Annotated in this window: 58 protein-coding genes, 1 tRNA gene and 1 pseudogene (1 of these 60 cut by a window edge); 34 read left to right on the top strand and 26 right to left on the bottom strand. The window is 71.9% G+C overall.

Annotated elements, in window-relative coordinates; translation table 11 throughout:
• A protein-coding gene (locus tag J3486_RS40495) for an AAA family ATPase (RefSeq protein ID WP_207829068.1) crosses the window boundary here: on the top strand, nt 1-683 show its final stretch. The gene continues 1,360 nt to the left of window position 1, outside the view; 683 of the gene's 2,043 nt are visible here — the last part of the coding sequence; its start codon lies beyond the left edge, outside the window; the stop codon is at nt 681-683.
• 270 nt (nt 684-953) lie between these two features.
• Here J3486_RS40495 and J3486_RS40490 read toward each other — a convergent pair whose 3' ends face one another.
• The gene (locus tag J3486_RS40490) at nt 954-1,445 is read right to left on the bottom strand and encodes a MarR family winged helix-turn-helix transcriptional regulator (RefSeq protein ID WP_207829067.1); all 492 of its coding nucleotides are present in this window, start codon (nt 1,443-1,445) and stop codon (nt 954-956) included.
• Nucleotides 1,446-1,663: 218 nt separating this feature from the next.
• On the opposite strand from J3486_RS40490, the gene J3486_RS40485 reads away from it, so the two are divergent.
• From J3486_RS40485 to J3486_RS40470, 4 genes are all read left to right on the top strand, one after another.
• Nucleotides 1,664-3,013 carry an MFS transporter gene (locus J3486_RS40485; RefSeq protein ID WP_207829123.1) on the top strand — a complete coding sequence of 450 codons (1,350 nt, stop codon included), beginning with the start codon at nt 1,664-1,666 and terminating at the stop codon, nt 3,011-3,013.
• Nucleotides 3,014-3,117: 104 nt separating this feature from the next.
• Nucleotides 3,118-3,567: a TIGR03618 family F420-dependent PPOX class oxidoreductase gene (locus J3486_RS40480; protein WP_207829066.1), complete on the top strand. Its 450-nt coding sequence runs from the start codon at nt 3,118-3,120 to the stop codon at nt 3,565-3,567.
• Between the two features lie 55 nt (nt 3,568-3,622).
• Nucleotides 3,623-4,201 carry a GNAT family N-acetyltransferase gene (locus tag J3486_RS40475; RefSeq protein ID WP_207829064.1) on the top strand — a complete coding sequence of 193 codons (579 nt, stop codon included), beginning with the start codon at nt 3,623-3,625 and terminating at the stop codon, nt 4,199-4,201.
• Between the two features lie 71 nt (nt 4,202-4,272).
• The gene (locus J3486_RS40470; protein ID WP_207829122.1) at nt 4,273-5,649 is read left to right on the top strand and encodes an MFS transporter; all 1,377 of its coding nucleotides are present in this window, start codon (nt 4,273-4,275) and stop codon (nt 5,647-5,649) included.
• A 16-nt stretch (nt 5,650-5,665) separates the two neighbouring features.
• Here the strand turns inward: J3486_RS40470 and J3486_RS40465 are convergent, their stop codons facing one another.
• The 3 genes from J3486_RS40465 to J3486_RS40455 form a co-directional block, all read right to left on the bottom strand.
• The gene (locus J3486_RS40465) at nt 5,666-5,845 is read right to left on the bottom strand and encodes a hypothetical protein (protein WP_207829063.1); all 180 of its coding nucleotides are present in this window, start codon (nt 5,843-5,845) and stop codon (nt 5,666-5,668) included.
• A 100-nt stretch (nt 5,846-5,945) separates the two neighbouring features.
• Complete coding sequence (locus J3486_RS40460; RefSeq protein ID WP_207829061.1) at nt 5,946-8,435, bottom strand: excinuclease ABC subunit UvrA; 2,490 nt, start codon at nt 8,433-8,435, stop codon at nt 5,946-5,948.
• 47 nt (nt 8,436-8,482) lie between these two features.
• Nucleotides 8,483-8,830, bottom strand: coding sequence for a VOC family protein (locus J3486_RS40455; protein WP_207829059.1), 348 nt, complete (start codon nt 8,828-8,830; stop codon nt 8,483-8,485).
• A gap of 428 nt (nt 8,831-9,258) precedes the next feature.
• Here J3486_RS40455 and J3486_RS40450 point away from each other — a divergent pair, with 428 nt between their 5' ends.
• Nucleotides 9,259-10,152, top strand: a complete 894-nt coding sequence (locus J3486_RS40450; protein WP_207829057.1) for an RNA polymerase sigma-70 factor — start codon at nt 9,259-9,261, stop codon at nt 10,150-10,152.
• An 80-nt stretch (nt 10,153-10,232) separates the two neighbouring features.
• On the opposite strand, the pseudogene J3486_RS40445 reads toward J3486_RS40450, so the two are convergent.
• Nucleotides 10,233-10,613 (bottom strand): annotated as a pseudogene (locus J3486_RS40445) (hypothetical protein); the annotation flags it as partial.
• Nucleotides 10,614-10,792: 179 nt separating this feature from the next.
• Between J3486_RS40445 and J3486_RS40440 the strand changes: the two are divergent.
• On the top strand, nt 10,793-11,872 hold the full coding sequence (locus J3486_RS40440) for a vWA domain-containing protein (RefSeq protein ID WP_207829055.1): 1,080 nt from the start codon (nt 10,793-10,795) through the stop codon (nt 11,870-11,872).
• Here the strand turns inward: J3486_RS40440 and J3486_RS40435 are convergent.
• Entirely contained in the window at nt 11,862-12,488 is a 627-nt protein-coding gene (locus tag J3486_RS40435) for a hypothetical protein (protein WP_207829054.1), read from the bottom strand. The genes J3486_RS40440 and J3486_RS40435 overlap by 11 nt on opposite strands.
• 130 nt (nt 12,489-12,618) lie before the next feature.
• On the opposite strand from J3486_RS40435, the gene J3486_RS40430 reads away from it, so the two are divergent.
• From J3486_RS40430 to J3486_RS40420, 3 genes are all read left to right on the top strand, one after another.
• On the top strand, nt 12,619-13,020 hold the full coding sequence (locus tag J3486_RS40430) for a helix-turn-helix domain-containing protein (RefSeq protein WP_207829053.1): 402 nt from the start codon (nt 12,619-12,621) through the stop codon (nt 13,018-13,020).
• Between the two features lie 22 nt (nt 13,021-13,042).
• On the top strand, nt 13,043-13,651 hold the full coding sequence (locus tag J3486_RS40425; protein ID WP_207829052.1) for a hypothetical protein: 609 nt from the start codon (nt 13,043-13,045) through the stop codon (nt 13,649-13,651).
• Nucleotides 13,652-13,786: 135 nt separating this feature from the next.
• Nucleotides 13,787-14,134 (top strand): DUF2516 family protein, encoded by a 348-nt coding sequence (locus J3486_RS40420; protein WP_207829121.1) that lies wholly within the window; start codon nt 13,787-13,789, stop codon nt 14,132-14,134.
• A 29-nt stretch (nt 14,135-14,163) separates the two neighbouring features.
• On the opposite strand, the gene J3486_RS40415 is transcribed toward J3486_RS40420, so the two are convergent.
• The 3 genes from J3486_RS40415 to J3486_RS40405 form a co-directional block, all read right to left on the bottom strand.
• On the bottom strand, nt 14,164-15,468 hold the full coding sequence (locus tag J3486_RS40415; RefSeq protein WP_207829051.1) for a PP2C family protein-serine/threonine phosphatase: 1,305 nt from the start codon (nt 15,466-15,468) through the stop codon (nt 14,164-14,166).
• A gap of 272 nt (nt 15,469-15,740) precedes the next feature.
• Nucleotides 15,741-16,829, bottom strand: coding sequence for a C40 family peptidase (locus tag J3486_RS40410; protein WP_207829050.1), 1,089 nt, complete (start codon nt 16,827-16,829; stop codon nt 15,741-15,743).
• A 158-nt stretch (nt 16,830-16,987) separates the two neighbouring features.
• A complete protein-coding gene (locus J3486_RS40405) occupies nt 16,988-17,803 on the bottom strand; it encodes a trans-aconitate 2-methyltransferase (RefSeq protein WP_207829049.1) in 816 nt (271 codons plus the stop codon).
• A 203-nt stretch (nt 17,804-18,006) separates the two neighbouring features.
• Between J3486_RS40405 and mshA the strand changes: the two genes are divergently transcribed.
• From mshA to J3486_RS40390, 3 genes are all read left to right on the top strand, one after another.
• Entirely contained in the window at nt 18,007-19,356 is a 1,350-nt protein-coding gene (mshA, locus tag J3486_RS40400; protein WP_207829047.1) for a D-inositol-3-phosphate glycosyltransferase, read from the top strand.
• Entirely contained in the window at nt 19,349-19,849 is a 501-nt protein-coding gene (locus J3486_RS40395; protein WP_207829046.1) for a YbjN domain-containing protein, read from the top strand. Before mshA ends, J3486_RS40395 begins: the two co-directional genes overlap by 8 nt.
• A gap of 137 nt (nt 19,850-19,986) precedes the next feature.
• Nucleotides 19,987-21,633 (top strand): glycosyl hydrolase family 28-related protein, encoded by a 1,647-nt coding sequence (locus J3486_RS40390; RefSeq protein WP_207829045.1) that lies wholly within the window; start codon nt 19,987-19,989, stop codon nt 21,631-21,633.
• Nucleotides 21,634-21,639: 6 nt separating this feature from the next.
• On the opposite strand, the gene J3486_RS40385 is transcribed toward J3486_RS40390, so the two are convergent.
• From J3486_RS40385 to J3486_RS40375, 3 genes are all read right to left on the bottom strand, one after another.
• Nucleotides 21,640-21,831, bottom strand: a complete 192-nt coding sequence (locus J3486_RS40385) for a hypothetical protein (protein WP_207829120.1) — start codon at nt 21,829-21,831, stop codon at nt 21,640-21,642.
• 68 nt (nt 21,832-21,899) lie between these two features.
• The gene (locus tag J3486_RS40380) at nt 21,900-22,187 is read right to left on the bottom strand and encodes a hypothetical protein (protein WP_207829044.1); all 288 of its coding nucleotides are present in this window, start codon (nt 22,185-22,187) and stop codon (nt 21,900-21,902) included.
• Nucleotides 22,188-22,217: 30 nt separating this feature from the next.
• Nucleotides 22,218-23,483 (bottom strand): MFS transporter, encoded by a 1,266-nt coding sequence (locus J3486_RS40375; protein WP_207829043.1) that lies wholly within the window; start codon nt 23,481-23,483, stop codon nt 22,218-22,220.
• A gap of 135 nt (nt 23,484-23,618) precedes the next feature.
• Here J3486_RS40375 and J3486_RS40370 point away from each other — a divergent pair, with 135 nt between their 5' ends.
• Nucleotides 23,619-24,380 carry a phosphoglyceromutase gene (locus tag J3486_RS40370; RefSeq protein ID WP_207829042.1) on the top strand — a complete coding sequence of 254 codons (762 nt, stop codon included), beginning with the start codon at nt 23,619-23,621 and terminating at the stop codon, nt 24,378-24,380.
• 90 nt (nt 24,381-24,470) lie between these two features.
• The gene (locus tag J3486_RS40365; protein WP_207829040.1) at nt 24,471-24,929 is read left to right on the top strand and encodes a hypothetical protein; all 459 of its coding nucleotides are present in this window, start codon (nt 24,471-24,473) and stop codon (nt 24,927-24,929) included.
• Here J3486_RS40365 and J3486_RS40360 read toward each other — a convergent pair.
• The gene (locus J3486_RS40360; RefSeq protein WP_207829038.1) at nt 24,920-25,330 is read right to left on the bottom strand and encodes a hypothetical protein; all 411 of its coding nucleotides are present in this window, start codon (nt 25,328-25,330) and stop codon (nt 24,920-24,922) included. The two genes, J3486_RS40365 and J3486_RS40360, sit on opposite strands and share 10 nt — an antisense overlap.
• Before the next feature lie 30 nt (nt 25,331-25,360).
• On the bottom strand, nt 25,361-26,131 hold the full coding sequence (locus tag J3486_RS40355) for an SDR family NAD(P)-dependent oxidoreductase (RefSeq protein WP_207829036.1): 771 nt from the start codon (nt 26,129-26,131) through the stop codon (nt 25,361-25,363).
• Nucleotides 26,132-26,265: 134 nt separating this feature from the next.
• On the opposite strand from J3486_RS40355, the gene J3486_RS40350 reads away from it, so the two are divergent.
• A complete protein-coding gene (locus J3486_RS40350; RefSeq protein WP_207829034.1) occupies nt 26,266-26,862 on the top strand; it encodes a TetR/AcrR family transcriptional regulator in 597 nt (198 codons plus the stop codon).
• Here the strand turns inward: J3486_RS40350 and J3486_RS40345 are convergent.
• The gene (locus J3486_RS40345; RefSeq protein WP_207829032.1) at nt 26,853-27,365 is read right to left on the bottom strand and encodes an HAD domain-containing protein; all 513 of its coding nucleotides are present in this window, start codon (nt 27,363-27,365) and stop codon (nt 26,853-26,855) included. The genes J3486_RS40350 and J3486_RS40345 overlap by 10 nt on opposite strands.
• 56 nt (nt 27,366-27,421) lie before the next feature.
• Between J3486_RS40345 and J3486_RS40340 the strand changes: the two genes are divergently transcribed.
• Nucleotides 27,422-27,718 (top strand): hypothetical protein, encoded by a 297-nt coding sequence (locus J3486_RS40340; RefSeq protein WP_207829031.1) that lies wholly within the window; start codon nt 27,422-27,424, stop codon nt 27,716-27,718.
• Between the two features lie 15 nt (nt 27,719-27,733).
• On the opposite strand, the gene cpt is transcribed toward J3486_RS40340, so the two are convergent.
• Both cpt and J3486_RS40330 read right to left on the bottom strand, forming a co-directional pair.
• Complete coding sequence (gene cpt, locus J3486_RS40335) at nt 27,734-28,252, bottom strand: chloramphenicol phosphotransferase CPT (protein WP_207829029.1); 519 nt, start codon at nt 28,250-28,252, stop codon at nt 27,734-27,736.
• Between the two features lie 50 nt (nt 28,253-28,302).
• The gene (locus J3486_RS40330; RefSeq protein WP_207829028.1) at nt 28,303-30,252 is read right to left on the bottom strand and encodes an Ig-like domain repeat protein; all 1,950 of its coding nucleotides are present in this window, start codon (nt 30,250-30,252) and stop codon (nt 28,303-28,305) included.
• 276 nt (nt 30,253-30,528) lie between these two features.
• Between J3486_RS40330 and J3486_RS40325 the strand changes: the two genes are divergently transcribed.
• Nucleotides 30,529-30,693, top strand: a complete 165-nt coding sequence (locus tag J3486_RS40325; protein ID WP_207829027.1) for a hypothetical protein — start codon at nt 30,529-30,531, stop codon at nt 30,691-30,693.
• An 81-nt stretch (nt 30,694-30,774) separates the two neighbouring features.
• Here J3486_RS40325 and phoU read toward each other — a convergent pair whose 3' ends face one another.
• A complete protein-coding gene (gene phoU, locus J3486_RS40320) occupies nt 30,775-31,449 on the bottom strand; it encodes a phosphate signaling complex protein PhoU (protein ID WP_207829026.1) in 675 nt (224 codons plus the stop codon).
• A 195-nt stretch (nt 31,450-31,644) separates the two neighbouring features.
• Here phoU and J3486_RS40315 point away from each other — a divergent pair, with 195 nt between their 5' ends.
• The gene (locus J3486_RS40315) at nt 31,645-32,919 is read left to right on the top strand and encodes a cell wall metabolism sensor histidine kinase WalK (protein ID WP_207829025.1); all 1,275 of its coding nucleotides are present in this window, start codon (nt 31,645-31,647) and stop codon (nt 32,917-32,919) included.
• Complete coding sequence (locus J3486_RS40310) at nt 32,916-33,596, top strand: response regulator transcription factor (RefSeq protein WP_018527980.1); 681 nt, start codon at nt 32,916-32,918, stop codon at nt 33,594-33,596. Before J3486_RS40315 ends, J3486_RS40310 begins: the two co-directional genes overlap by 4 nt.
• A 79-nt stretch (nt 33,597-33,675) precedes the next feature.
• Here the strand turns inward: J3486_RS40310 and J3486_RS40305 are convergent, their stop codons facing one another.
• On the bottom strand, nt 33,676-34,326 hold the full coding sequence (locus tag J3486_RS40305; RefSeq protein WP_207829024.1) for a DUF461 domain-containing protein: 651 nt from the start codon (nt 34,324-34,326) through the stop codon (nt 33,676-33,678).
• 634 nt (nt 34,327-34,960) lie between these two features.
• On the opposite strand from J3486_RS40305, the gene J3486_RS40300 reads away from it, so the two are divergent.
• The 11 genes from J3486_RS40300 (at nt 34,961) to J3486_RS40250 (ending at nt 46,816) form a co-directional block, all read left to right on the top strand.
• A complete protein-coding gene (locus J3486_RS40300; protein WP_003953493.1) occupies nt 34,961-35,443 on the top strand; it encodes a CarD family transcriptional regulator in 483 nt (160 codons plus the stop codon).
• A gap of 243 nt (nt 35,444-35,686) precedes the next feature.
• Nucleotides 35,687-36,436 (top strand): 2-C-methyl-D-erythritol 4-phosphate cytidylyltransferase, encoded by a 750-nt coding sequence (gene ispD, locus J3486_RS40295; protein WP_207829023.1) that lies wholly within the window; start codon nt 35,687-35,689, stop codon nt 36,434-36,436.
• Nucleotides 36,426-36,944 carry a 2-C-methyl-D-erythritol 2,4-cyclodiphosphate synthase gene (gene ispF, locus J3486_RS40290; RefSeq protein ID WP_207829021.1) on the top strand — a complete coding sequence of 173 codons (519 nt, stop codon included), beginning with the start codon at nt 36,426-36,428 and terminating at the stop codon, nt 36,942-36,944. Before ispD ends, ispF begins: the two co-directional genes overlap by 11 nt.
• 83 nt (nt 36,945-37,027) lie before the next feature.
• A complete protein-coding gene (locus tag J3486_RS40285) occupies nt 37,028-37,585 on the top strand; it encodes a GNAT family N-acetyltransferase (RefSeq protein WP_207829020.1) in 558 nt (185 codons plus the stop codon).
• The gene (locus J3486_RS40280; protein ID WP_207829018.1) at nt 37,585-39,048 is read left to right on the top strand and encodes an ABC transporter substrate-binding protein; all 1,464 of its coding nucleotides are present in this window, start codon (nt 37,585-37,587) and stop codon (nt 39,046-39,048) included. Before J3486_RS40285 ends, J3486_RS40280 begins: the two co-directional genes overlap by 1 nt.
• On the top strand, nt 39,045-40,745 hold the full coding sequence (locus J3486_RS40275) for an ABC transporter permease subunit (RefSeq protein WP_207829016.1): 1,701 nt from the start codon (nt 39,045-39,047) through the stop codon (nt 40,743-40,745). The genes J3486_RS40280 and J3486_RS40275 overlap by 4 nt, the downstream gene beginning before the upstream one ends.
• Nucleotides 40,742-42,007, top strand: coding sequence for an MFS transporter (locus J3486_RS40270; protein ID WP_207829015.1), 1,266 nt, complete (start codon nt 40,742-40,744; stop codon nt 42,005-42,007). The genes J3486_RS40275 and J3486_RS40270 overlap by 4 nt, the downstream gene beginning before the upstream one ends.
• A gap of 2 nt (nt 42,008-42,009) precedes the next feature.
• Nucleotides 42,010-42,414: a PPOX class F420-dependent oxidoreductase gene (locus J3486_RS40265; RefSeq protein WP_207829013.1), complete on the top strand. Its 405-nt coding sequence runs from the start codon at nt 42,010-42,012 to the stop codon at nt 42,412-42,414.
• Between the two features lie 182 nt (nt 42,415-42,596).
• The gene (cysS, locus tag J3486_RS40260) at nt 42,597-43,994 is read left to right on the top strand and encodes a cysteine--tRNA ligase (protein WP_207829012.1); all 1,398 of its coding nucleotides are present in this window, start codon (nt 42,597-42,599) and stop codon (nt 43,992-43,994) included.
• Between the two features lie 107 nt (nt 43,995-44,101).
• Complete coding sequence (rlmB, locus tag J3486_RS40255) at nt 44,102-45,052, top strand: 23S rRNA (guanosine(2251)-2'-O)-methyltransferase RlmB (RefSeq protein WP_207829010.1); 951 nt, start codon at nt 44,102-44,104, stop codon at nt 45,050-45,052.
• A gap of 108 nt (nt 45,053-45,160) precedes the next feature.
• Nucleotides 45,161-46,816: a DoxX family protein gene (locus tag J3486_RS40250; RefSeq protein ID WP_229379380.1), complete on the top strand. Its 1,656-nt coding sequence runs from the start codon at nt 45,161-45,163 to the stop codon at nt 46,814-46,816.
• 83 nt (nt 46,817-46,899) lie between these two features.
• Here J3486_RS40250 and J3486_RS40245 read toward each other — a convergent pair whose 3' ends face one another.
• The 5 genes from J3486_RS40245 to J3486_RS44550 form a co-directional block, all read right to left on the bottom strand.
• Nucleotides 46,900-47,655, bottom strand: a complete 756-nt coding sequence (locus J3486_RS40245; RefSeq protein WP_207829009.1) for a nucleotidyltransferase family protein — start codon at nt 47,653-47,655, stop codon at nt 46,900-46,902.
• A gap of 46 nt (nt 47,656-47,701) precedes the next feature.
• Entirely contained in the window at nt 47,702-48,160 is a 459-nt protein-coding gene (locus J3486_RS40240) for a hypothetical protein (protein ID WP_207829007.1), read from the bottom strand.
• 198 nt (nt 48,161-48,358) lie between these two features.
• Nucleotides 48,359-49,495 carry an ABC transporter ATP-binding protein gene (locus J3486_RS40235; protein WP_207829005.1) on the bottom strand — a complete coding sequence of 379 codons (1,137 nt, stop codon included), beginning with the start codon at nt 49,493-49,495 and terminating at the stop codon, nt 48,359-48,361.
• Nucleotides 49,496-49,818: 323 nt separating this feature from the next.
• Nucleotides 49,819-50,685 carry an RNA-guided endonuclease TnpB family protein gene (locus tag J3486_RS40230; RefSeq protein ID WP_307805147.1) on the bottom strand — a complete coding sequence of 289 codons (867 nt, stop codon included), beginning with the start codon at nt 50,683-50,685 and terminating at the stop codon, nt 49,819-49,821.
• Entirely contained in the window at nt 50,663-51,058 is a 396-nt protein-coding gene (locus J3486_RS44550) for a helix-turn-helix domain-containing protein (protein ID WP_229379379.1), read from the bottom strand. Before J3486_RS44550 ends, J3486_RS40230 begins: the two co-directional genes overlap by 23 nt.
• Before the next feature lie 185 nt (nt 51,059-51,243).
• Here J3486_RS44550 and J3486_RS40225 point away from each other — a divergent pair.
• Both J3486_RS40225 and J3486_RS40220 read left to right on the top strand, forming a co-directional pair.
• Nucleotides 51,244-51,320, top strand: a tRNA-Thr gene (locus J3486_RS40225).
• 174 nt (nt 51,321-51,494) lie between these two features.
• On the top strand, nt 51,495-51,779 hold the full coding sequence (locus J3486_RS40220) for a hypothetical protein (RefSeq protein WP_207829004.1): 285 nt from the start codon (nt 51,495-51,497) through the stop codon (nt 51,777-51,779).
• On the opposite strand, the gene J3486_RS40215 is transcribed toward J3486_RS40220, so the two are convergent.
• Together J3486_RS40215 and J3486_RS40210 are read right to left on the bottom strand one after the other, a co-directional pair.
• Nucleotides 51,780-52,208, bottom strand: coding sequence for a nuclear transport factor 2 family protein (locus J3486_RS40215; protein WP_207829003.1), 429 nt, complete (start codon nt 52,206-52,208; stop codon nt 51,780-51,782).
• Between the two features lie 90 nt (nt 52,209-52,298).
• Nucleotides 52,299-53,723 (bottom strand): FAD-binding oxidoreductase, encoded by a 1,425-nt coding sequence (locus tag J3486_RS40210; protein ID WP_207829002.1) that lies wholly within the window; start codon nt 53,721-53,723, stop codon nt 52,299-52,301.
• Nucleotides 53,724-53,807: 84 nt separating this feature from the next.
• On the opposite strand from J3486_RS40210, the gene J3486_RS40205 reads away from it, so the two are divergent.
• Entirely contained in the window at nt 53,808-54,626 is an 819-nt protein-coding gene (locus J3486_RS40205) for a thioredoxin domain-containing protein (protein ID WP_207829001.1), read from the top strand.
• Nucleotides 54,627-54,637 lie beyond the last annotated feature (11 nt).

Below are 54,637 nucleotides of genomic sequence, written 5' to 3'. Positions count from 1 at the left end.
TCGACCACCCCGAGGGGTACGGGCACATCGTCGTCGACGAGGCGCAGGACCTCTCCCCGATGCAGGCGCGGGCCATCGCGCGGCGCGCCGTCTTCGGTTCGCTGACCGTGCTCGGGGACCTGGCGCAGGGCACCACGCCGTGGGCCGCGCGCGACTGGGGTGAGCAGCTCGGGCATCTGGGGAAGCCGGAGGCGGCCGTGGTGCCGCTGACCGTCGGGTTCCGGGTGCCGGAAGCCGTGGTCGAGCTGGCCAATCAGGTGCTCGGACGGCTCGATGTGTCGGTGCCGCCCGCCCGATCGCTGCGCAGGGACGGCGAGTTGCGGGTGCGGCGCGTCGACGACGTGGTGGCGGGAGCGGTCGACGCCGTGCGGCGGGCGCTCGGCTTCGAGGGGTCCGTCGGGGTCATCGCCGCGGAGGCGGACGTGGCGCGGGTGCGGGACGGGCTCGTCGCGGCCGGTGTCGAGGCGGCCGGGGCCGACGAGCTCGGGGCGCGGGTCGCCGTCGTCGCCGCGGGTGAGGTCAAGGGTCTTGAGTACGACCACGTCGTCGCCGTGGAGCCCGCGGCCGTGGTGGAGGGGGAGGCGCGGGGGCTTGAGCGGCTGTACGTCGTGCTGACCCGGGCCGTCTCCCGGCTGGACGTGGTGCACGCGCGCGAGCTGCCGTTCGGCGGGGCGCGTAGCTAGCGCGGCCGGGGCGCCGTGGCTCCGCCGGGGCGGCCGTGGTCCGGGGGTGGGGTTTTCGGGGTCCGGGCTGGTGTGTCGTGGTGCTGCGGGGTTTCCGGGGCGCGGCCTGTGTGGCGTGGCTTTCGTTGGGCTGTGCCGTGGTCCGGGAGGGCGGGGTTCTCGGGTCCGGGTTGGTGTGGGTGGGCCCGCCGGGTTTTCGGGGATCCGCCTACGCGCCGCCGCGCTGCCGCGGCCCCCACCGGTGCGCGGCTCCGCGGATGAGCGCCGGTGTCAGCCCCGCTGCCGGGCCCTCCGCGCCGGTGCCGGGCTCGGTGCGGGGGTGCTCAGATGGCCCTGTGCCAGCTGTGTCATCAGCCGCAGGAAGACCTCCCGGTCACCCGGCTCGAACGACGCCAGTACCTCCTCGTGCACCCCGTCCACGATCACCTGGCTTCGCGCGGCGACCTCCGCGCCCTTTGGGGTCACGGCGATGATCCGCGCCCGCCGGTCCGTGCTCGACGGCCGGCGCTCGGCCAGGCCCGCCTTCTCCAGGGCGTCGGCCGTGACGACCATCGTCGTCTTGTCCATGTCGCCGATCTCGGCGAGCTGGTTCTGGGTGCGCTCCTCCTCCAGCGCGTGCACGAGCACGCAGTGCATCCGCGCCGTCAGGCCGATCTCGGCGAGCGCCGCCGCCATCCGGGTGCGCAGCACGTGGCTGGTGTGGTCCAGGAGGTAGGAGAGGTCCGGCCGGGTGCGGGTGGGCGCGGGCGTCATCGCGGTCATGGAGCCAGGGTACTCCGTCATTGGTTCCGAGAAATATAGTCTGCAACGGAACTATCTGTTACGGTCGTGTTGTCGTCGCCACCCGGTGGGGGTGGTGGCCCGACTCGGAAGGACCTCTCGTGTCCGCCGTCACCTCGCCTTCCCCGGTCGCCGAATCCGCCGCGTCGCCGCTGCGCTCCCGCTGGCTCGCGCTCGGGGTCATCGCCGCCGGGACCCTGATGATCATCCTCGACGGTTCCATCGTCACCGTCGCCCTGCCGGCCATCCAGAGCGACCTCAACTTCACGTCCACCGGCCTGAGTTGGGTCGTCAACGCCTACCTCATCGCCTTCGGCAGCCTGTTGCTGCTCGCCGGGCGGCTCGGTGACCTGATCGGGCGCAAGCGGATGTTCCTCGCCGGGACCGTCGTCTTCACCGCGGCGTCCCTGCTCGCGGGGGCCGCCCAGGCGCCCGCCGTGCTGCTCGCGGCCCGCTTCCTGCAAGGCGTCGGCAGCGCGATGGCCGCCGCCGTCGGGCTCGGCATCCTCGTCACGCTCTTCGCCGATCCGCGCGAACGGGCCCGCGCCATCGGGGTGTTCAGCTTCACCGGCGCCGCCGGGGCCTCGATCGGGCAGGTCCTGGGCGGCGTACTGACCGACGCGCTCGACTGGCACTGGATCTTCTTCATCAACCTGCCCATCGGCGCCGCCGTCCTCGCCCTCGCCGTGCCCGCGCTCCCCGCCGACCGGGGAGCCGGAGTGCGGGCCGGGGCCGACGTCTGGGGCGCGGTGCTGATCACCGCAGGACTGATGGCGGCGATCTACGGTGTCGTCAACATCGATGCGTACGGCCTGGGTTCATGGCGGGCGGCCGGGATGATCGGCGCGGGCCTGGTCCTCGTCGCCGGGTTCGTGGTGCGGCAGGCGCGGGCCCGCACCCCGCTGATGCCCCTGCGCATCCTGCGCTCGCGCACCGTCGTCGGCGCCAACCTCACGCAGGTCCTCACGCTCGCCGCGATGTTCGCCTTCCAGGTGCTCGCCGCGCTCTACATGCAGCAGGTCCTCGGCTACGGGGCGCTGGAGACCGGACTCGCGATGCTGCCCGCCGCCTTCATGATCGGGGCGGTGTCGCTGGGCGCGTCGGCGCGGCTCGCGGCCCGGTTCGGGGAGCGGCGGGTGCTGCTCGCGGGCCTCGTGCTGCTGGCCGGAGCCCTCGGCTACCTGGCGCGGGTTCCCGTGCAGGGGCAGTACGTCGCCGATCTGCTGCCCGTGATGCTGCTGATCTCCGGCGGCGGACTCGTACTCCCCGCCCTCGCCGGGCTCGGCATGTCGGCCGCGAACGAGGAGGACGCCGGGCTCGCCTCCGGCCTCTTCAACACCACCCAGCAGATCGGCATGGCCCTCGGTGTCGCCGTCCTGTCGACGCTGGCCGCCCGCCGCGCCAACTCGGCTCTGGGGGAGGGCAGTTCGCGGGCCGAGGCGCTGACGGACGGTTACCGGCTCGCGTTCGGGGCCGGGGCGGTGCTCATCGGGGCGGCGATCGTGGTCGCGTGGACGGTCCTGCGGCCCGCCAGGGCGGAACGGTCCTGATCGGCGTACAGCCTTCTCGGCACTCCCGGTACAGCCTTCTCGGCACTCCCAGTACGGCTTTCTCAGCACTCCCACATCCTCGAACTCTCATCAGGAGAACACTCATGTCCGGTCCCGCCCCGCGCGTCCTCACCGACCCCGAGCTGCAGCAGATCCTCGAAGAAGGGAAGTTCGGCATCCTCGCCAGCGTCCGCCGCAGTGGCCACCCGCACCTCTCCACGGTCCTGTACCGCTGGGACTCCGCCGAGCGCGTCCTGCGCGTCTCCACCACCGCCGACCGGCTCAAGCCCCGCCACTTCCGGGCCGACCCGCACGCCGCGCTGCACGTCAGGCGGGACGACTTCGCGTACGCCGTCGTCGAGGGCGAGGCGGAGGTCAGTGCGCCGACCGTCGAGCCGGGAGACGCGGTGGGGCTCGAACTCCTCGCCATGGCGCGGGAGTTCGTGCCGGCGGGTGGCGAGGAGGCGTTCCTCGCCGAGGTCGTCGAGGAGCGGCGGGTCGTGCTGCGGATCAAGGCGGCCCGGCTGTACGGCACCGCCCTGGACGTCGGATGACGGGTGCCGGAAAAGGCGGTGCCGGGCGGTGGGGGCGGGTCCTACAGTGCGGTGCGTGACGACATCGCAGCCCGCCCCGAGCCTGAGGCCCGCCCGCCCCGACGACGCCGAGGCGATCGCTCAACTGCACGCCGCCAGCTGGAGGTTGCACTATCGGGGCGCCTACTCCGACGCGTATCTCGACGGGGACGTGCTCACCGACCGGAGGGCCGTGTGGACGGCGCGGCTCGCGGAGGCGAGCAGGTCGCGGGCGGAGACGGTGACGTACGTGGTCGAGGACGGCGCCGGCGTCATCGGGTTCGTGCACGCGGTCGTCGACCACGACCCCCGGTGGGGCAGCCTCATCGACAACCTGCACGTCACCAACGACCGCCGGGGCAGCGGCCTCGGCACCCTGCTCCTGGCCCGAGCCGCCGAAGCCGTGGTGCAGCGGGCCGCAGAGCCCTCCCTCTATCTGTGGGTGCAGGAGCAGAACACGGCGGCGCGCGGCTTCTACCGCGCCCGGGGCGCCGAGCACGTCGAAACCGTGGCGATCGACCCGCCGGGCGGGGTGCCCGAGCGGCTGAACGGGCACCCGAACAAGCTCCGGATGGTGTGGACCGACGCCACATCGGCCACGGCGAGACGCAGTTGAGGGCGGCGAAGGACGGCGAGGGGCTCTTCTCCCGTACGTATCGCGCGGTCACCGCCAGTTTCGCGGCGGTGATGTTCCTGACCGGGTTCGCCGCGCTCGCGGTGATGCCGCTGCTGCCCACGGCGGCGCGGGAACTCGACGGGGTGGGCCTGTACCCGCTGGTGGCCGGGGCGTTCGTCGCCGCGAGTCTGCTCGGCGGGGTGCTGGGCGGGGCCTGGGCCGACCGGGCCGGGGCCAGGCGGCCGCTGATGGCGGGCGTGGTGCTCACGGTGGCCACCCTGCTGATCTCCGCGACCAGCACCACGATCTGGCAGCTGGCGCTCGGGCGGTTCACCGACGGCATCGCGGCGGGGCTCGTGGCCGTCTCGGTGAACGCGGCGATCGGGCAGTCGTACCCCGACCGCGTACGGGCCGGGGCCCTCGCCCTGATGAGCGCCTGCTGGATCGTGCCGTCGCTGGTCGGACCGCCGCTGGCCGGGCTCGTGGCGGCCTGGGCGTCGTGGCGCACGGTGTTCTTCGGGCTCGCCGTGCTCACCGCGGTCCCGGCGGCCGTCGCGGTGCTGCTGCTGCGCGGGCACCCGGCGCGTGACGTCCCGGACTCCGGTGAACCGGCGCCGCGACCGCCCCTGCTGATCGCGTTCGTGGTGAGCGTGGCCGCGGCGCTGACCCAGTTCGGCGTCTCCGCCTGGAACCCGATCCATCTGCTCTGTACGGGCGTCGGGCTCGCGGCGCTGGTGGTCTGCGCCCCGCGACTGCTGCCGCGCGGCACCTGGCGCGCCGCCCGCGGGCTGCCGTCCACGGTGCTGCTGCGGGCCCTGACCTCGGGCGCGTACTTCACCCTCGAAGCCTTCGTGCCGCTGATGCTGACCACGGCCCGGCGCGCACCGGAGGTCGTCACCGGGCTCGCCTTCACCGGGGCGGCGATCGCGTGGGCCTGCGCGTCCTGGTCGCAGGGGCGGCTGCAGGACCGGATCGCACGGCACGTGATGGTGCGGGCGGGAGCGGGCGTGATGGCGGGGGCCGTCGTCCTGGCCGCGCTCGGCACGCTGTCCGCCGTCCCGGCCGTACCGGCGGTGGCGCTCGCCGTGGCCTCCATGGTGCTGGCCGCCGTGGGCATGGGCTGGGTCGCGCCTTCCCTCACCCTGCTCTCCCTGGCTCACAGCCCGGCGGACCGGCAGGGCGCGGCGAGCGGTGCGATGCAGACGTCTCAGAACCTCGGCCAGACGACCGTACTGGCTCTGGCCTCGGCCCTGTTCACCGCGGCGGGCGCCGTGGCGAACGGCCGACTCCCCGCCTTCGCGGGCGCGTTCGTACTGTTGCTGCTGCCGGTGGTGGGCGCGGGTGCGCTGGCCGGACGGGCACGCGCCGTACCGGAGTCCGGGGACGCCGGGGGCACCGGCGGACGGCGGGAAGGGTCCGGATCGCGCGGGGCGGTGGACGCGGTATAGGGCGGCGTGTCCTGATTTAGGGCTGGTGCGGCGGGCCCGCCGGGTGGGTGCCGCGGCGGCGGGCGGCGAGCCGGCGGCGGGTCCAGCCGCAGCCGAGCGCGACAGCCGCGATCACGGTGAGCAGGGTCGCGCCGATGACCACTGTCACCCCGGCCGATATCGCGAAGATCGTCCACCACGGCGGGCCGGGTTCCACGGTGCCTCCCAGGGATCATGTGTGCGGGACGAGACGTTCGGCGCAGACCGCGGGGTCCCGCCCCGCACGCCGCGGTCGCGCCGGCCACAATCCCGTACGATCACGCCCCCACGTACCGCGCCAAATGCTCCCCGGTGAGCGTCGACCGGTCCGCGACCAGGGCCTCCGGTGTGCCCTCGAAGACGATGCGGCCGCCGTCGTGGCCCGCGCCGGGGCCCAGGTCGATGATCCAGTCGGCGTGGGCCATCACCGCGGGATGGTGCTCGACCACGACGACCGTCTTGCCGGAGTCGACCAACCGGTCGAGGAGGGCGAGGAGTTGTGCCACGTCGGCCAGGTGGAGGCCGGTGGTCGGTTCGTCGAGGACGTAGAGCCCGCCCTTGTCGGCCATGTGCACCGCCAGCTTCAGGCGCTGGCGCTCACCGCCGGAGAGGGTGGTCAGCGGCTGGCCGAGGGTGAGGTAGCCGAGGCCGACGTCGGCGAGCCGGGTGAGGATCTTGTGGGCCGCCGGGGTCTTGGCGTCGCCCGTGGCGAAGAACTCCTCCGCCTCGGCGACCGGCATCGCCAGCACCTCGCTGATGTCGCGGCCGCCCAGCTTGTACTCCAGGACCGAGGAGTCGAAGCGGCGCCCCTCGCAGTCCTCACAGGTCGACGAGACGCCCGCCATCATCGCGAGGTCGGTGTAGACGACCCCGGCGCCGTTGCAGGTCGGGCACGCGCCCTCGGAGTTCGCGGAGAAGAGCGCGGGCTTCACTCCGTTCTCCTTCGCGAACGCCTTGCGGATCGGGTCGAGGAGGCCCGTGTACGTCGCCGGGTTGCTGCGGCGCGAACCGCGGATCGGCGACTGGTCGACCGAGATCACGCCCTCGTCGGCCGGGATCGAGCCGTGCACCAGCGAGCTCTTGCCGGAGCCCGCGACGCCCGTGACCACCGTCAGCAGGCCGAGCGGGATGTCGACGTCCACGTCCTGGAGGTTGTGGGCGTGCGCGCCCCGGATCGACAGCTTGCCGGTCGGTTCGCGGGTGGTGTCCTTGAGGCGGGCGCGGTCGTCCAGATGGCGGCCGGTGACGGTGTCGCTGGCGCGCAGGCCGTCCACGTCGCCCTCGAAACAGACCGTGCCGCCGCCCGTGCCCGCGCCGGGACCGAGGTCCACGACGTGGTCGGCGATCGCGATGGCCTGCGGCTTGTGCTCGACGACCAGGACCGTGTTGCCCTTGTCGCGCAGGCGCAGCAGCAGGTTGTTCATGTTGCTGATGTCGTGCGGGTGCAGACCGGTGGTCGGCTCGTCGAAGACGTAGGTGACGTCGGTGAGCGACGAACCGAGGTGCCGGATCATCTTCACGCGCTGCGCCTCGCCGCCCGACAGCGTGCCGGCCGGACGGTCGAGCGAGAGATAGCCGAGGCCGATCTCCACGAACGAGTCGAGGCTGTGCTGAAGGGCCTCCAGGAGCGGGGCGACCGAAGGTTCCTTCAGGCCGCGCACCCACTCCGCCAGGTCCCTGATCTCCATCCGGCACGCGTCCGCGATCGAGATCTTCCTGATCTTCGACGAGCGGGCGCCCTCGGCGAGGCGCGTGCCGTCGCAGTCGGGGCAGACCGAGAACGCCGTCGCCCGCTCCACGAACGCCCGGATGTGCGGTTGCAACGAGTCGACGTCCTTCGACAGCATCGACTTCTGGATCTTCGGGATCAGCCCCTCGTACGTGAGGTTGATGCCCTCCACCTTGATCTTGGTGGGCTCCTTGTACAACAGGTCGTTCAGCTCGCGCTTGGTGAACCTGCGGATCGGCTTGTCCGGGTCGAAGAAGCCGCAGCCGCGGAAGATCCGGCCGTACCAGCCGTCCATCGTGTAGCCGGGGACGGTCAGCGCGCCCTCGTTGAGGGACTTGCTGTCGTCGTAGAGCTGGGTGAGGTCGATGTCGGAGATCCGGCCGCGGCCCTCGCAGCGCGGGCACATGCCGCCGAGCCGCTCGAAGGTCGCCTTCACCGCCTTCTTGTTGCCGACGGAGATGGCCCCCGCGCCCTTCGCCGACGCGGTGTTGAAGGAGAACGCGCTCGGCGGCCCGATGTGCGGCTCGCCGAGCCGGCTGAACAGGATGCGCAGCATCGCGTGGGCGTCGGTGGCCGTGCCGACGGTGGAGCGCGGGTCGGCGCCCATGCGCTGCTGGTCGACGATGATCGCCGTGGTCAGGCCGTCGAGGACGTCGACCTCGGGGCGCGACAGATTCGGCATGAAGCCCTGCACGAAGGCGCTGTACGTCTCGTTGATGAGGCGCTGCGACTCGGCGGCGATGGTGTCGAAGACGAGCGAGCTCTTGCCCGAGCCCGAGACCCCGGTGAACACCGTGAGGCGGCGCTTGGGGATCTCGATGCTGACGTCCTTGAGGTTGTTCTCGCGGGCGCCGTGCACACGGATCAGATCGTGGCGGTCGGCGGCCTGCGACCCCGCGGATCCCGCGGACCGGGCGGACCCGGCAGCCTTCGCCGTCGTCCTCTTGGCAGCCGCCGCCTTCTTCGCCGCCGTCTTCCTGGCGGTCGTCTTCTTGGCGGTCGCCGTCTCGGTCGCCGTCGCCTTCTTGGCCGGGCTCATCTGTCTCGTCTCTCCCTGAGTCGGGCGGGCGTGGGCAGGGCCTGCGCTCAGCTGTCCTGGAGCAGCCCGAGGACGTTGCCGTCGGCGTCGGTGAAGGTGGCCACCCGACGGCCGGGGCCGACCTCGTGCGCGGGCTCCTTCACACTGCCACCGGCGGCGGTCACCTCGGAGAGCTTTGCCTCGATGTCCTCGACCTTCCAGTAGGAGACGGGCGCCGTCATGCCCTGCGACGCGGCGTTCGGCACGAGCCCGATGTGCTGGCCCGCCACGTCGAACCCGACGTAGTACTCCGAGTCGGCGGTCGGCTCCGCGCCGAGCAGGGCGGCGTACACGGCCTTGGCCTTGCCCAGGTCGGTGACGGGGTGCAGAACGGTCGTGATGCCCTGAGTCGTCATGATTTCTCTCCTACGCGGATTTCATGCCGGATTGGCTTACGAGGAGCAACGCTAGTCCGGGCTCGGCGGCCGCGCTTCTCGATTCCTGACCGCTTACGTCGTGCCTGGTCAGAGCCGTGTTCGGGCGGGGATGTCACGCGTGCGGGAGCGCCGGTGTCTTCATGCGGAACGGGCCGGAAGGGTCCGGGAACACCCTCGTACAAGGAGCAGACCATGACCGTACGCACACCGAAGGCCGAGCTTCCCGCCGAGCTGCCGGTCGATGCCATGGAAACCGTGCCCCCGCCGAAGCAGTTCGTGCCTTACAAGCTCGCGGGCTGGTGGCGGCCTACCCGGCCGTGGGCGGCTCGTCCTGAGACCGGGGAAATCGTCAGGCCTGGAACACATGTCCTGGCAGCCGCGGACGCCGGCACCGTAGGGTCCCGGGCATGACGGAGCAGTCGAGGCATCTCTCCGACGCGCAGGACCCCTTCACCGCCCACCGCAGCCTGCTCTTCACGGTCGCCTACGAGATGCTCGGCTCCGCGGCGGACGCCGAGGACGTGGTGCAGGAGTCCTGGCTGCGCTGGTCGACGGTCGACCGGGAGCAGGTGAACGACCCGCGCGCCTATCTCGTACGGATCGTCACGCGGCAGTCCCTCAACCGGCTGCGCACACTGTCCCGCCGCCGCGAGGACTACGTCGGCGAGTGGCTGCCGGAACCGCTGCTGACCAGCCCGGACGTCGCCGAGGACGTCGAGCTGGCGGAGAGCGTCTCGATCGCCATGCTCACGGTTCTGGAGACCCTCGGACCGGCCGAGCGCGCCGTCTTCGTGCTCCGCGAGGTCTTCGAGCTGCCGTACGAGGAGATCGCGACGGCCGTCGGGAAGTCCGCGGCCACCGTGCGGCAGATCGCGCGCCGGGCCCGCGAGCACGTGGCGGCGCGCCGGCCCCGGATGCGGGTGGAGCGCTCCGAGCAGCAGGCGGTGGTGGAGCGCTTCCTCGCCGCGCTGCGCACCGGGCAGCTCCAGGAACTGATGGAGATCATGGCGCCCGACGTCGTCATGATCACCGACGGCGGTGGCGTGGTGGCCGCCGCGCGGGTCCCGCTGCACGGCGCCGACCTGATCGCGCGGCTCCTGGCGAGCGCCCCCACGAAGGCGCAGGTCGCCACGGCTTCCCTCCTCCTTAACGGCGAGCCCGCGGGCCGCATCGACTTCGACGGCGAACCGTCGGCGGTCACCCTCACGGTGGACGAGACCGGCCGCATCACCCGCATCTACGTGGTCCGCAACCCGCTGAAACTGACCCGCCTGAACGCGCCTTCGGAACTGGCGCGGTGAGGTGGGCACGGCTGCACCCGGCGCGGGGTGGGCGCTTCGTCCGGCGTTCAGCTCGGTTCGGCCGTGCCCTCCCCCCCGTCTCACCCCCGCCCCAACACCTCCGTGATCCGGCTGAAGCCGTCCGTGCCGTGGCCGTGGGCGATGGCGCGGCGGACGAGGCCCTCGGCCGTGCGCAGGACGGCGGAGTCGATGCCGTGGCTCTCGGCGGTGTGCACGATGTGGGCCATGGACGACACCGCCGAGGTGATCGGATTGGCCTCGCCGGAGAACGTGCCGCGGTCCACCTCCTGCGCCGTCTCCTGGAACACCGGCGGCAGGATCGCGCCGTCCAGGTAGCGGACCCCGTGCTCGGCGGCCCAGGCCGCCAGGGAGCGGGCCCGGTCCGGGGTGTCGGCGGTCAGGTTCACGACGGTACGTCCCTTGAGCGCGGCGGCCACGTCGGCGCGGCGCAGGACGGAGTCCGCACCCCTCCTTCCGGTTCCCGCGGCGCTCTCCGGCCGTCCGCGATCAGCCTCTCCCGGCGCCCGCGACCTGCCAAGTACCCACAAAAAAGTGGGTGTTCGGGCGTCAAGATCGATTGTCAGTGGCTGCTCCTAGAGTGAAAACGTCACTCAGGGACCGACGGAGGGGGAGCACAGTCATGCCTGCAACCAGGACGAACGCCGGGTCGAACAAGATCCAGCACAAGGTCAATCACGTCGCGCTGGTCGTGGACTGCTCGGGTTCCATGCGGCCGCACGAGGGTCAACTGATCCGGGTGGTCGACGAGTTCGTGGCGGGACTGAAAGCGGAGTCGGACAGCCTCGGCCACGAGACGCGGATCAGCCTCTACTCCTTCGACCACCGGGTGGAGAACCTGGTGTGGGACATGGACGTGAAGCACCTGCCGTCCATGCAGGGCCTGTACAAGGTGAACAACGGAGCGACGGCGCTGATAGAAGCCTCGATCAAGTCCCTGGACGACCTGGGGCACATCTGGGAGGAGTACGGGGAGCACAGCTTCCTCCAGATCGTCGTGACGGACGGCGAGGAGAACGCGTCGGGCGGAGACCGTCGGCACGACGGCGACATGACCATCCTCGGCCCCTGGCTCGACCGGATCACGGCGAAGATGGGCGCGCTGCCGGGCCACTGGACCTCGGCGATCCTCGTGCCGAACTCGCTGGCCAAGCGCACCGCCCAGAACTACGGCTTCCCCGCGGGCAACATCGCGATCTGGGACGCCGATTCGCAGCAGGGCGTCGAGGAGGCGATCGGCACGGTCCGCGCCGCCGCGACCAGCTTCCTGCGCGGCCGTGAGCAGGGCGTGCGCGGCACCAAGAACCTCTTCGCTGTCGGCCAGGACCTGTCGGTGGACGACGTCCGGGCGAACCTGGAGCCGGTCCCGGCCGACCGCTACCGGCTCCTGAAGGTCGACAAGGAGATCGCCATCCGCGACTTCGTGAACTCGCACCCGGGCGTCACGTACGAGCGCGGCTCCTGCTACTACCAGCTGGGCGCCCGCGTCCAGGTCCAGCCGGACAAGGAGGTGATCGTGGTCGAGAAGGACACCGACCGCGCCTACACGGGCGACGCGGCACGCGCCCTGCTCTTCGGCACGGGCATCCGGGGCACCGTCTCCGTGAAGGCGGGCACCAACCCCGACCTGGAGGTCTACGTGCAGAGCCGCTCGGTCAACAGGAAGCTGAAGTCCAACACCCGACTGCTGATCATGCTCTGACCCGCAGGGCACGGCCCAGCGCCCGGCCGACCGGCGCGCAGTGCGCGGGCAGCGACGTCGCGGCCCAGCGGGCGGCGAGGTCCAGGAAGCCGGCGAGATCCCGCTCCGCGCCGGCCAGCAGACGGCGGAGCTCCCGCGCCGGCACGTCGATCCACCGGCCGCTACCCGGGTCGGCCTCGGCGTCGACCGTCAGGCGGACCACGTCGCCACGGCGTTCGGCGCCGGGCGAGGGGTCGTGGCCGAACCACGCGGCGCGGCCGTCGCCGTCCAGGACGTCGAGCCAGTCCCCGCGGTCCTCCAGACCACAGCAGCAGCCGGGCACGAACCGGACACCGCTCTGCGTGTCCGTCACCCGCAGCCCGCCCGGGACCTCCGGCGAATCCACCGTCAGCAATCCGTGCAGGAACCTGCCCAGCGGGTCGGCGGGACACGGCGGTCCGTCGTCGTCCGGCTCCCCTTCGTTGCAGACGGCCAGCGCCATCACCGCGGTCCCGACCTGATCGGGCGTCAACGTCCCGTCGAGCGCCATGAAGGAGAAGGGCTCGGCCTCCGCGACCGGCCACAGGCCGAAGTCCCGGCGGCCGGGCAGTTCGATGACGGGCTCGACGACTATCACCCGCGCATCATCGCGCCGGGTCTTTGCGGCCGCACCGGAATATCCGGGCCCACCGCGGGCACACGTGACGCAGCGCACTATTGCAAGCAGCTGCTTGCAATAGTTAGCACAGGTGCGGCACCATCGGGGTATGGCATCGCTCAACGTCGGAAATCTCGGCGAGTACCTGCGCGAGCAGCGTCGCAACGCGCAGTTGTCGCTCCGTCAGCTCGCCGATGCCGCAGGGGTGTCCAACCCGTATCTCAGCCAGATCGAGCGCGGGCTGCGCAAGCCGAGCGCGGAGGTGCTGCAGCAGGTCGCCAAGGCGCTGCGGATCTCCGCGGAGACGCTGTATGTGCGGGCGGGGATCCTCGACGCGGAGCGCGAGCGGGACGAGATCGAGACACGTGCGGTGATTCTCGCCGACCCCTCGCTCGACGAGCGTCAGAAGCACGTCCTGTTGCAGATCTACGAATCCTTCAGGAAAGAGAACGGGAATCACGACGGCGGACCCCGCGCCGACGGCGGTGCCGAGCCCTCAAGCAGCAGTTGATGTGATCCGGGAGGACCACGCCATGGCCATCAAGGACGACCTGCGCAAGACCTTCTCCGACCCGACCCCGCTCTACTTCGCCGCGGGCGCCGCCGAATTGACGTTCCAGCAGGCGAAGAAGGTGCCGGGCCTCGTCGAGCAGTTGCGTGCCGAGGCGCCCGCGCGGTTCGACGCCGTGCGCAACACGGACCCCAAGGACGTGCAGGAGAAGGCGACCGCCCGCGCCAAGGAGGCGCAGGCCACGCTCTCGGCGAAGGTGAACGAGTTCGTCGCCACCCTCGACACCGACCTGAAGAAGCTCGGTGAGACGGCCCAGGAGCTCGCGCTGCGCGGCGTCGGCATCGCCGCCGAGGCCGCCGTCAAGGCGCGCGAGACGTACGAGAAGGTCGCCGAGCACGGCGAGGAGACCGTGAAGCACTGGCGCGGCGAGGCCGCCGACGAGATCGTCGAGTTCGCCGGCGCCGTCGAGCCGGACGAGGCGCCCAAGGAGACCGAGGCGGCCCCGGCCGCCGCCGCTCCCGTCGCCGAGAAGCCCGCGCCGGCGAAGAAGACCGCCGCCAAGAAGACGCCGGCGAAGAAGACCACCACCGCCAAGAAGACGAGCCCGGGCTCGACGCCGCCCGCCAAATAGGCACGAGCGGCACGTCGGCGCGGCAGCACATCACGAGCCGGGCACGCATCGCGTGTCCGGCTCGTTCGACGGGTACGGTGGCCGACAGGCCCGTAGGACCGATCAGGAAACGATTTTGGTGGTGGCGTTGTGCTGATGCAGGGATTCGCCAATCTCATGTGGTTGCTGAGCATGGCGTTGATCGTCTTCAGCGGCTTCGCGTTCATCGACGCCGCGACCCGGCGCGAGGACGCCTACCGCGCCGCCGACAAGAAGACCAAGCCGTTCTGGCTGATCATCCTCGGGCTCGCCTTCGTGGTGAACCTGCTGTTCCCGATCCTGTCGTTCCTGCCGATCATCGGCCTCGTCGCGACCATCGTGTACATGGTCGACGTGCGGCCCGCGGTCCGGCAGATGGGCGGCGGCGGTGGCGGCTGGGGCCGCAAGGGCGGCGGCGGATCCAGCAGCGACGGCCCGTACGGCCCGTACAACGGCCGCCGGTAACCGCCCCTGGCTTCTCCGGAAACCGCAGGTCACCGGTCGAGCAGCAGCACCGCCACGTCGTCCGTCAGATCGCCGCCGTTGAGGTCGCGCACCTCGTTCATCGTGGCCTCCAGGAGCTCTTCACCCTCCAGACCCGCCGCCCGCTGGCGGCGGATCAGCTCCACCATGCCTTCCTGGCCGAGCCGCCGGTTGCCGTCGCCGACCCGGCCCTCGATCAGGCCGTCGGTGTAGAGCATCAGGCTCCAGGAGGGGCCCAGCTCCACCTGCATCCGCGGCCAGCGCGCCCTCGGCAGCAGGCCCAGGGCAGGGCCGCTGTTCTCGTACGGGAGCAGCGTCGCCGGACGGCCGGGGCTCGCGATCAGCGGTGACGGGTGGCCCGCCAGGCACAGGCCCGCGCGGCGCCCGTCCGGCGCGATGTCCACCGTGCACAGCGTCGCGAAGATCTCGTCGTCGGCGCGCTCGTGCTCCAGGACCTGCTGCAGCGTGGAGAGCAGCTGGTCGCCGCAGAGCCCCGCGAACGTCAAGGCCCGCCAGGCGATGCGCAGTTCCACCCCGAGCGCCGCCGCGTCCGGGCCGTGCCCGCAGACGTCGCCGATCATCGCGTGCACCGAGCCGTCCGGGGTGCGGACGGTGTCGTAGAAGTCGCCGCCGAGCAGCGCGCGGGAGCGGCCGGGCCGGTAGCCCGCCGCGAAGCGCAGAGACGATCCTTCAAGCAGCGGCGTGGGCAGCAGACCGCGCTCCAGGCGGGCGTTCTCCTGGGCGCGAAGCCGCGACTCGGTGAGCTTGCGCTGCGCCACGTCGGCACGCTTGCGCTCCACGGCGTACCGGATGGCACGGCCGAGGAGACGTCCGTCCAGCTCCTCGCGGAACAGGTAGTCCTGGGCGCCGACGCGCACCGCCTCGGCGCCGCGCTCGGCGTCGCCCGACGTGGTCAGCGCCAGCACGGCGTGCCGCGGCGCGAGGCGCAGCACGTGCCGCAGCGTCTCCAGCTCGTCCGTGTCGGCCTTGGCGCCGGGCAGCGCGAGGTCGAGCAGGATGCAGTTCACGTCGTGCGTGAGCAGCCGCTCGGCCTCGGTGAGGTTGCGGGCGGTGCGGACGCGGATCGGCTTGCCCGCGGCGTCCGGCATCTCCGGGACGGTGAGGGACCCCGTGGGGTCGTCCTCGATGACCAGCAGCGTGAGGCCGCCGGTAGGGCCGGCGCCGGTGCTGCTGTTCGTGGTGTCGTCGGCGGTCGTGCGGTCGGCCGGTCCGGCGGACGGCGTCATGGGCACAGCTGGAGCCTGACCACCTTCCACGGCCGGGATTGCTCTCTGCCGCGGTATGGGTACGGGCATCGCTAGGTTTCCTTCCCTCCCCCCGAGGGCGCGGTGGGACGAAGGTCCTCGAACCACCGACGGGGACCTTAGCGTCAGCCGCCGCCTCAACGGAATGGTGAGCGGCAACCTGTCAGCGTCATATGCCGGTCCTGGGGCGGGAATTGGCGGGATCCGGCCCCCGATGGGCGAGATCGGGATGACGAACATCACGTCGGAACTGTGCAACTGAAGTGAAGGAAGTGTGCTGCGTCACGTGCCAGGACTCACGTACCAGGCTCGCGTCCCAGGGCTCAGGCGTCGGGCCGCACCACGCCGAGTATCGCCATCGAACCGGCCCCGGCGACCGTCACGGTCCGCCCCGGGCGCGGTGCGTGGATGATCGCGCCGTCGCCTATGTACATCCCGACGTGGCTGGCGTCGTCGTGGTAGATGATCAGGTCGCCGGGGCGCATGTCCTTGACGTCGATGTGCTTGAGCTGCTTCCACTGCTCCTGCGAGGTGCGCGGGATGCCGTGCCCCGCCGCCGCCCACGCCTGGGAGGTGAGCCCGGAGCAGTCGTACGACTTCGGGCCCTCGGCGCCCCACACGTACGGCTTGCCCAGCTGTGCGGTGGCGAACTGGACCGCCTTCTTGCCGGCGGGCGTCGCCTTCCCGTTGATCTCCTTGAGGACGCCCGAGGAGAGCCAGGCCGTCTGCCGCTTCTGCTCGGCCTCCTCCTCCAGCTTGCGCAGCCGCTCGCGCTCCTTCTTCTCCAGCTTGTTCTCGAGCTGCTGCGCCTCCTTGATCTGCTTCTCGACCTTCTTCTTCGCGGCCGCCTTCTCCTTGGCGCCCTCGTCGAGCTGCTTCCATTTCGCGGAGGCGTCGTCCGCGTACTGGGCGAGCTCCTCCTGCGTCTTGGTGAGCTGCGAGAGCAGGTTCTTGGTGGCCTGCTGGCCCTGGTGCAGCCGGCCCGCGTTGTCCAGGAACAGCTGCGGGTCGCCGGAGAGCAGGAACTGGGTCTCGCGCGGGATCCCGCCGGTGCGGTACTGCTCGCGCGCCGCCGCGCCCGCGCTGCTCCTGAGCCGGTCCAGCCTGCTCTGCCCCGCGGCTATCTTCTGGGCGAGCTTCACGATCTCGACGGACTGCTTCTCGGCCTTCTCCGTCGCCGCGTTGTACGCGTCCGTCGCCACCGCCGCGTCGTGGTACAGCTTGTCGATCTTCGCGCGGACGGCTTCGAGGTCCTTGGTCTTGAGGGGCTTCGAGCCCGCCGGTGTCGTCGACGGCGAGGGGGTGGGAGCCGGTGCCGCGAACGCCGCGCCCGGCGCCGCCAGCACCGTCACGGCGCACACCAGCGCCACGGCCGCCATCAACGCCGTCCTCGACGTGCCCTGCTTGCTCATCCGCTCCGCCCCCACAGCCGAGACCTCCCGGTTCCACCGTCCGGCAAAACCTGATTTACCGTCAGTAACTTGTGTGCGCTGGGTGGATGGTGCCACGCGCACGCCAAATCCGACAGACCCCGCACGGTGTGACGAACGGCGTGCGGCGATCGTTCCCGTCAGCCCCGGGAGTTGTCGAGCGGCGCCAACGCCCCCCACGCCACGGTCACTTCGCCCTGGCGCCAGCGCGCCGGGCTGTCCACCACCGGCCAGTCGGCCGTCAGGGTGCGCACCGTGCGGATCCAGCGCTGCCGCGCCCCGTACGAGGCGTAGGGGGCGGCCGCCGCCCAGGCCCGGTCGAAGTCCCGCAGGAAGGCGTGCACCGGCTCGCCCGGCACATTGCGGTGGATCAGCGCCTTCGGGAGGCGCTCGGCCAGGTCGGAGGGGGTCCGGAGGGAGCCGAGCCGGGTCGCGAACGTCACCGTGCGCGGCCCCTCGGGCCCGAGCGCCACCCACACGTGCCGCCGCCCGATCTCGTCGCAGGTGCCCTCCACGAGGAGACCGCCCGGCGCCAGCCGCCCGCACAGCCGCCGCCAGACCTCGGCGACCTGCTCCTCGTCGTACTGGCGCAGCACGTTCGCGGCCCGGATCAGGGCCGGGGCCGTACCGGCGGGTTCCAGGGGCACCTCGAAGCCGCCGTGCCGGAAGGTGAGCCCCTCGCGCGCGTACGGCTTCGCGGCCGCGACCCGGGCCGGCTCGATCTCGATGCCGACCACGCGCGCGTGCGGCGCCGCCTCGCGCAGGCGGGCCAGCAGCTCCACGGCGGTCCAGGGGGCGGCCCCGTATCCGAGATCGACGGCCACGGGATCGTCGGCCCGGCGCAGCGCGGCGCCGTGGGTGGCCGCGATCCAGCGGTCCATGCGGCGCAGCCGGTTGGGGTTGGTGGTGCCTCGCGTCACCGTTCCTACCGGGCGGGACGGGGTAGGCGGGCTCATGGGTACGAGGGTATGCGCTGCGGGGAGAGGGGCTGAGGTTGAGCCACGTACAGTAATGATTCGGCAAAGTGGAAATGGAGTGGCTCGGTCCGGTGTTGCCGCCCTAGGACGAGGGCGTGCGCCCTCCCCTAGCCGTGCCCGCAGTACGGCCGCACCAGAGCCGCACGACCGCCGTAGTAGAGCCGCCAGCAGGAGGACCGCACGTGAGTCAGTACGTGTCCAGGTTCCGCCGTACCGGAGCCGCTTCGGCCGCTCCCCGTCTGCGCTTCCCCGGCACTTCCCGCCGGCCCCGCCGCGTCGCGATGCTCAGTGTCCACACCTCTCCGCTGCACCAGCCCGGCACGGGCGACGCGGGCGGAATGAACGTCTACATCGTCGAGCTCGCCAAGCGCCTCGCCTCGATCAACATCGAGGTCGAGATCTTCACGCGCGCCACCACGGGCGGCCTGCCGCCGGAGGTCGAGCTCGCGCCCGGCGTCCTGGTGCGGCACGTGGACGCCGGCCCCTACGAAGGCCTCGCCAAGGAGGACCTCCCGGCGCAGCTCTGCGCCTTCACGCACGGCGTGATGCAGGCGTGGGCGGGCCACCGGCCCGGCTACTACGACCTGGTCCACTCGCACTACTGGCTCTCCGGGCACGTCGGCTGGCTGGCCGCCGAGCGCTGGGGCGCCCCGCTGGTGCACGCCATGCACACCATGGCCAAGGTCAAGAACGCCGCGCTGGCCGAGGGCGACACCCCCGAGCCGGCCGCCCGCGTCATCGGCGAGACCCAGATCGTGCGCGCCGCCGACCGGCTGATCGCCAACACCGCGGGCGAGGCCGAGGAGCTGATCCACCACTACGACGCGGACCCCGGCAAGGTCGCCGTCGTCCACCCGGGCGTCAACCTGGAGCGGTTCACCGTCGGCGACGGCCGGGCCGCGGCCCGCGCCCGCCTCGGCCTGCCCCAGGACGCCCTGGTGCCGCTCTTCGCGGGCCGCATCCAGCCGCTCAAGGCCCCCGACATCCTGCTCAAGGCGGTCGCCGTGCTGCTCGACGAGCGGCCCGAGCTGCGCACCCGCATGGTCGTGCCCGTCGTCGGCGGCCCGAGCGGCAGCGGCCTCGCCAAGCCCGCCGCGCTGCAGAAGCTCGCCGCCCAGCTGGGCATCTCCGACGTCGTGCGGTTCCACCCGCCGGTCGGCCAGGACCAGCTCGCGGACTGGTTCCGGGCGGCCTCCCTGCTCGTCATGCCGTCCTACAGCGAGTCGTTCGGGCTCGTCGCGATCGAGGCGCAGGCCACCGGGACGCCGGTGCTCGCCGCGTCCGTGGGCGGCCTGCCGGTGGCGGTGCGGGACGAGACGACCGGCTTCCTCGTCGACGGCCACGAACCGGCCGCCTACGCGCGCGTGCTGCGCGAGTTCGCCGACCATCCCCACCTTGTGGACAACATGGGCGCCGCGGCGGCCCGGCACGCGCAGTCCTTCGGCTGGGGCACGGCCGCCTCCGCGACGGCCGACGTGTACACCGCGGCGATGCACGAGCACCGCCGTCACGTACTCTCGCACCATGGCTGACCAGCACCCGGCACACGACGTGATCGCGGCGTTCCTCAAGGACGCCGAGCTGGAGTGGGAGAGCCCCGAGCCCGGCGCGTACGTCGTGAAGCTGCCCGGCACCCACAAGCTGTCGACGACGCTCTCGCTGCGCGTCGGCAACCACAGCCTGTCGCTCAACGCCTTCGTGATCCGCCACCCGGACGAGAACGAGGCGGGGGTGCACCGCTGGCTCCTTGAGCGCAATCTGCGCCTGTACGGCGTGAGTTACGCCGTCGATCAGCTCGGCGACATCTACCTCGCCGGGAAGCTCCCGCTGGCCGCAGTCACCCCCGACGAGCTCGACCGGCTGCTCGGCTCGGTCCTGGAGGCCGCCGACGGCGCCTTCAACACGCTCCTGGAGCTCGGTTTCGCGTCCGCGATCCGCCGCGAGTACGCGTGGCGGGTGTCGCGCGGCGAATCGACGCGCAATCTGGACGCGTTCACACATCTGATCCAGCGTCCTTCCAACTGACGCACTCCGCCCCGTAGTTCACCGCCGCACACCTCTTCTCGTGGCCGCGGTTTCCGTGGCATGCTCGCGCCCGGCATTCACGTGAACAGCGTTCACGTATATGCACATCGGGTGTACGTCGATGAAGGGTGGCAGCGGTGCGGAACTTCAGCAGACGAAGCGTTCTGGGCGGAGCGGTCGCGGTGGCGGCCGCCGCGACGACCGGGATCGGGGCGGGCGCGGCCCGCGCCGCCACCGGCCAAGTCCCCGGCATCTGGCACGAGTTCACCGCGAACCCGTACGCGCATCCGCAGATCCCCTACGTCGGCAGGGCCGGCAGCCGCCGCGGGCGGCACGCCGCCGGGCGCGTCCTGCGGGCCGAGTCCTTCGGCGCGGTCGCCGACGGCACCACCGACTGCGCCCCCGCGATCAACCGTGCCCTCGCTGCAGCCGGAAGGGCCGGCGGGGGCACGGTGCTCCTCGGCGAGGGCACGTACCGGATCGACGACCTGATCCACATCGGCCACGACGATGTCGTCCTCAAGGGCGCCGGCTCCTCGCGCACCAAGCTCTACGCCACCAAGAACCTCACCGAACTCATCGGTGTCTACGGCTCCCGCTACGGCGGCACCAAGTCCTCCTGGTCCTGGGCGGGCGGCCTGATCTGGCTGTGTCCCGAGGACCGTTTCCGTACGCTCACGGACGCGATCCGCGCGCGGGACTGGCCGTTCGAGGGCTGGACCGGCAACCAGCGCGACGAGTGGCGCACGCTGACCACCGTCGCCCCCGCGCGGCAGGGCTCGTGGTCGGTGACGGTCGCCGACCCCGGCGGGCTCCGCAAGGGCGACCTCGTGCTGCTGCGCCTCGCCGACGACGCCGCGCACACGCTGCTGGAACACATGGCGGGCGGCGGTCCGGGCCCCGAGGCGTACTACTGGGACGACAAGACCAAGCTGACCTCGTACGTGCCCTACGAGTGGCCGGTGCGGATCGCCTCGGTGCGTGGTGACAAGGTCACCTTCGAGCGCCCGCTGCCCCTCGACGTACGCCCCGAGTGGGACCCGCGGCTCACCACGCACGTCACGGCGCTGACCGGGGCGGGGGTCGAGGGCCTGACCCTGGAGGCGGTTCAGACCCCGCAGTCCCCGCACCTGCTCGACAAGGGCTACAACGGGGTCGTGCTGCAGTGCACGTACGACTGCCGGGTCGAGGACGTCACGGTGTGGAACGTCGACAACGGCTTCGGGCTCGTCGCCGCCTCGTCCTCCACCCTGCGCCGCACGCGCGTGGGCGGGCGCGGCGAGCACCACCCGTACTTCTGCCGCGAGGGCTCCCACGACAACCTGATCGAGGACTTCACCCTCAGCGCGCGCACCGTCCCGGCCCCGTCCGGCACCCAGCTGCACGGCATCAACGTCGAGGGCCTGTCCTCGTACAACGTCTGGTCGCGCGGGGTGATGGAGATGGGCACCTTCGACTCGCACCGCGGGATGCCGTTCGCCAACGTACGGACCGACATCACCATCGACAACACCGGGGCGCACGGCGGCGACGCCTCCGCCGGACCGCTGTTCGGGGCGCGCTTCACCCACTGGAACATCAGGGTCACCAATGAACGCGCGGGCCTGATGAAGATCGACGGTCTCGCGCCGTGGAGCGCGACCGTCGGCATCAACACGGTCCGCGAGTTCGGGCAGATCGACGTGCCGGACTTCACCGGGGATCTGCACACGCGTCTGGAGTTGTACGGGACCACGGACGTGGTGCGCCCCCGCAATCTGTACGAGGCGCAACGGGCCCTGTGACGGCGGTCAGCCGAGCGCGACCATCCGTACGACGGTGACCGTGAGGACGGTCCCGGAGACGTAGTACAGGACTATCGCCCCGCCGACCGTCGCCTCGCGGCGGTCGCGCTCACCCGCCACCGAGCTGGACCCGTGTCCGTACGGGTCGTGGGCGAGGGTGCGGGCCATCTCGGCGCGGAAGGCGTCCGGGTTGGCCATCTTGGCCAGGGTGTCGTCGGCGGGCGGCGCATAGGCGATTCGGCAGGCGCTGCGCCTGCGGCGACGGCTCAAGCCGGGCCCCGCCTCTCGGCCTCGTCACGGGCGAGCCGGGCCAGGATCGCGTCGGCCTCGGGGTCGGGGACGGCCTCCAGCATCCAGTGCCGCATCACGGCGTGGATCTCGTCGACCCCCGCCGCGTTGATGTCCTTGTCGAACTCCGTGCGGCGCTCGGGCGTGAGCGCCGCACGGATCGCCGGGATGCTGTTGGGCACGTCGACCTCGACGCCGCCCACGAGCGTTCTGGGCGGTTCGTCGGTTCTGGAGGCGGTCGAGGCGGTCCTTGGGGCTTCGGACATGTACGGTCACGTACCCGCCGAAGTGCCGCTTCACGCCGGGGCGTTCTCCGCGACCGCCACCACGGGGGCCGCGGCCGCCGGGACGGTGGTGACCTCCTGCGTGGGCAGCCCGCGCATCAGCGCCCAGTAGCCGAACGCGGTCACCGTGCCGAGCGCGGCGCACCCCGTCCACAGCCAGTTCGCACCGGCGGAGTCGATGACCCAGCCGCCGGCGAGCGGTGCGACGAGCGCGGCGGCGGACCACGACAGCGTGTACATGCCCTGGTAGCGGCCGCGTCCCGCGGCGGGCGCGAGCCGGGCGACGAGGCCCGACTGGGTGGGCGCGTTGACCATCTCGCCCAGCGTCCACACCACCACGGTCAGCGCGTACGCGCCGAGCGACCCGGCGACGGCGGTGAGCGCGAACCCGTACCCGATGAGCAGCGACGACACGGCGAGCAGCCGGCCCGGGTCGCGGCGCTGGATGAACCGGGTCAGCGGGATCTGCAGGGCGACGATCACGATGCCGTTGACGGAGGCCACGAGCCCCACGTCGGAGCTGCTGAGCCCGTTCTGGCCCATGACGATCGGCAGGCCGACGGAGGACTGCGTGAAGACGACCGCGACGAGGAACGACAGCCCGACCATCAGCATGAACCGGCCGTCGCGCAGCACGGTGCCCATGGTGACGGGCTGTTCGGTGACGGACTTCGGGCCCGGTTCGGGCCGCGACTCCTTCACCTTCACGAAGACGACGAGGGCGCAGGCCAGCGTCATCCCGGCCTCGACGAGGAAGCCGAGCGTATAGCTCTGGGCGACGAGGAAACCGGCGTACACCGACGAGATCGCGAACCCCAGGTTGATCGCCCAGTAGTTGAGCGAGAAGGCGCGGACGCGGTCGTGGTCGGGCACGATGTCGGCCATCATCGCCTGGATCGCGGGCCGCGAGGCGTTCGAGGCGAGGCCGAGCGCGAAGCCGGTCACGGCGATGGAGACGGGGTCGCGCACGAAGGCGAGGACGGCCACGGTCGCGGCGGTCGCGAGCTGCGCGCCGAGCAGGGTGGGCCGCCGCCCGAGCCGGTCGGCGAGCACGCCGCCGAGCATGGAGGCGATGACGCCGCCGGCCCCGATGAGCGAGGCGACCAGACCGGCGTACGCGGCCGAGAACCCGCGGGCCGCGGTCAGGTACAGAGCGAGGAACGTGAGGACGAACCCGCCGAGCCGGTTCACGAGCGTGCTCGTCCACAGCCACCAGAAAGTGCGGGGGAGCCCGGCGACCGACTCCGTGGCGGCACGTCTGAGCGAGGCGACTGACATGGGTGCATCCCCCGGGGCGAAAGTAAGTGGCGATGAAGGTTTACGTAACTTACGTGCCGGGTATCGGTGAGGGCCACTCAATTGACGGGGACCGTCAATCGGCGAGGGGCGGAGCGGTCGATTAGGCTCGGCTCCATGGCCGACGCACCGTACAAGCTGATCCTCCTCCGCCACGGCGAGAGCGAGTGGAACGCGAAGAACCTGTTCACCGGATGGGTGGACGTCAACCTGAACGAGAAGGGCGAGAAGGAGGCGGTCCGCGGTGGCGAGCTCCTGAAGGACGCCGGACTTCTCCCCGACGTGGTCCACACCTCGCTCCAGAAGCGCGCGATCCGCACCGCGCAGCTGGCGCTGGAGGCCGCCGACCGTCACTGGATCCCGGTCCACCGCTCGTGGCGCCTGAACGAGCGCCACTACGGCGCCCTCCAGGGCAAGGACAAGGCCCAGACCCTCGCCGAGTTCGGCGAGGAGCAGTTCATGCTGTGGCGCCGCTCGTACGACACCCCGCCGCCGGCGCTGGACCGCGACGCCGAGTACTCCCAGTTCTCCGACCCGCGCTATGCGACGCTCCCGCCGGAGCTGCGCCCGCAGACGGAGTGCCTCAAGGACGTCGTCGTCCGCATGCTCCCGTACTGGTTCGACGGCATCGTCCCCGACCTCCTCACGGGCAGGACGGTCCTGGTCGCGGCCCACGGCAACTCGCTGCGCGCCCTGGTCAAGCACCTGGACGGCATCTCGGACGCGGACATCGCGGGCCTGAACATCCCGACGGGCATCCCGCTCGCCTACGAACTCGACGCCGACTTCAACCCGGTCAAGCCGGGCGGCACGTACCTCGACCCGGACGCGGCCGCGGCGGCGATCGAGGCCGTGAAGAACCAGGGCAAGAAGAAGTAGCCCGGCTCCTCTGCTTTCAGCCCTCTGCCCGCGGGGTCTCCGTGGGTGGGGGGCTTCTTGCACGTGGTGCCTCAAGGAAGGGGGACGCCGATGGCGACGGTGTTCCGGTGCCGGACGTGCGGGGCGGCCGTCACGGCACCGGTCGTCGAGCGGGACCTGCCGGATCCAGACACGGACGAGGGGTGGTACCAGCCACGGGCCTCGCCGGTGGATTCCGACGGACATTGCGCCGAGCCCGTGGTGCGGATGGCGCCGGGGGCGTTCGCCATCGACCCCGAGCCGTTCGGGCCGCCCTATGTGCTCGACGAGCGGTCCGAACTCCTGGTGGAGTCCGGACCGCGCGGCACCGTCGTGCTCCATCCCGGCGACGGCATCGGCATGGTGCCGCACCCCGACACCGCGATGCGGCGGGGGTACTGCTGCGGGATGGACGGGGAATGGGGGCCCAATCTGGTGTGTGCGTGCGGCGAGATCATCGCGACCGTCCACTCGGACTGCTACCAGGTGCAGGAGTTGAGGCTGCGCCCCGAGGCCGTCCGTCAGGCATGACCTTCCTGCCCGCCGCTGCGGATCGCCGCCGCCCGTTCCAGCAGGAGCCAGCCGTCGATCTCCCGCGGGTGACGGTCCTGCGGACGCCACCCGTCGGACAGCGCCACGTCGAGCAGGGCGCGGACGGCGCCCGGCTCGTGGAGGTTCAGGCCCGCGCCGCGGACGAAGCCCACGTCCCCGGAGCCGAGAGGGGCGCCGCCGGGGACGTACCGGCCGGGGCCCTTGGCGAAGACGATGCGCAGGGGGCCGCCGGAGCCGGACGGCTGGGGGGTGAGCGTCAGGGTCTCGCGGCAGTCCACGGCGCGGCCGGCGTCGTCCTTGCGGTGGCTGTGGCGCTGCGTCCACATGTACTCGCGCCCGTCGGCGACCAGTCTGCGCGGCTTCTTCGCATGGCGGGGCATGCCGCCGAGGCTACGCGGCCCGGCCGCCCGTCACGCCGCGATCACGGCGACCCCGGTCCGCCCGCCGTCCACGTCCACCACGGTGCCGTGGACGAACGACGCCTCGTCGCTCGCCAGCCACAGCACGGCCTTGGCGATGGCGTCGGGGGTGCCCACCGTGCCCGCGGGCGTGCCGTTCATCATGATCTCGCCCGGGTGCGGCTCGGCGCCCTCGGGTGCCGGGGGGAGGATCACGCCGGGGGAGACGGCGTTGACCCGGACGCCCTGCGGGCCGAACTCGGCGGCCCAGGCGCGGGTCAGGGTCTCCATCGCACCCTTCGTCGAGCTGTAGAGCGCGCCCTGCGGCACCGCGAGCCGGGCGATCCACGAGCCGAGGTTGACGATCGCGCCGCCGCCCGCGGCCGCCATCGCCGGGGCGACGGCGGCGGTGAGGAAGAAGGGCGCCTTCACGTTCACGCCGTAGACCTGGTCGAAGGTCTTCTCGTCGGTGTCGGCCGTGCCGGGCGCCGGGTAGACACCGGCGTTGTTGACCAGGATGTCCATCCGGCCGCCCAGGGCCGCACCGGCCCGGTCGGCCAGGGCCCGGGACGCCTCGGGGCTGCCGTCCAGGTCCGCCGCCACGAAGTCGGCCCGGCCGCCGGCCGCGCGGATGCCCTCGACGACGGCGGCCCCGCGCTCCGCGTTGCGTCCCGATACGACGACATGGGCGCCCTCGGCGGCGAACGCCTCGGCGATGGCCTGTCCGATGTTGCTGGTCGAACCCGTGACCAGCGCTGTCTTGCCGTGCAGTCGTCCACTCATGGCGTGATCTCCCTGTCCGTGGGTGCTTCCGTCGTGCTGACGAGGACCAAGGTGCTCCGCAAAAAATGGACCGGCAAGTCCAGAATGGCGGGAGGGGGAGGTACCGTCGGGGGCAGGAGGAAGGGGCTGGTGCCGTGCCGGACACGTTGACCGCGAAAGGACAGGCCACGCGCGCCCGCATCGTGGAGGGCGCGGCCGAAGTGCTGCGCGAGCAGGGGGTCGCCTTCACCCGGCTCGACGACATCCGCGCCCGCACCGGCACCAGCAAGAGCCAGCTCTTCCACTACTTCCCCGACGGCAAGGACGAGCTGCTGCTCGCCGTCGCCCGGTTCGAGGCCGACCGGGTCCTTGAGGACCAGCAGCCGCACCTGGGCCGCCTCGACTCGTGGGAGTCCTGGCAGCAGTGGCGGGACGTGGTCGTGGAGCGCTACGAACTCCAGGGCGACCACTGCCCGTTGGGCGCGCTGTTCCTCCAGGTCGGACGGTCGAGCCCGGGTGCGAGGGCGATCGTCACCGAGCTGATGCGGCAGTGGCAGGAGCAGCTCGCCCGCGGCGTGCGCACCCTCCAGGAGAACGGGCTCGCGTCACCGCGCCTCGACGCGGACCGGGCCGCCGCCGGCCTGCTCGCCGGTGTGCAGGGCGGCGTGACGATCATGATGTCCACCGGTGACTCGACGCACCTCAGAGCGGCCCTCGACACCGGCATCGAGCATCTGCGGTCCTACACCTGAGGGTTCGCCCGAGAGTCCGTCTGTCTGCGCACCCAGTCGTCGAGCACCCGGAAGTCGGCGTCGGTGAGCCCGACGGCGGGGGCCACCCGGTGCAGCAGGGCGGGCGCCGGATGCGCTGCCTCGACCCAGAGCCGGTCCACCGGGCCGATCTCGTCGTCGACCCAGACGAAGGGGCGCCGCCCGGCCCACGCCACGAGGGCCGGGGTCTTCCAGTGCAGACCGCGCGGCATCCCCGTGGGCGTCGCGCCGGGCCGGTCGAGGACGGGCAGGCGGGGCAGCCCGAGACGCGGGCCGATGCTGTCGTTGGCCTCGTCGCCCCAGGTCGTGGCCCACACCAGCGGGCACCCGAGCGCCAGCAGACGCGGGCCGAGCGCCGGATCGAGGCGAGCCAGCAGCGGATTGCCAGGACCGGCACCGGAAGGCTCCCGCGCCGGGCCGCCGAACGGGAGCAGCGGCCCGTCCACGTCGAGAAAGAGGAGGGGGCGCGCGGAGGACGACGTCACGGCTGCACGATAGTGACCTCGCACCGCAGGCGACGCACGCGACGACCGGAGGCCCGATGATCCACGACCTGTACAACGTGCGCCCGATCCCGCACCCCGATACGCCCGTCCCACAGGAAGCGACCCCCAGCCCGCTCACCCCCGAGGAGGAGAACCGCTACCAGGCGCTGCTCTTCACCGAGTTGGGCAACGAGATCGCCGACCACGGCGCGGCCACCTACCCCGCGTACACCCGCGAGGAGCGGCGCCGGATCGTCGGTGTGGGGCAGCGGCTGAGCGCGCACTGGGGGATGCCCGTACGGGTGGAGGCGGTCGACGCGTGCCGGATGCGGCTGAGCGTCGGCACGCTCTAGCCCCGGCCGTCCGGCTCAGCGCACCCGCGCCGCGATCTCGCGCGCGCACGTACGCGTGTCGGCCCGCGCCGTGTCGATCACCAGGTCGTACGTGACGCCGACGTGCACCGCCTCGGCCTGCTTCGCCGCCATCCCGGTGACCCGGTCGCCCCGCGCCGCCTCCCGCCGCGCCGCCACCTCGGCGTCGCAGCGCACCCCGACCCAGAGCACGTCGAGCCCCGCGAGGGCCCGGCTCCACTCCTCCTGCGAGCCCGCGCCGCCCAGGAACACCTCGTCCACGACGATCCGCGCCCCGGCCGCCGCCATCGCCGCGATGCCCGCGATCCAGGCGGCTTCCACCCGCCGGAACGCGGGGCCTACGGTCACCGAGCCGTCCGCGCCGAACTCGATCCCCGCGCCCGTCGCCGGCAGCGCCTCCACGAACGTGTCGGCGCCGAGGGTCAGCCAGGGATCGGGCAGCAGCTCCTGCAAGGCGCGGGCGATGCTCGTCTTGCCGGAGCTGGAGCCGCCGTTGAGGACGATCACGTGGGTCATGCGATCAACGTAACCGCCCCGCACGGCACTTCACCTCACTTCACCGCACCTCACTTGGTGAAGTACAGGTACTTCCAGGAGCTGTGCGTCGTCGAGTTCACGTTGTCGCCCGACGAGTTGTTGATGTACGAGGTGCGCACCCGCGCCTTGACGCCGGACTCCCCGGGGGCGCCGAGACTCACGGCCACCTTCCCGTTGGTGCCGAGCTTGAAGTACTCCGAACCGGAGTCGTACCACGTGCCGTTGTAGTACACCTCCAGCTCCAGACGCTCCTTGCGGCCCTTGTAGTACGACATCGTCGTGGTCACCACAGGGCTGGTCGACTTGTGGAACCAGTAGTAGCTGTGCGAGCCGATCGTCCCCGTCTTGTAGTGCTTGGAGATCGAGTTCGAGATCTTCACGCGCGCGTAGGCGGTCACCTTCACGGTCCTGGGCGCGGTGCGCGCGTCCCCGGCGAACACCGCGCTCACCGTGGTGTCGCGCTTCATGTCCACCGTCGCGGAGACGTTTCCGCTGGAGTTGACCTTCGCCGTCCTGATCAGCGTGTTCGGCTTGTCGCTGCCGTACGGGTTGGCCCAGATCTCCACCGTGCGGTTCTTGTACGTCGAGCCGAGGTGCGCGGTGAAGGAGACGTCGGCGCCGTACGAGTAGACGTTGCCGTTCTTGTTCAGCGTCAGGGTCGGCGTGGTGCGGGAGACCTCGACCTTGTCGGACGCGGAGACCGCCGAGTGCGTGGCGTCGCCCGCGTAGGACACCGTGTAGGTGACCGTGCCGCCGGCCGGCGGGGTGTCGGTGAACGAGTAGGTGCCGTCCGCCTTCACGGTGACGGCGGCGAGCGCCTTGCCGCTCGGGGACTCCAGGTCGGTGCGGGTGACGGCGAGCTGCGCGCCGGCCGGCAGGGCCACGGACGCGGAGAGCCTGCCGGTGACGGTGAGCTGCTTGGCGCGGGTCGCCTTCGTCGGGGCGCTGACCGTGAGGGTCGGGTTGTTGAGCGTGGGGTCGCCGAGCACCTTGAGCGCGTAGCCGCTGCCGCTCGCCAAGAGCGTGAACACCCGCGACAGGTCGGGGGCCCACTCCAGGGCCGCCACCTCGGTGGTCTGCGCGTAACTGTGCACGACCATGGAGGAGTTCGGCTCGTACGTCACCACGTTGCTGCCGGTGTACTGCGCGACCATGCCGTTCGGCGCGATGTCGGCGCGCAGCCCGCTGGGGTAGGAGCCGGCCTCGTGGAACTTCCCGTCCGCGTACGCGTCCCGCACGGCGCCGTTGACCAGCACCTCCTGGCCGCCGGGGACCAGGTCGATGTCGCCGATGCCGCTGTTGAGCGTGTAGTCGCCGTCGTACCAGGCCACCACCGAGGGCGCGGCGCCCGAGACGTCGAGCACCGCCATCGAGTCCGTGGAGATGCCGGTCTCGCCGACGGCGAGCACGCCCGGCTGCGTCGGGTCGGTGTCGAGCAGGCCCTGGCCGTGGATCCCGCTGCCGGTGCCCTCCGTGGGGAACTGCGTCAGCGCCACCGGGTCGGTGCCGCTCGCCGGGTCCACGGACGGGTCGACCGAACCGAGGTCGCCGTCCCACTGGTCGCCGTACGTGAACCACACCTTGCCGGCGCTGAAGGCGACGTAGGTGGGCCCGGTGTCCGTGGCGACCGGGTAGCGCCGGACCACGTCGAGCGTGGCCGCGTCGAGCGCCACGATCTCGTGGGTGTCCCGCACGGCCGCGTACAGGGTGGCCCCGTCGTCGGAGACGGCGAGGTCGGAGACGGTGCCGAGCCCGCTCACCGAGTCGACGAGCGTGCCCGCGTAGTCGGTGGCGAGGATCCTGCCGCCCGTGGTGTCCCCGACGAAGACCCGCTTCAGTGCGCCGTCGGCGACGAGACCGGCGGGCGAGGCGACGGTCGCCGTGGCCGCGGACGCCGTGCCGGCCGCGACGACGCTCAGCGCCGCCGAGGAGAAAAGCACCGCGAGCGCCGTCGCGGTAGAGATGCTGCGCGTACGCACAGTCGTGTACCCCCACAGAGAAACCCGGTGGATGACCGGGAGACGAGAGCGCCGCGCGACGCCCGTGTCCGTCCGATGGCGGACCGGGGCGCGGCTGCTGGAGCGCAGCGTATGACATGGCAGTGACGATTGAGGAGGGGGTTTCTGCGGATGCGCGGGATGCCCCCAAATATCGGCGCACGCGCGCGTGCGCCGTTGATGCGCCCGCCGGTCAGGGCATGCAATGGAGGAGGCCCTCCGGCACGGAGGCCCCGCAGGTCCATCGAGGAGGGAACCATGGCTGCCGAGTCCCCCAGGCCCGACCAGACGCCCGAGACACCTTTCGAAGTGAGCCGCCCCGTCCCCGAGTTGGTGCTGCTCGGCGCCTGTGGCTGCGGCTCGGGCTGCGGCTGCGGGTGCCAGTCGGGCGCCCCCTGCCAGTGCGGCGGCTGCTGCGGCTGACCCCGTGCACCGGAACACGGCGGAGGGCCCGCACCGTCACCGGTGCGGGCCCTCCGCCGTCGCGCGGGGCGGGGCGTCCGGTCAGGCGCCTTCCGCTGCCGCCGCCTGCACGTCGTCGGCGTGCTCGCCGGTCACCAGGTAGACGACGCGCTTGGCGACCGCCACGGCGTGGTCCGCGTACCGCTCGTAGTAGCGGCCCAGCAGCGTCACGTCGACGGCCGTCTCGATGCCGTGCTTCCACTTCTCGTCCATCAGGTGCTGGAAGAGCGTGCGGTGCAGCAGGTCCATCTCGTCGTCGTCCTGCTCCAGCTGCATCGCCAGATCGACGTCCTTGGTGATGATGACCTCGGCCGCCTTCGCCATCAGGCGCTGCGCCAGCTGCCCCATCTCCAGGATGGTCGCGTGCAGGTCGTGCGGGACGGCCCGCTCCGGGAAACGCAGCCGGGCCAGCTTGGCGACGTGCTGGGCGAGGTCGCCGCTGCGCTCCAGGTCGGCGCTCATCCGCAGCGAGGTGACGACGATCCGCAGATCGGTCGCCACCGGCTGCTGCCGGGCGAGCAGGGCTATCGCACGGGCCTCCAGCTCGTGCTGCAGATCGTCCACCCTCTGGTCGGCGGCGATCACGGTCTCGGCGAGCTTCAGGTCGGCGTCGAGCATGGCCGTGGTGGCGCGCCCGATCGCCGACCCGACAAGGCGGGCCATCTCGACCAGGCCCTCGCCGATCGAGTCAAGTTCCTCGTGGTACGCGTCACGCATACGGCGTGCCCCTTCCAGCATGGGTCCGTGTGGGACCGGGTCAGCCCCACGGTCCCACGGTGGGTGCCGTACGCGTCCGGATCCGGCACCACAAATGAATCACCTCCGTACTGAAGGTGAACTCTGGGCGACGAGTGTTCGAGTGGCCACCCGGACGGCTGTGGAGGACCGGCCGCACCCGCATAACCTGGAGGCATGGACGTGAACGCGGCGGTCGCCGCAGCCTCAGCGATCGCCGGAGTGTGCACCGGTGCGATCGCGATGCTGGCGTTCCGCTGGAGCGAACGCGACCAGAAGCGCCCCACCCGCACCTCACTGCACACCGACCCGGCCCTGCCGCCCGGCGTGGACACGGTCCTGTCCGTGCTCCGCTCCTCCGCCGTCGTCCTCGACGAGGCGGACAGCGTGGTCAAGGCCAGCTCGGCGGCGTACGCCCTCGGTCTCGTACGCGGCGGGAAGCTCGCCGTCGAACCGATGCTGCAGATGGCCCGCGACACCCGGCGCGACGGCGAGATACGCCAGGTCGAGCTGGACCTGCCTCGCCGCGGCACCGGCCGCGGCGACGCCCTCGCGGTCTCCGCGCGCGTCGCCCCGCTCGGCTCCCGCCTGGTCCTCCTCCTCGTCGAGGACCTGACCGAGGCCCGCCGCATCGAGGCGGTCCGCCGCGACTTCGTCGCGAACGTGAGCCACGAGCTGAAGACCCCGGTAGGGGCCCTCTCCCTGCTCTCCGAGGCCGTCATGGACGCCTCCGACGACCCCGAGGCCGTCGAGCGCTTCGCCGGCCGTATGCAGATCGAGGCGACCCGGCTGACCAGCCTCGTCCAGGAGCTCATCGACCTGTCCCGGGTGCAGAACGACGACCCGCTGGAGGACGCGGAGCCGGTCCGTGCCGACGAGCTCGTCGCCGAGGCCATCGACCGCTGCCGCCAGCCCGCCGCGACCAAGCAGATCACCATGGCCGCGGGGGGCACCGCCGACCTGCGGGTGTGGGGCAACCGCGGCCAGCTCGCAGCGGCCCTCGGCAACCTGGTGGAGAACGCGGTCAACTACTCCCCGGCCCGTACGCGCGTGGGCATAGCCGCGCGCCGGGTCACCGCGCCCGGCGGCGACCTGATCGAGATAGCCGTCACCGACCAGGGCATCGGCATCTCCGACAAGGACAAGGAGCGCATCTTCGAGCGCTTCTACCGCGTCGACCCGGCCCGCTCCCGCGCCACCGGCGGTACCGGCCTCGGGCTCGCCATCGTCAAGCACGTGGCCGCCTCCCACGGCGGAGAGGTCACCGTGTGGAGCTCGGAGGGACAGGGCTCCACCTTCACCCTGCGGCTGCCCGAGGCCGCCGCGTCCCGCACCCAGCAGACCCGCATCCCCGAAGGCCCCGGAGACGTACGCGACGAAGACGACGCACACGGGCCCGACGACACAACCGCATACGAATCCATCCCTGCCGCCCCGGAGGTCCTTCCGTGACCCGAGTGCTCGTCGTAGAGGACGAGGAGTCCTTCTCCGACGCCCTGTCCTACATGCTCCGCAAGGAGGGCTTCGAGGTCGCCATCGCGGCCACCGGGCCCGACGGACTCGACGAGTTCGAGCGCAACGGCGCCGACCTCGTCCTGCTCGACCTGATGCTGCCCGGCCTGCCCGGCACCGAGGTCTGCCGCCAGCTGCGCGGCCGCTCGAACGTCCCGGTCATCATGGTGACCGCCAAGGACAGCGAGATCGACAAGGTCGTCGGGCTCGAAATAGGAGCCGACGACTACGTCACCAAGCCCTTCTCCTCGCGCGAGCTGGTGGCCCGCATCCGGGCCGTCCTGCGCCGCCGCGGCGAGCCGGAGGAGGTCGCCCCGCAGGCCCTTGAGGCGGGTCCGGTGCGGATGGACGTCGACCGGCACGTCGTCACGGTCTCCGGCTCCAAGGTCGACCTCCCCCTGAAGGAGTTCGACCTCCTGGAGATGCTGCTGCGCAACGCCGGCCGCGTGCTGACCCGCATGCAGCTGATCGACCGGGTCTGGGGCGCGGACTACGTGGGCGACACCAAGACCCTCGACGTCCACGTGAAGCGCCTGCGCGCCAAGATCGAGCCGGACCCGGGCGCCCCGCGCTACCTGGTCACGGTCCGCGGCCTGGGGTACAAGTTCGAGCCGTAGACCGCCGGCTCCGTCGCGGACACACGAAGAGGGCGGGCCCGGTGCGGGCCCGCCCTCTTCGTCGTGTTCCATGCCCGGGTCAGTGCCCCGCGCTCGCCGTCGCCGTGGCGGAGGACGAGGCCGACGACGACGCCGAGCCCTTGTCCGAAGGCGACTCGCTCGACGAGGACGACGCCGAGGAGGAGGCCGTGGCGGACGCGCTCGGCGTGGCCGGCATCGAGCTCGGCCCCCACTTCTCGAAGTAGCTCTCGGCGGGCACCACGAACGCGCGCAGCTTCACGGCACCGGCCTCGCTGAACGAGAAGGTGATCGGCTGCGCGTTGCCGTCCAGGACGGCGGTGCGGCTGTTGGGGAGCTCGGCGGAGGCGTTGCCCTTGCCACCGAGGACGACGGAGCCGTGGGCCGGGACCGTGATGGTCGAGCCGCCCTTGGCGTCGGTCAGCTTCGCGGTCTTGCCGACCCCGTCGACGGTGATGCCGTCGAGCGTCTGGTCGGTCTTGCCGTTGTTGAAGAGGGTGGCGGTGACGACGGCCGGGCCCTTGGACGAGAGGTCCGGCTGCGTGATGACGGTGGCGTTCTGCACCTTGATGTCACCGACGGTCGTCGCGGCGTTGTCCGGCTTCACCTCGAGCGTCTGCGCGCTGTTGCCGGCACCGCACGCGGCGAGCGAGGCGATCGAGAACGCGATGGCGGCGGCGGCGAGGGCGCCGCGTCGAAGGCTGCTGCTCACGGCGGCGGCAACTCCTTGAACGTGGGCGGAGCGAACGGCTCACGGGATGTAAAGCCGTCCTAAGGGTCTGTCAGCGGCCTTAGATTACCGAGCCGTTCTCATGCCGCCGCACCCGACCCGCCCCTAGCGTCCGCACAGGACCTGCTCGGCATCGTTCGGCCGCCGCATACGCACCGGACATCCCGAACTCCTCACCGTCACCAATGGCCTCTCGTTCACCATTCACATAGGCCCTGTCCAGCGGGCCGGGCGGATTTCCGGTAAGGAATGCATGAGGGTCCGGAAAAACGATCACCAGGGCCCAGGAATCGCGATGATCAATTCCGGATTCGTCTCGAACGGGACTGCGAGTACCCGAACGGAGTAGCGGAAGTCTCCTCCCCTGAACCTCGCAAACCGGGACGTTCGTCCCCTTGGATGCCTGATCGGGGGCCTGTAACGTTCGGGTTTCCGCTTCGCCGGAGAGCCGCTCCGACCTGCGAATACCCCCCTCCTCTTCCGTCCGCGGCCCCCTCCGCAGCACGTTCCTGTTGTTGTTGTCAAGCCCCGAGATATGCCCTGACCTGCGAAAACGCCATTCAGAACCCGCCGTTTCCGTGTTACCCTGGATAGCCACGGAAGGGGTACCTGTCACATGACGTTCAAGGTTGGCGACACCGTGGTCTATCCCCATCACGGGGCCGCGCTGATCGAGGCCATCGAAACTCGCCAGATCAAAGGCGTGGACAAGACCTACTTGGTGCTGAAGGTCGCCCAGGGCGACCTGACGGTGCGTGTGCCAGCGGACAATGCGGAGTTCGTCGGCGTGCGTGATGTGGTCGGTCAGGACGGGCTCGACCGGGTCTTCGAGGTGCTGCGCGCGCCGTACGCCGAGGAGCCCACGAACTGGTCGCGCCGTTACAAGGCAAACCTGGAGAAGCTCGCCTCCGGTGATGTCATCAAGGTCGCGGAGGTTGTGCGTGACCTGTGGCGTCGCGAGCGTGAGCGCGGACTGTCCGCGGGTGAGAAGCGCATGCTCGCCAAGGCTCGCCAGATCCTGGTGAGCGAGCTCGCTCTCGCGGAGAACACGAACGAGGACAAGGCCGAGGCCCTGCTCGACGAGGTTCTCGCGTCCTGACACGCGCTGCTGTCGCGTGTGAATGAATAATGCCGTGGTGCCCGCTGACCCTGATGGTGTCGCCGGGCGCTGCGGCATGTTCGTATCCTCGTACCCGTACCGCTGTACTCGGAAGATCCCCTGGTGTGCCGGGCCCGGGCAGCTGGCTCGACCAGTGTCACGGAAGGGTCCGGTCGAGGCGTCGCGCCCGGCACGATGTGGCCATACCCACCACCCCCGAGCGTACAAACCTGAACGGAACCGATGTCTGACGAAACGCGTCCCGTTGCCGCCCTCGCACGCACCGCGGCCGTGATTCCGGCCGCCGGCCGGGGTGTGCGCCTCGGCCCCGGCGCCCCCAAGGCGCTGCGCGCGCTCAACGGCACCCCGATGCTGATCCACGCCGTCCGCGCCATGGCGGCGTCCCGCTCCGTCTCCCTCGTCGTGGTCGTCGCCCCGCCGGACGGCGCCGCCGAGGTGAAGAGCCTGCTCGCCGATCACGCGCTGCCCGAGCGGACCGACTTCGTCGTGGTCCCGGGTGGTGAGTCGCGCCAGGAGTCCGTGAAGCTCGGGCTCGACGCGCTGCCCGACGGCATCGACATCGTCCTCGTGCACGACGCGGCCCGCCCGCTCGTCCCGGTGGACACCGTCGACGCCGTGATCGAGGCCGTCCGCGAGGGCGCGCCGGCCGTCGTGCCCGCGCTGCCGCTCGCGGACACCGTCAAGGAGGTCGTGCCGGCCGCCGACGGCAGCCCCGAGCCCGTCGTGGCCACGCCCTCGCGGGCCAGGCTGCGCGCGGTGCAGACGCCGCAGGGCTTCGACCGCGCGATCCTCGTGCAGGCCCACGAGACCGTCACGGACGACGTCACCGACGACGCCAGCATGGTCGAGCGGATGGGCCTCCAGGTCGTGCTCGTGCCCGGGCACGAGGAGGCGTTCAAGGTGACCAGGCCGCTCGACCTCGTGCTCGCCGAGGCCGTGCTCGCCCGCAGGAGGGCCAACGATGGGTTCTGAGCAGCAGTCCCTTCCGTCCGTACTGCCGCAGGTCGGCATCGGGACCGACATCCACGCCTTCGAGGAGGGCCGTGAGATGTGGTGCGCCGGGCTGAGGTGGGAGGCGCCCGACTACACCGGTCCCGGGCTCGCCGGGCACTCCGACGCCGACGTCGTCGCGCACGCCGCCTGCAACGCGCTGTTCTCGGCCGCCGGGCTCGGCGACCTCGGGCAGCACTTCGGGACCGGGCGCCCCGAGTGGTCGGGGGCCAGTGGACTCACGCTGCTCGCCGAGGCGGCGCGGATCGTGCGCGCCGCCGGATTCGTCATCGGGAACGTGGCCGTGCAGGTCGTGGGCCCGCGCCCGAAGATCGGCAAGCGGCGCGACGAGGCGCAGAAGGTGCTCTCCGAGGCCGCGGGCGCTCCCGTGTCCGTCTCCGGCGCCACCACCGACGGGCTCGGGTTCCCCGGGCGCGACGAGGGCCTGATGGCGGTCGCGACCGCGCTGGTGGTGCGGGCGCAGGGCTGACCCGGGCGGCTTATTGCACATGCCTTGCAGTTAGCATGGTCGGGCAGATGGCGGACCGGGCTCGGGCAAGGTGAAGGCAGACGATGGGTGACTACGTGATCCGCGTGGCCGGTGACGGCGATGTGGACGGGGCCCGCGCCGTCATGCTGGACACCGTGTACCGCGACCTGAAGTCCGGATACGTGCCGCGCTGGCACGCCGACATCATCGACCCGGCCGCCCACTACCTGCGCCCCGAGCGCCGCACCCTGCTCGTCGCCGAGCACGTGCCGAGCGGCGCGATCGTCGCCACCGGCGGGGTCAGGGACCAGGGTCCCGCGGCCCCGCCCAACCCGCAGTGGGTCGCCGACCGCTTTCCCTCCGGCTCCACCGCCCAGCTGTGCCGCATCTACGTCCGTCCCGAGCACCGGCGCCACGGCCTCGCCCGCGCGCTCGTGCGCGAGCTGACCGACTTCGTGGCCTCGGCGGGCGGCTACGAGCGGCTGTATCTGCACACCGACCCCGCCGTGACCGGCGCCGAGCCGTTCTGGCGCTCCCTCGCGCAGGAGGTCTGCGACGAGCGCGAGCTGCCCGGCGGCGGACAGGGCATCGTGCACTTCGAGCTGCCGCTGCCCGCGCCGGTGCCGGTCCCCGTCGCCTGATGCGGCGGCGCGGCCTGCTCCTCGCCGCCGCCGGGATCGGGCTCACCAGCGCGTGCGGCTCGTTCACCGGCACCGCGCGCGGCGGCCGGCTCGGCGTGGACCTCGCCTTCGCGCCGACCCAGGGCCTGTCCCCGTACGGCGACGACGGGCTGCTGCTCAGCAGGCTCGCGGTCGTCGACGGTCTGACCCGGATGGACACCGACGGCGTGATCCACCCGGCGCTGGCCGAGAAGTGGACCCGTACGAACGCCACCACCTGGGAGTTCACGCTGCGCGCGGCCCGGTTCCAGGACGGCGGGGACGTCACCGCGGACGCCGTCGTACGCGCCCTGCGCGAGGCGGGCCGGGCCGAGGTGACGCCGCGCGTGCTGAGCGACGTACGGCTGAGGGCCGAGGCGGTGGGGGAGCGGCGGGTGCGGATCGCGACCGGCACCGCCGATCCGCTGCTGCCCGCACGCCTCGCCAACCCGTCGCTCGCGGTCCTCTCCCCGGCCGCGTACGGGAAGGACGGGCGGGTGGACCCCGTGGGGACCGCCACCGGGCCCTTCGCGCTGACGCAGGTGCACGGGGCGGTGTCCGCCGCGCTCGACCGGTTCGACGGGCACTGGCGCGGGAAGGCGGCGGCGCGCGGCCTCGACGTGACGTTCGTCGCCGACAACAACGCCCGTGCCAACGCGCTGCGTTCGGGCCAGATCGAGGTCGCCGAGTTCGTGCCCGCGGCGCAGGCGCTGCTGCTCGGCGACCGGGCCAGGAAGGTCGGCACGGTCAGGACCACGACCCTGTACCTGAACACGGGCAAGGGGCCGCTCGCCGACGCCGGACTGCGGGCCGCCGTGCGCGAGGCGATCGACACCAGCGCGCTCGCGTCCAGCGTCTACGAGGGGTACGCCCGGCAGGCCACCGGGCTGCTCGGGCCCGGGTTCGCCTGGGCCGACGGCAAGCAACTGCCGGTCACCGGGCGGGCGCGGGCCACCCGGCCGCGCGGGCGGACGCTCACCCTCGCCACGTACACCAACCGCGCCGAACTCCCCGAGGTCGCCGCGGCCCTCCAACAGCAGCTGGAGAAGGCCGGGTTCGGCGTGCGGCTCGTCGTGAAGGACTACGCGCGGCTCGAAGCCGGGGCCCTGGACGGCGCGTACGACGCCTTCCTGATGTCCCGGTCCACCGCGCTCGACACCGGCGACCCCGTCTCGTACCTCGCCTCCGACTTCACCGGCGGCGGCAGCTTCAACATCTCCCGGCTCGACGACCCGGACGTGGACGCCGCCGTGCGCGCCGCCGCCGGACGCGAGGGCGACGCCCGGCACCGGGCCGTGCTCGTCGCCGAGGCCGCGATCCTGCGCACCGACGCCGCCGTGCCGATCGTGCACGAGGAGCACCTGCAGGGCGTCGGGGCCGGGGTGCGCGGGGTCGTCCTCGACCCCTACGAGCGGCAGTTCATCGGCCTGGAGACGCGCGCGTGAGGAAGCTGACCGTCGGAATCGGGCGGGCGGTCGCGGTCGGCGGGCTGCTCGCCGTCACCGCGCTGCTGCCCTGGCTGACCAGGACCGACCCGGCGCTGACCGTGCTGCACGCGCGGTACGGCGACGCGCCCACGACACCGGAGCAGCTCGCGCAGGTGCGTGACCGGCTCGGCCTGGGCGAGGGCCCCTTCACGTTCTTCGGGCAGTGGGTGCGCGGCCTCGCACACGGAGACCTCGGCACGTCCTGGGTGACCGGCGCCGACGTCGCCTCCGACGTGGCCGGCTCGTTCTGGGTGTCCGTGTCGCTGATGGCGTACGCGATGGTGGTCGCCGTCGGGGTCGCGGTGGCCGTCTGGCTGCCCGCGCTGCGGCGCGGGCGGCCCGAGGCGCGCGGCGGGGCCGTCGCGGGCGTGCTCGCCGCGCTGCCCGAGTTCCTGATCGCCTCCGTGCTCGCGACCCTGTTCGCCGTGCGGCTCGGCTGGTTCCCCGCGCAGGGGTGGGCCTCGCCCGCCTCCGCCGTACTGCCCGCCCTCGCCCTCGGCATCCCCGCGGGGGCCGTCCTCGGCCGGCTCGGGCAGGACGCGCTGCCGACGGTGTTCGCCGAACCCTGGGTGCGCACGATGCGGGCGGGCGGCATGCCACGCTCCCGGATCGCCCGGCGCGCGGTGCGCCGCATGCTGCCCGCGGTGCTCCCGCAGGCCGGGCTCACCGTCGTCGGCCTGACCGGCGCCGCGGCCGCCGTCGAGGCCGTGTTCGCGATCCCGGGGCTCGGCGGGACGGCCGTCGCCGCCGCCCTCGACCTCGATCTGCCGCTGCTCCAGGGCTGTCTGCTGGTGCTGCTCGCGCTCGGCGTGGCCGCTGCCGTCACCGTCGGACTCGTCCGGCGCCGGCTGCTCGGGCCCGCGCTCGCCGCCGGTGCGCTGCCGGGCGCGACGCGGGTGTCGTGGCGCGGCGCCTCGTACGCCGGATGGATCCTCGGCGCGCTGCTGCTCGGCGTGATCGGCTGGGGGCTCACCCGAGACCCGCTCCAGGTCGACCTGGCCGCCCGCCTCGTGGCCCCGTCCCGGGCCCACCCCTTCGGCACGGACGCGCTCGGGCGCGATGTGCTGGCCCGGCTCGGGCACGGCGCGCTGCGGACGCTTCTCACGGCCGCCGTCGTGTGCGCCGTGTGTTTCGTGGCGGGCGTGCTGCTCGGGCTCGTCCGGGCCGCGAAGGGCCTCACCGAGGTCGCCAACGCACTGCCCGCGATCCTCGCCGGGCTGCTCGTCACCGGCCTGTTCGGGGCCGGACAGACCGGGGCGGCCGTCGCCGTCGCCGCCGTCGGCTGGGCCCCGTTGGCCGCGCACACCGCGGCGCTCGCCGAGGCGGAACGCGGCGCCGGGCACCTCGCCGCCGCCCGCGCCCTCGGCGCCGGGCGCGGGCACGTCCTGCGCCGGCACGTCCTGCCGGGCGTGCTGCCGCCGGTCGCCCGGCACGCGGCGCTGCGCCTCGCCCCGACGACCCTCGCCCTCGCCTCTCTCAGCTTCCTCGGCCTCGGCACCCAGCCGCCCACGCCCGAGTGGGGCCGCCTGCTGATGGAGAACCTGCCCTACGCCGAGCGGGCCCCCTGGGCGGTCCTCGCGCCGGCGGCGGCGCTCGCGGTCGTGGGCGCGACGGTGGCGCTCACCGGCCGCCGGACCGCCCAAGGGCGCGCATGAGCGCCGACCGTCGGCTCCGGGTGCGCCAACTGCCGCCCTACATAAGGTTGTTGACCCTCACCCAGCTCGCCTTCAACATCGGCTTCTACGCCGTCCTGCCCTACCTCGCCACCCATCTCACCGACCGCCTCGGTCTCGCCGGATGGGCGGTCGGCCTCGTCCTCGGGCTGCGCACGTTCAGCCAGCAGGGCCTCTTCGTCGTCGGCGGCGCGCTCACCGACCGGTTCGGGCCGCGCCCGGTCGTCCTCGCCGGGTGCGTCCTGCGCATCGCCGGGTTCTGCTGGCTCGGGTTCGCCGCCACCACGGCCACCGTCGTCGCGGCCGTCCTGCTCATCGGGTTCGCCGCCGCGCTCTTCTCCCCGGCCGTCGAGTCCGAGACCGCCCGCGAGGCCGTCCGCCACGAACGCGCCACCGGCGTCCCGCGCGCCCAGGTCCTCGGCGTCTTCTCCGCCGCCGGACAGGCGGGCGCCTTCCTCGGTCCACTGCTCGGCACGGCCCTGCTCTTCGTGAGCTTCCGGGCGGCCTGCCTCGCGGGCGCGCTGGTCTTCGTCGGGGTGCTCGCCGGACACGCCCGGCTGATGCCGCGGCGGGCGGCCGTGCCGCGGGCCCGCCGTGCACGGGGCGCCGCCGCGGTGTTCGCCAACCCGCGCTTCCTCGCCCTGTGCCTGGCCTACAGCGGCTATCTCATCGCGTACAACCAGCTCTATCTCGCGCTGCCCGTCGAGGTCGCCCGCACCACCGGGTCGCAGGACGCCGTCGGCCCGCTCTTCGCGCTGTCGTCGCTGCTCGTCGTCTGCGTCCAGCTGCCGGTGACCCGCTGGTCGGCGGCGCGGCTCGCGCCGCGCACCGCGCTGATCGCGGGGCTCGCGCTGGTGGCTTCCGGGTTCGCGGCGGTCGCGGTGGGCGGCTTCGGGACGTACGGGCTGCTGCCCGTCTGCGCGCTCGTCGTGCTGCTCACCGTCGGGCAGATGCTCCTGGTCCCGGCTGCCCGTGGACTCGTACCGGACCTCGTGGCGGAGCGGCATCTCGGGCTCGCCACCGGCGCGCTCTCCTCCGTCTCCGGGATCGCCGTGCTCGCCGGGAGCGCCGCGACCGGGGCGCTGCTCGGCCTGCCCGTACCCGTCCTGTGGGCGGTGCTCGCGGCGGTGCCGCTGGCGGCGGCGGGATGCGCGTGGTGGGTGACACCCGGACGAAATGCCGGGGCGGCGCGGTGTGTTGTCGCAGGATCGGGTACGCGCCATCCGTCCCTCAAGAAGGAGTAGCCATGTCCGCACAGCTTTCCGACGGGCTCAAGGAACTGCTCGACAGCAAGGTCTTCATCGGTGTCGCCACCCTCCAGCCCGACGGCAGTCCGCAGGTCTCGCCGGTGTGGGTCAAGCGGGACGGTGACGACGTGCTGTTCTCCACGACCGTCGGGCGGCAGAAGGAGAAGAACCTGCGGCGCGATCCGCGGGTGACGGTGCTGGTGCAGCCCGCCGACAACCCCTACGCGTACGCCGAGATCCGCGGGACCGCCGACATCACCACCGAGGGCGGTCAGGAACTCATCGACGAGCTGTCCTTGAAGTACACGGGGAAGAAGTACGCCGAATTCAATCCCTCGTCCGCGGACGACGCGGAGCGGGTCGTGGTGCGGGTCCGGGCCCGGAAGGTCGTCGGGCGAGTCTGAGGTCTGTGGGGGTTCGCGGCCTTCGGGCCGCCCCCTCCTCCCCTTCCCGTCCCGAAACCGGGGGGCTTCGCCCCCGGACCCCCCGGTTTCGTCGTCGGCCCCGCGCCGGTGGGGGCTGGGCGCGCCGTTCCTCGCGCCCCTTACGGGGCACGGCACCCTTCTGCGCCTACTACCCTGGAGGCGTGACTATTCGCCTGTACGACACCAGCGCCCGGCAGATCCGTGACTTCGAGCCCCTCACACCGGGCTGTGTCTCGATCTACCTGTGTGGCGCGACCGTGCAGGCCGCCCCGCACATCGGGCACATCCGCTCCGGCCTCAACTTCGACATGATGCGCCGCTGGTTCACGTACCGCGGCTTCGACGTGACGTTCGTGCGGAACGTGACGGACATCGACGACAAGATCATCAAGAAGGCCGCCGAGCAGAACCGGCCGTGGTGGTCGATCGGGTACGAGAACGAGCGGGCGTTCAACGACGCCTACACGGCGCTGGGCTGCCTGCCCCCGACCTACGAGCCGCGGGCCACCGGACACGTCACCGAGATGGTCGAGATGATGCGCGGCCTCATCGAGCGCGGGCACGCGTACGAGGCCGACGGCAGCGTCTACTTCGACGTGCGCTCCTTCCCGGGGTACCTGGAGCTGTCGAACCAGGACCTGGACGATCTGCGCCAGCCCGCCGAGGAAGGCATCACCGGCAAGCGCGACCCCCGCGACTTCGCCATGTGGAAGGCGACCAAGCCGGGCGAGCCCGACTGGGAGACGCCCTGGGGCCGTGGCCGTCCCGGCTGGCACCTGGAGTGCTCGGCCATGGCCCACAAGTACCTGGGCTCCGCCTTCGACATCCACGGCGGCGGCATCGACCTGATCTTCCCGCACCACGAGAACGAGATCGCCCAGGCCAAGGCCTTCGGCGACGAGTTCGCCAGGTACTGGGTGCACAACTCGTGGGTCACCATGTCCGGCGAGAAGATGTCCAAGTCGCTCGGCAACAGCGTGCTCGTCGGTGAGATGGTCAAGCACTGGCGGCCGATCGTGCTCCGCTACTACCTGGGCACCCCGCACTACCGCTCCACCATCGAGTACAGCGAGGACGCGCTGCGCGAGGCCGAGGCCGCGTTCGCGCGGATCGAGGGGTTCGTGCAGCGGGCCACCGAGCTGGCCGGCGGCCCGGTCACCCCGGCCGGCGAGGTGCCGCTCGCGTTCGCCGAGGCGATGGACGACGACCTGGGCGTCCCCCAGGCGCTGGCCATCGTGCACACCGCCGTCCGGCAGGGGAATTCCGCCCTGGCCGCCGACGACAAGGAAGCCGCCGTCGCCCGCCTCGCCGAGGTGCGCGCCATGCTCGGCGTCCTCGGCCTCGACCCGCTCGACGAGCAGTGGGCCGGCGCCTCGGACAGCGGGGCCGAAGACCTCAACGGGGTCGTCGACAGCCTCGTACGCCTCGTCCTCGACCAGCGCGAGGCCGCCCGCGGCCGCAAGGACTGGGCCACCGCCGACGCCATCCGCGACCGGCTCAAGCAGTCAGGTCTGAGTATCGAGGACGGCCCCTCCGGGCCGCGCTGGACGCTCGGCTGAGAAGTGACCGAATGTGCCGTCCGGCTCCCCGGGCGGCACACTTCATAGACGTACTTCATAGACGTACGCACATACCCGTAGACGTAGACGCAAGAGACAGGTAGGTCATGGCCGCCAACAGCAACCGCCGCATGTCCGGCAAGAAGGGCGCGCAGGTCGGCAGCGGTGGCAACCGGCGCCGCGGCCTGGAGGGCAAGGGTCCGACCCCGCCCGCCGAGATGCGCAAGGGCCACGTCAAGCAGCGTGCCGCCAACGCCAAGGCCAAGCGCGCCCAGGGCCGCCCCACGAGCCGCACCGGCGGCCCGCGCGGCAAGTCCACCTCCGAGATGGTCGTCGGCCGCAACCCGGTCGTCGAGGCGCTGCGCGAGGGCGTGCCCGCCACGACCCTGTACGTGCAGCAGTTCATCGACAACGACGAGCGGGTCCGCGAGGCCCTTCAGCTCGCCGGTGAGCGCGGCGGCATCCACCTCATGGAGGCCCCCCGCCCCGAGCTCGACCGCATGACCAACGGGCTCAACCACCAGGGCCTCGTCCTCCAGGTCCCGCCGTACGAGTACGCGCACCCGGAGGACCTCGTCGCCGCCGCCTTCGACGAGGGCCAGGACCCGCTGATCGTCGCCCTCGACGGGGTCACCGACCCGCGCAACCTGGGTGCCGTCGTGCGCTCCGTGTCGGCCTTCGGCGGCCACGGGGTCGTCGTGCCCGAGCGGCGCGCCGCCGGCATGACCGCCGGTGCCTGGAAGACGTCCGCCGGTACCGCGGCCCGGACGCCCGTCGCCCGCGCCACGAACCTGACGCGGACCCTGGAGCAGTACAAGAAGGCCGGGATCGTCGTCGTCGGGCTCGCCGCCGACGGGGAGCGTTCCGTGGCCGACCTGGAGGCCCTCGAAGGCCCCGTGGTCATCGTCGTCGGCAGCGAGGGCAAGGGCCTGTCCCGCCTCGTCGGCGAGACCTGCGACTTCCGCGTGCGCATCCCGATGCCCGGTGGCGCCGAGTCGCTGAACGCCGGTGTCGCCGCGGGCGTCGTGCTGTACGAGGCCGCGCGGCGCCGCGGCTGACCGTGCGGGTCCCCGCGCCCCGCACGGGGCGCGGGGGGACGACCTTGACGCGACCCGGACATTTCCATCGGGTCAAGGCAGTGTCCTAAACACACATCACTCGGTTAGATGAGTGTGGACACCAGAACGCCCCGCACACCCTCGGGGGACCGCTCGTCGGGATTCGACGACGCTCCCGCGCTGAGCATGGTGAAGGTTCCGTGCGACCCGGCGCAGGTCATCGTCAACCACGCAAGTTTCCGCGTGCAGCTTCCCACGGCGCAGAAGACGCAACTCCCGCGCATCGCCCGGCACTTGAGCGCCGTCGACGCGGCCACCGCACGCATTCCCGTGATCACCGCCGCCGGCACGCCCGCGGCCCGGCGGCGCCCCGTCGTCATGAGCGGCGGCGGCTTCGCCGCCGGCGGCCTGCTGCAGGGCGCGCGACGCCCCGGCGAGCCCGACGACGGCGGTGCCACGCAGGTCATCCCGTGCGTCGACCTCGACCGCGATCTCGCCGACGACCTCGATCTGTACGAGGGCGAGCCGACGCAGGAGACGCCCGTCGTCATCTCCCCGCGCCAGGTCGGCGCCGAGCCGGGCGCCCGGATCCTGCCCCAGCAGCTGCGGCAGGCGGGCAGTGCCTTCGAGGAGACCGGAGAGCTCGACCGGATCCCGTACCCGGACGGCGAGCTCGACGACGAGGACGCCGACGCGGAGCGCAGCACCGCCGCCCGCCGCTACGGACCGGTCCGGCACGCCTACTACCCCGGGCGCCGGATGAACCTCGGCGTCGTGCTGCTCCCGCTGCGCGTCTTCCTCGGCTTCATCTCCATCTACGCCGGCATGGGCAAGCTCTGCGACCCCGTCTACTTCGACGGCGGCGAGCGCGGCTCCATGGTCAAGTGGCTCAACTCGCTGCACCCCTGGGCGCTCGCCGAGCCGATGCGGGACTGGGCGCTCCAGCACCCGGTCGGCGCCGGCCTCGCCATCGCCTTCTTCCAGGTCATCGTCGGTGTGCTCACGGTCCTCGGCCTGTGGCAGCGGCTCGCGGCCGCCATCGGGGGGCTGCTCTCCGCCGCGATCCTCGTCACCGTCAGCTGGAAGACCGTCCCCGCCTACGACGCGCCGGACATCATCTATCTGGCCGCCTGGTCGCCGCTGGTCATCGCCGGCGCCCCCGTCTACTCCGTCGACGGGCACCTCGCCTCGCGCGCCTGGCGGCGGCTCGGCCCGCGCGCCACGCTCTGGGAGCTGCGCCGCTACGTGCTGCGCCGCGGCACCGTCGTCGCGACGATCGTCATCGGCCTCACCCTCCTCATCGGCTCGCTGCTCGGCGGCGCCGTGCGCGACGCCGACCGGGTCACCGCGCCCGGCCCCGGCGACGCCCCGCACAACCAGCAGCCGGGCTCCCCGCTCCCCTCCGAGCCCGGCAGCACGCACCGCCAGGAGCGCCGCTCGTCGAGCCCGTCGGCCTCCAACTCGCCGACGCAGGGCACCACTTCGAGCCCGTCCGGCGCGCCCGCGGCCCGCGAGAGCGGCAGTGCCAGCGGCGCCACCAGCACCCCGACGCAGGGCGCCACCGCGGGCCAGGCCCCGCCGCAGCAGACCACCCCGCAGGCGCCGACCACGTCGAGCACCGGCGGAGCGTCCAGCACGGGCGGCTCCTCCGGCGGCGGTACGTCGTCGGGCGGCTCGTCCTCCGGTGGCGGCGGTTCGTCCTCCGGCGGCGACTCGGGCGGCGCAGGCGGCAAGCCCGGACTGGTGGGCGGCATCCTCGGCTGACCGGCCGATTCCCGCGGTACACGGCTGGGGCCCCGCACGACACATCGTGCGGGGCCCCAGCCGTGTACCGGAGCGGAACCGGCTCAACGGCGTTGTGCGGCAAGCTCCTTGGCGGCCTCCGTGAGGTCCTTCGCCGTGTCGATGGCCCGCCAGTAGGCACCCTGCGGCAGCGGGAAGCCGGCGAGGCGCTTGGCGCGGGCCAGGCGCGGGAACGTCGTGCGCTCGTGGTCGCCGGTGTCCGGCAGCAGCGAGGCGAACTCGGGGGAGAAGACGTACACGCCCGCGTTGATCAGATACGGCGACGGCGGGGCCTCGATGAAGTCGGTGATGTGGCCGAACGCGTTCGTCTCCACCGCGCCCCACGGGATGCGCGGGCGGGCCAGCGCCAGCGTCGCGGTCGCCTCGCGCTCATGGTGGAAGTCGGCCATCTCGCGGAGCGAGAACCGCGTCCAGATGTCGCCGTTCGTGGCGTACCAGGGCTGGTCGGGGTGGGGCAGATGAGCGGCCGCGTACTTCAGGCCGCCGCCGCGGCCCAGCGGCTCCTTCTCGATGACCGTCGTGACCCGCAGCGGCAGGGCCGCCTGGTCCAGCCACTCCTGGAGGACCTCGGCGAGGTGCCCGCACGAGACGACCGCGTCGGTCACGCCCTCCTCGGCGAGCCAGGCCAGCTGGTGGCCGATGATCGGCGTGCCCGTGCCCGGGATCTCCACCATCGGCTTGGGGCGGTCGTCGGTGTACGGGCGCAGGCGCGAGCCCTGGCCGCCCGCCAGGACGACGGCCTGGGTGGGCCGGTGCGGGTACGCGTGCGGGCCGTGCGCGGCGGGTTCAACGGTCGTCATGACCGGAACCCTACGTGCGCACGGCCCGCGGGGCCGGGAAAGGGGGTCAGCCGCGGAAGCCGGCGACCCCGGAGGCGAAGGAGGTGTCGCAGACCGGGCGGGCGTAGGACTGAGCGCGCGCCGGGCCGTAGGCCTGCACCGCGGCGCGGCCCAGGGACTTGGCGATGGACATGCAGTACTTCGCCAGGGACGGGCGGCGGTCGACCTCCTCCTGGAGGTGCGTCAGCGCGACGCCCGGGTTCTTCTCCTGGAGCTCGACCAGGAGACGGTCGCGCAGGACGTCCTGGGGGGCGCGCGATTTGGCGCGCGCTGAAACGTCCTGTGAGGAAGCTGTGAGGACGGAGTCCGACGAGCCTCCCGACCAGTTGACTCGGGTGACCGCGAGCGTCCCGGAGAGCACCAGCATCACCGGCAGGACGAACGCGAGCGTGCGGGCGGCGCGGCGGGCGGGGCCCCGGCCCCGGGCGCGGCGCGGCTTCTGGGTGTAGGTAGCGGAGTGCGTCACGCGAGTGAGCGTAGCGCTCGGTGATGATTTGGCGACATTTAGTCACTCGACCGAGCGACGAGCCGCTTGGTTTTGATGGCGGTACGTTGACGCGGTGATGTCAAATGTCCGAGTTGTCGGGGTATTTGTCGACAACGTGAGCAGGTACGGGAAAGGCCCCGCACCGAAGCGCGGGGCCTTTCCGGAGCGTGCTGGGCGTCAGTCGGTGAGGCGCTCGCCCGTGGAGGTCGAGAAGACGTGGGTCTCGCCCGGACGCGGCACGACGTGCAGCTGGGCGCCCTTCTCCGGGATCTGGCGGCCGTTGACCCGGACGACCAGGTCCTTGGCCTCGCCGCCGACCTGGGCGGTGCCGTAGACGAAGCCGTCGGCGCCGAGCTCCTCGACGACGTTCACGGAGACCGCGAGGCCCGCCGGGGCGTCCGAGGCGTCCTTGGTGAGGGTCTTCGCGGCCTCGCCGCCGTGCTCGACGATGTCGAAGTGCTCCGGGCGGACGCCGACGGTGACCGTGCGGTCGCCCTTGTCGGAGGCGGCCTTCAGGGCGTCGCGGTTGACCGGGACGACCGAGTTGCCGAACTTCACGCCGCCGTCGGTGATCGGGACCTCGACCAGGTTCATGGCCGGGGAGCCGATGAAGCCGGCGACGAACAGGTTCGCGGGCTTGTCGTACATGTTGCGCGGCGAGTCGACCTGCTGGAGCAGACCGTCCTTGAGGACCGCGACGCGGTCACCCATGGTCATGGCCTCGACCTGGTCGTGCGTGACGTACACGGTGGTGATGCCGAGGCGGCGCTGCAGCGACGCGATCTGCGTACGGGTCGACACACGGAGCTTGGCGTCGAGGTTCGACAGCGGCTCGTCCATGAGGAAGACCTGCGGCTCACGCACGATGGCGCGGCCCATGGCGACACGCTGGCGCTGACCACCGGAGAGGGCCTTCGGCTTGCGGTCCAGGTACTCGGTGAGGTCGAGGATCTTGGCGGCCTCTTCGACCTTCTGCCGGATCTCCGCCTTGTTCACGCCGGCGATCTTGAGCGCGAAGCCCATGTTGTCGGCGACGGACATGTGCGGGTAGAGCGCGTAGTTCTGGAACACCATGGCGATGTCCCGGTCCTTCGGCGGCAGGTGCGTGACGTCGCGGTCACCGATGCGGATCGCACCGCCGTTGACGTCCTCGAGACCCGCGAGCATGCGCAGGGAGGTCGACTTGCCGCAACCGGAGGGACCGACGAGGACGAGGAACTCGCCGTCCTCGATCTCGATGTCCAGGCCGTCGACGGCGGGCTTGGTGGAACCCGGGTAGACGCGGGTCGCCTTGTCGAACGTGACAGAAGCCATGGCTGTGAAGCCCCCTTCACCGGCAGGAACGTGCCGGACGATCCGTAGTGGAAGGCGGATGTGGTGTAGTCCACGCGAGTGAACTGATCGGACCGTACCTGGGGGGTGGGCGTTCTGTCAGTAGGTGGACGGCTGTGAGATTCGTCGAAATTTTCGACGGGCAGAGCGACGCTCTTTTGACCTGTGCCTCGCGGCTTCCTGCTTCACGGCCCGTCGCCGACGGACAACGGGCTTCCCCGCCGCGCCGCACGGTCTCACACGGGCTCCACAGACATTCCGGCCGATGGCCCACCGGTCCGTAGCGCTCCTACGCGCTTTTGCTCCTACGAGGCTGCCGCGACCTCGTCCGGCAACAGCTCCGAAGCCCGCAGCACCGAAGGCGCCGCCCGCCCCGGCGGCAGCGCCGACGCCACCAGCCAGTACAGCCGCATGCCCTCGTCGCGGAGGTTCACTGCGGCGTTCACATCACGGTCATGCACGGCACCGCACTCGGCGCATGCCCACTCCCGCACCGACACATCCAGCTTCGGCCCCTTCGCATGACAGCCCGAACAGCGCCGCGTCGACGGGAAGAACCGGTCCACGATCACCAGCGTCCGCCCGTACCACTCGCATTTGTACTTCAGCTGCCGCAGCAACGCGCCCCAAGAGGCGTCCCGGATAGAGGAGTTGAGTCGCGCCTTGCGCCGCCGCCCCTTCCCCGTCGCCGGGGTCAACAGGGTCACGATCGACAGATCCTCCACCACGAGCACTTGGTTCTCGCGCACGAGGCGGGTCGTCAACTGGTCGAGCATGTCCCTGCGCACATCGCTGATCAGCGCATACAGCCGGCCGATCTTCCGCCGCACTTTCTCCCGGTTCTTCGACCTGAGCTTCTTGCGGTGCAACTCCCGCTGGAGTCGCGCCAGTTGATCCGCGTATCGGCGCAGCAACCGCGGATGATCCATCTTCGTGCCGTCATCCAGCGTCACCAACGACGCCAGCCCGAGATCCACCCCCACGGCCCGAGGCTCCCGCGTCCCCGCCACGAACACCTCCGGCAACAGCGCGATCACCTCCTCCACCAGAAACGCCACGAAGAACCGTCCCGCCCGGTCCCGCGACACCGTCAACCGCACCGGCACCACCCCCGCGGGCAGCGGCCGCGACCACCGCACCTCCAACGGCTCACTCTGCAGCGCCAGCTTCACGGCCCCCGTACCCGGCCGCTCTCCGTCCTCCCGCCAGCTGAAACCCGTCCGCGCGTACGTCGCCGTATCTCGCGCCCGCAAACCCCACCGATACGCGGTGCTCACGCCATGCCCTCGCTCGCAGCGCAAGGCCCTCGTTGTAGACCCAGCGGCACGCGCCGAACGTCTTCGCCAGCTGCTCGGCCTGCGCCTCCGTCGGGTAGAAGCGGTAGCGGTAGACCCGATCCCGGGCGCCCGCCTCCTTGGGACTCCGTTGGGCGGCCCGGCGACTGGTCGGTCTGCTGCTGTCGGCGATACCCAGTGCCTCACGCTTGAGGCGCTTGGCCTCCGTGCCGGTCACCGATGTCGGCTTCTCCGCCGGGACGTCCCTCATGAGCCCTGCCCCCTCCGCCCCGCAGTCCGATAATCGGAGCCGCGTGTTCGTGCGGTTAACGGACGGGTGCGCGAGAGGTTACGTACGGACTTCCGGCGACTGGGTGTGCGGGAACTTCTTGGCCTGCGGGAAGGGGTGCTGTGTAGAGTGGGCGAGCCTTCGCGTACGGCGTTGTGGTGCGCGGTGCCGCCTTAGCTCAGTTGGCTAGAGCGCTTGCCTTGTAAGCTTGAGGTCGTCGGTTCGATTCCGACAGGCGGCTCCATAAAAGCCCAGGTCACCCCGTGTGCCCTGGGCTTTTTTGATGTCCTTGGGATCCTCGACCAGACCCACGCCGACCGCCTCCAGGCCGACCCGGACACCCGGACACCTGGACACCGGCTCGGCGAACAATCAGTGTTCTTTCCGTGCTGTTCGTCACGTCCTCGGGGGAGATCACATGAAGCGCGTACTCGCAGGTCTGGCCGTCGTCGTGGTGCTCGCCGCGCCGCTCACCGCCTGCAGCGACTCCAAGCCGGTCAGCGGCACCGTCGTCAGCAAGAACACGGACCGCGAATGCTCGACGAAGAAGAGCCACGGCAAGAAGCGCTCCCGCAGCTGCCACACCGAGTACGAGCTGCAGGTCCGCACGGAGAGCGGCGACCGGAAAGAGGTCGACGTCAGCAGTGGCGACTACGCGGACTGCGCCGAGGGCGCCAAGTACCCGAAGTGCACCACGCGGTAGTCACAGCCCGAACAGCGTGCGCCCCATGTGGTGGGTGTCCGAGTACTCGCGGATCTCGGTGATCAGGCCGTCGCGGACCGTGCAGACGCCGGCGCCGCGGTTCTCGTAGGGCCGGCCACCGGCGGAGGTGCCGGTGGCGGTCCACTCGGCGACGACCGTCTCGCCCTCCGCCACGACGGAGGTGACGGTGATGGTGAGGCCGGTGCCGGGTGCGAAGAGGTCGCCCGCGGTGGCGAGGAGGTCGCCGAGGATGGTGTCGCGGCCCTGCCAGGTGCCCGAGATCGGCAGGTCCTTGCTGGGGTAGACCCAACTCGCCTCCGGCGAGAGGGAGTTCGTGAGCGTTTCGAGGTCTCCCGCGCCGATCGCTTCCAGGAAGCGGGTGACGACGGTCTTGGGGGCGGCGGCCTGGGCTGCCGTGCTGGTGGTCATGAGGTGAGTGAAGCGGGCGGGGCGCGGGGCGTCCCGGTGTTCCGGGTGCGGCCCTTCGATCGAGGGGCCGCACCCGGGGCGCGGTTGACGTCAGTGGCGGCCCGCCACCCGGTCCGCCGCCTTCGCCAGGCGGGAGGAGTCCGCGGTGTGCGTGGTCAGTTCGCGGCGGTCGGCGGCGTAGTACGTGGCGTACATGCCGTGGACGCCGAGCCAGCGGAAGGGCTCCGGCTCCCATTTGCGGACCTTGTGGCCGACCCAGGGGAGCGTGGTCAGGTCGGTGGGGCCGGCCTGGCCCGAGTCCTGCTGGACCAGGTCGCGCAGGGTGCGGGCGGCGAGGTTCGCGGTGGCGACGCCGGAGCCCACGTAGCCGCCCGCCCAGCCGAGGCCCGTCGAGCGGTCCAGGGTGACCGTGGCGCACCAGTCGCGCGGAACGCCGAGGACGCCGGACCAGGCGTGGTCGATGCCGACGCCGGTGAGCTGCGGGAAGAAGCGGGTCAGGATCGCGGTGAGGGCCTCGATCGTCTGGGGCTTGGTGCGGCCGTCGTTGTCCGTCTTCGAGGCGTAGCGGTACGGGTAACCGCGGCCGCCGAGCGCGATGCGGTCGTCCGCGGTGCGCTGGGCGTACATGTAGGCGTGGGCCATGTCGCCGAGGGTCTCGCGGCCCTCCCAGCCGATCGACTCCCACTGGGCCGCGGTCAGGGGTTCGGTGGCGATCATCGAGGAGTTCATCGGGAGCCAGGTACGGCGCTGGCCCTTGAGCGACGCGGTGAAGCCCTCGGTGCAGCGCAGCACGTAGGGGGCGCGGACCGTGCCGTACGGGGTGATCGCGTGCTTGGGCTTGATCTCGGTGACCGGCGTCGATTCGTGGATCGTCACGCCGAGGGCCTCTACGGCGCGGGCCAGGCCCTTGACCAGCTTCACCGGGTGCAGGCGGGCGCCGTGCGGGGTCCAGGTGGAGCCGACCGCGCCGGCCACCCGGACGCGCTCGGCCGTCTCGCGGGCGCCGTGCAGGGTGCGGTCCTTCTCGCCGTACGCCAGCTCCGCCTCGTGGAACGCCTTGAGGCGGGCCAACTGGGCGGGTGTGTAAGCGACTTCGAGGACGCCGCCCTGATGGAGGTCCGCGTCGATCGACTCGGCGCGGGCCACGTCCACGACCTCGGCGACCGTCGCGTTCATGGCCTGCTGGAGGCGGACCGCGGCGTCGTGGCCGTGCAGCTTGGCGTAGCGGTCGCGGCCCGCGATGCCGTTGTAGAGCCAGCCGCCGTTGCGGCCCGAGGCGCCGTAGCCGCAGAACTTCTGCTCCAGGACGGTGATCCGCAGGAAGGGCGCGGCCTTCTTGAGGTAGTAGGCCGTCCACAGGCCCGTGTAGCCGCCGCCGACGATCACGACGTCGGCGTTCGCGTCACCGGGGAGGGGCTCGCGGACATCGGGGATGCCGACGCCCTGGCTGGGGGCGTACCAGAACGATATGCCGCCGTTGGTCACGGCCTCACTGCCGCTGTTCGTGCTGCTCATGACGGTGGACGTTAGCGGCCGGGGCGGGGGTTGCGGCAGGGGGCGGATGTGGGGTTGCGGTGGGTTGAAGTTATTTTGGGGTTTATGTCTGACTTTGGCTTCCGGGTCCGCTCCGGCTCCGGCTCCGGCCCCGGCTTCGGCTCCGGCTCCGTCTTCGTCCGCCGCCGCCCCCGTGGTGGTCGCGGCGCCGCCGCCCTCGCCGCCGCCGCACTGCTGGCGGCCGTCGCCACCGCCTGCTCGTCGGGCGACGACGGCGGCTCCGGGTCCTCCAGCGCGTCCGCGGCCGCCGCGACCGTGGCGGCCGTGCCGTCCGCCGACGCGGCCGCGCTCGGCGAGCTGACGGCGCGGGTGGAGGGCGCGCGGATCGTCCTGGGCGACGCGGACGCCGCGCACACGGTGAAGGTGTACGAGGACCCGCGCTGCCCGTACTGCAAGAAGTTCGAGCAGGGCGGCGCCAGGGCGCTGACCCCGCTCGTCGCCGACGGCACCGTCAAGGTCGAGTACACGCTGGCCTCGTTCCTCGACGGCAACCTCGGCGGCTCGGGCTCGGTGACCGCCGTGAATGCGCTGCGGGCGTCCGTCGAGGCGGGCCGGTTCCCGCACTACCACGCGGCCGTCTACGCCAACCAGCCCGCCGACGAGTCCACCGACGCCTACACCCCCGACTTCCTGCTGAAGATCGCGGGCACGGTGGACGGGCTGCGCGGCGACACCTTCGACAAGGCGGTGCGCGACACCTCGTACCAGAGCTTCGTCGACGCCGCGATGACCGCGTTCAAGGACGACGGCGTGCAGAGCACGCCGACCGTGTACATCGACGGCAAGGAGGCGGGCGGCGGTGAGGGCGCGCTGTACGACGAGGCGCAGTTCAAGGCCGTACTGAAGGACGCCGGCATTTCGTGAACCGGCCGCGG

It is taken from the genome of Streptomyces sp. VRA16 Mangrove soil (assembly GCF_017377775.1).
In the GTDB taxonomy this organism is placed as follows: Bacteria; Actinomycetota; Actinomycetes; order Streptomycetales; family Streptomycetaceae; genus Streptomyces.
The sequence above is the reverse complement of the archived record's forward strand: the minus strand, read 5'-3'. Positions and strand labels throughout refer to the sequence as shown.

Coding starts and splice junctions, on each gene's coding strand:
- J3486_RS40250 (WP_229379380.1), top strand. CDS start 45,161: ATGAGTGTGGACACCAGAACGCCCCGCACACCCTCGGGGGACCGCTCG.
- J3486_RS40315 (WP_207829025.1), top strand. CDS start 31,645: ATGGACGTGAACGCGGCGGTCGCCGCAGCCTCAGCGATCGCCGGAGTG.
- J3486_RS40440 (WP_207829055.1), top strand. CDS start 10,793: ATGCCTGCAACCAGGACGAACGCCGGGTCGAACAAGATCCAGCACAAG.
- J3486_RS40280 (WP_207829018.1), top strand. CDS start 37,585: ATGCGGCGGCGCGGCCTGCTCCTCGCCGCCGCCGGGATCGGGCTCACC.
- ispD (WP_207829023.1), top strand. CDS start 35,687: ATGTCTGACGAAACGCGTCCCGTTGCCGCCCTCGCACGCACCGCGGCC.
- J3486_RS40430 (WP_207829053.1), top strand. CDS start 12,619: ATGGCATCGCTCAACGTCGGAAATCTCGGCGAGTACCTGCGCGAGCAG.
- J3486_RS40215 (WP_207829003.1), bottom strand. CDS start 52,208: ATGACCACCAGCACGGCAGCCCAGGCCGCCGCCCCCAAGACCGTCGTC.
- J3486_RS40370 (WP_207829042.1), top strand. CDS start 23,619: ATGGCCGACGCACCGTACAAGCTGATCCTCCTCCGCCACGGCGAGAGC.
- J3486_RS40385 (WP_207829120.1), bottom strand. CDS start 21,831: ATGGCCAACCCGGACGCCTTCCGCGCCGAGATGGCCCGCACCCTCGCC.
- J3486_RS40485 (WP_207829123.1), top strand. CDS start 1,664: ATGATCATCCTCGACGGTTCCATCGTCACCGTCGCCCTGCCGGCCATC.
- J3486_RS40235 (WP_207829005.1), bottom strand. CDS start 49,495: ATGGCTTCTGTCACGTTCGACAAGGCGACCCGCGTCTACCCGGGTTCC.
- ispF (WP_207829021.1), top strand. CDS start 36,426: ATGGGTTCTGAGCAGCAGTCCCTTCCGTCCGTACTGCCGCAGGTCGGC.
- J3486_RS40420 (WP_207829121.1), top strand. CDS start 13,787: ATGCAGGGATTCGCCAATCTCATGTGGTTGCTGAGCATGGCGTTGATC.
- J3486_RS40325 (WP_207829027.1), top strand. CDS start 30,529: ATGGCTGCCGAGTCCCCCAGGCCCGACCAGACGCCCGAGACACCTTTC.
- J3486_RS40245 (WP_207829009.1), bottom strand. CDS start 47,655: ATGACGACCGTTGAACCCGCCGCGCACGGCCCGCACGCGTACCCGCAC.
- J3486_RS40285 (WP_207829020.1), top strand. CDS start 37,028: ATGGGTGACTACGTGATCCGCGTGGCCGGTGACGGCGATGTGGACGGG.
- J3486_RS40300 (WP_003953493.1), top strand. CDS start 34,961: ATGACGTTCAAGGTTGGCGACACCGTGGTCTATCCCCATCACGGGGCC.
- J3486_RS40460 (WP_207829061.1), bottom strand. CDS start 8,435: ATGAGCCCGGCCAAGAAGGCGACGGCGACCGAGACGGCGACCGCCAAG.
- J3486_RS40365 (WP_207829040.1), top strand. CDS start 24,471: ATGGCGACGGTGTTCCGGTGCCGGACGTGCGGGGCGGCCGTCACGGCA.
- J3486_RS40450 (WP_207829057.1), top strand. CDS start 9,259: ATGACGGAGCAGTCGAGGCATCTCTCCGACGCGCAGGACCCCTTCACC.
- J3486_RS40490 (WP_207829067.1), bottom strand. CDS start 1,445: ATGACCGCGATGACGCCCGCGCCCACCCGCACCCGGCCGGACCTCTCC.
- J3486_RS40410 (WP_207829050.1), bottom strand. CDS start 16,829: ATGAGCAAGCAGGGCACGTCGAGGACGGCGTTGATGGCGGCCGTGGCG.
- J3486_RS40415 (WP_207829051.1), bottom strand. CDS start 15,468: ATGCCCGTACCCATACCGCGGCAGAGAGCAATCCCGGCCGTGGAAGGT.
- J3486_RS40205 (WP_207829001.1), top strand. CDS start 53,808: ATGTCTGACTTTGGCTTCCGGGTCCGCTCCGGCTCCGGCTCCGGCCCC.
- J3486_RS40425 (WP_207829052.1), top strand. CDS start 13,043: ATGGCCATCAAGGACGACCTGCGCAAGACCTTCTCCGACCCGACCCCG.
- rlmB (WP_207829010.1), top strand. CDS start 44,102: ATGGCCGCCAACAGCAACCGCCGCATGTCCGGCAAGAAGGGCGCGCAG.
- J3486_RS40355 (WP_207829036.1), bottom strand. CDS start 26,131: ATGAGTGGACGACTGCACGGCAAGACAGCGCTGGTCACGGGTTCGACC.
- J3486_RS40270 (WP_207829015.1), top strand. CDS start 40,742: ATGAGCGCCGACCGTCGGCTCCGGGTGCGCCAACTGCCGCCCTACATA.
- J3486_RS40220 (WP_207829004.1), top strand. CDS start 51,495: ATGAAGCGCGTACTCGCAGGTCTGGCCGTCGTCGTGGTGCTCGCCGCG.
- J3486_RS40470 (WP_207829122.1), top strand. CDS start 4,273: ATGTTCCTGACCGGGTTCGCCGCGCTCGCGGTGATGCCGCTGCTGCCC.
- J3486_RS40455 (WP_207829059.1), bottom strand. CDS start 8,830: ATGACGACTCAGGGCATCACGACCGTTCTGCACCCCGTCACCGACCTG.
- phoU (WP_207829026.1), bottom strand. CDS start 31,449: ATGCGTGACGCGTACCACGAGGAACTTGACTCGATCGGCGAGGGCCTG.
- J3486_RS40210 (WP_207829002.1), bottom strand. CDS start 53,723: ATGAGCAGCACGAACAGCGGCAGTGAGGCCGTGACCAACGGCGGCATA.
- J3486_RS40340 (WP_207829031.1), top strand. CDS start 27,422: ATGATCCACGACCTGTACAACGTGCGCCCGATCCCGCACCCCGATACG.
- J3486_RS40375 (WP_207829043.1), bottom strand. CDS start 23,483: ATGTCAGTCGCCTCGCTCAGACGTGCCGCCACGGAGTCGGTCGCCGGG.
- J3486_RS40360 (WP_207829038.1), bottom strand. CDS start 25,330: ATGCCCCGCCATGCGAAGAAGCCGCGCAGACTGGTCGCCGACGGGCGC.
- J3486_RS40380 (WP_207829044.1), bottom strand. CDS start 22,187: ATGTCCGAAGCCCCAAGGACCGCCTCGACCGCCTCCAGAACCGACGAA.
- J3486_RS40395 (WP_207829046.1), top strand. CDS start 19,349: ATGGCTGACCAGCACCCGGCACACGACGTGATCGCGGCGTTCCTCAAG.
- J3486_RS40265 (WP_207829013.1), top strand. CDS start 42,010: ATGTCCGCACAGCTTTCCGACGGGCTCAAGGAACTGCTCGACAGCAAG.
- J3486_RS40480 (WP_207829066.1), top strand. CDS start 3,118: ATGTCCGGTCCCGCCCCGCGCGTCCTCACCGACCCCGAGCTGCAGCAG.
- J3486_RS44550 (WP_229379379.1), bottom strand. CDS start 51,058: ATGAGGGACGTCCCGGCGGAGAAGCCGACATCGGTGACCGGCACGGAG.
- cpt (WP_207829029.1), bottom strand. CDS start 28,252: ATGACCCACGTGATCGTCCTCAACGGCGGCTCCAGCTCCGGCAAGACG.
- J3486_RS40405 (WP_207829049.1), bottom strand. CDS start 17,803: ATGAGCCCGCCTACCCCGTCCCGCCCGGTAGGAACGGTGACGCGAGGC.